Origin of the sequence: Bilifractor porci (assembly GCF_009696005.1) — a bacterium.
GTDB lineage: Bacteria > Bacillota > Clostridia > Lachnospirales > Lachnospiraceae > Bilifractor > Bilifractor porci.
Genome location: NZ_VUMV01000006.1, coordinates 57,672 through 115,342, shown reverse-complemented (window position 1 = coordinate 115,342; position 57,671 = coordinate 57,672). Strand labels below are relative to the sequence as shown.

Annotated in this window: 49 protein-coding genes (2 of these 49 cut by a window edge); 3 read left to right on the top strand and 46 right to left on the bottom strand. The window is 51.4% G+C overall.

The window, feature by feature from the left end:
* The 42 genes from FYJ60_RS09195 to FYJ60_RS08990 form a co-directional block, all read right to left on the bottom strand.
* Positions 1-112, bottom strand: the start of a protein-coding gene (locus tag FYJ60_RS09195; RefSeq protein WP_154458387.1) for a L,D-transpeptidase family protein. 1,556 nt of this gene lie to the left of the window's left edge; only the first 112 of its 1,668 coding nucleotides appear in the window; it begins with the start codon at positions 110-112; the stop codon falls past the left edge of the window.
* 80 nt (positions 113-192) lie between these two features.
* Complete coding sequence (locus tag FYJ60_RS09190) at positions 193-2,904, bottom strand: YfhO family protein (RefSeq protein ID WP_154458386.1); 2,712 nt, start codon at positions 2,902-2,904, stop codon at positions 193-195.
* Positions 2,873-4,735, bottom strand: coding sequence for a hypothetical protein (locus FYJ60_RS09185; RefSeq protein WP_154458385.1), 1,863 nt, complete (start codon positions 4,733-4,735; stop codon positions 2,873-2,875). Before FYJ60_RS09185 ends, FYJ60_RS09190 begins: the two co-directional genes overlap by 32 nt.
* Before the next feature lie 53 nt (positions 4,736-4,788).
* Complete coding sequence (locus FYJ60_RS09180) at positions 4,789-6,666, bottom strand: glycosyltransferase family 2 protein (protein WP_154458384.1); 1,878 nt, start codon at positions 6,664-6,666, stop codon at positions 4,789-4,791.
* 31 nt (positions 6,667-6,697) lie between these two features.
* Positions 6,698-9,223 (bottom strand): glycosyltransferase family 2 protein, encoded by a 2,526-nt coding sequence (locus tag FYJ60_RS09175; RefSeq protein WP_154458383.1) that lies wholly within the window; start codon positions 9,221-9,223, stop codon positions 6,698-6,700.
* Positions 9,224-9,279: 56 nt separating this feature from the next.
* Positions 9,280-11,481, bottom strand: a complete 2,202-nt coding sequence (locus FYJ60_RS09170; protein WP_154458382.1) for a glycosyltransferase family 2 protein — start codon at positions 11,479-11,481, stop codon at positions 9,280-9,282.
* Between the two features lie 9 nt (positions 11,482-11,490).
* Complete coding sequence (locus tag FYJ60_RS09165; protein WP_154458381.1) at positions 11,491-13,650, bottom strand: class I SAM-dependent methyltransferase; 2,160 nt, start codon at positions 13,648-13,650, stop codon at positions 11,491-11,493.
* A 56-nt stretch (positions 13,651-13,706) separates the two neighbouring features.
* Positions 13,707-14,987: an ABC transporter ATP-binding protein gene (locus FYJ60_RS09160; RefSeq protein WP_154458380.1), complete on the bottom strand. Its 1,281-nt coding sequence runs from the start codon at positions 14,985-14,987 to the stop codon at positions 13,707-13,709.
* Between the two features lie 12 nt (positions 14,988-14,999).
* Entirely contained in the window at positions 15,000-15,713 is a 714-nt protein-coding gene (locus tag FYJ60_RS09155) for a glycosyltransferase family 2 protein (RefSeq protein WP_154458379.1), read from the bottom strand.
* A 15-nt stretch (positions 15,714-15,728) separates the two neighbouring features.
* Positions 15,729-16,541, bottom strand: coding sequence for an ABC transporter permease (locus FYJ60_RS09150; protein WP_154458378.1), 813 nt, complete (start codon positions 16,539-16,541; stop codon positions 15,729-15,731).
* Positions 16,542-16,585: 44 nt separating this feature from the next.
* Positions 16,586-17,164, bottom strand: a complete 579-nt coding sequence (gene rfbC, locus FYJ60_RS09145; RefSeq protein ID WP_154458377.1) for a dTDP-4-dehydrorhamnose 3,5-epimerase — start codon at positions 17,162-17,164, stop codon at positions 16,586-16,588.
* Positions 17,165-17,709: 545 nt separating this feature from the next.
* Complete coding sequence (locus FYJ60_RS09140; protein WP_154458376.1) at positions 17,710-18,501, bottom strand: glycosyltransferase family 2 protein; 792 nt, start codon at positions 18,499-18,501, stop codon at positions 17,710-17,712.
* Between the two features lie 26 nt (positions 18,502-18,527).
* Positions 18,528-19,877 carry a hypothetical protein gene (locus FYJ60_RS09135; RefSeq protein ID WP_154458375.1) on the bottom strand — a complete coding sequence of 450 codons (1,350 nt, stop codon included), beginning with the start codon at positions 19,875-19,877 and terminating at the stop codon, positions 18,528-18,530.
* Positions 19,874-20,371: a hypothetical protein gene (locus FYJ60_RS09130; protein WP_154458374.1), complete on the bottom strand. Its 498-nt coding sequence runs from the start codon at positions 20,369-20,371 to the stop codon at positions 19,874-19,876. Before FYJ60_RS09130 ends, FYJ60_RS09135 begins: the two co-directional genes overlap by 4 nt.
* 10 nt (positions 20,372-20,381) lie before the next feature.
* Positions 20,382-21,785 carry a hypothetical protein gene (locus FYJ60_RS09125; RefSeq protein WP_154458373.1) on the bottom strand — a complete coding sequence of 468 codons (1,404 nt, stop codon included), beginning with the start codon at positions 21,783-21,785 and terminating at the stop codon, positions 20,382-20,384.
* A complete protein-coding gene (locus tag FYJ60_RS09120) occupies positions 21,782-23,023 on the bottom strand; it encodes a hypothetical protein (RefSeq protein ID WP_154458372.1) in 1,242 nt (413 codons plus the stop codon). The genes FYJ60_RS09125 and FYJ60_RS09120 overlap by 4 nt, the downstream gene beginning before the upstream one ends.
* 7 nt (positions 23,024-23,030) lie before the next feature.
* The gene (locus FYJ60_RS09115) at positions 23,031-25,097 is read right to left on the bottom strand and encodes a sugar transferase (RefSeq protein WP_154458371.1); all 2,067 of its coding nucleotides are present in this window, start codon (positions 25,095-25,097) and stop codon (positions 23,031-23,033) included.
* Positions 25,094-25,867, bottom strand: a complete 774-nt coding sequence (locus FYJ60_RS09110; RefSeq protein ID WP_154458370.1) for a hypothetical protein — start codon at positions 25,865-25,867, stop codon at positions 25,094-25,096. Before FYJ60_RS09110 ends, FYJ60_RS09115 begins: the two co-directional genes overlap by 4 nt.
* Positions 25,868-26,953, bottom strand: a complete 1,086-nt coding sequence (locus FYJ60_RS09105; protein WP_154458369.1) for a DUF6077 domain-containing protein — start codon at positions 26,951-26,953, stop codon at positions 25,868-25,870.
* A gap of 147 nt (positions 26,954-27,100) precedes the next feature.
* Complete coding sequence (locus FYJ60_RS09100) at positions 27,101-28,966, bottom strand: C39 family peptidase (protein ID WP_205839044.1); 1,866 nt, start codon at positions 28,964-28,966, stop codon at positions 27,101-27,103.
* 201 nt (positions 28,967-29,167) lie between these two features.
* Complete coding sequence (locus tag FYJ60_RS09095; protein ID WP_154458367.1) at positions 29,168-30,088, bottom strand: glycosyltransferase family 2 protein; 921 nt, start codon at positions 30,086-30,088, stop codon at positions 29,168-29,170.
* A 29-nt stretch (positions 30,089-30,117) separates the two neighbouring features.
* Positions 30,118-31,041 (bottom strand): dTDP-4-dehydrorhamnose reductase, encoded by a 924-nt coding sequence (gene rfbD / locus FYJ60_RS09090; RefSeq protein WP_154458366.1) that lies wholly within the window; start codon positions 31,039-31,041, stop codon positions 30,118-30,120.
* Between the two features lie 65 nt (positions 31,042-31,106).
* Entirely contained in the window at positions 31,107-32,126 is a 1,020-nt protein-coding gene (gene rfbB / locus FYJ60_RS09085) for a dTDP-glucose 4,6-dehydratase (protein WP_154458365.1), read from the bottom strand.
* A 125-nt stretch (positions 32,127-32,251) separates the two neighbouring features.
* Positions 32,252-33,157, bottom strand: a complete 906-nt coding sequence (gene rfbA, locus FYJ60_RS09080; RefSeq protein ID WP_154458364.1) for a glucose-1-phosphate thymidylyltransferase RfbA — start codon at positions 33,155-33,157, stop codon at positions 32,252-32,254.
* Between the two features lie 140 nt (positions 33,158-33,297).
* Entirely contained in the window at positions 33,298-34,644 is a 1,347-nt protein-coding gene (locus FYJ60_RS09075; protein ID WP_154458363.1) for an LCP family protein, read from the bottom strand.
* Positions 34,645-34,799: 155 nt separating this feature from the next.
* Positions 34,800-36,386 carry an NAD(P)/FAD-dependent oxidoreductase gene (locus FYJ60_RS09070; RefSeq protein WP_154458362.1) on the bottom strand — a complete coding sequence of 529 codons (1,587 nt, stop codon included), beginning with the start codon at positions 36,384-36,386 and terminating at the stop codon, positions 34,800-34,802.
* A 90-nt stretch (positions 36,387-36,476) separates the two neighbouring features.
* Positions 36,477-37,601: a dTDP-4-amino-4,6-dideoxygalactose transaminase gene (gene rffA / locus FYJ60_RS09065; protein ID WP_154458361.1), complete on the bottom strand. Its 1,125-nt coding sequence runs from the start codon at positions 37,599-37,601 to the stop codon at positions 36,477-36,479.
* Between the two features lie 57 nt (positions 37,602-37,658).
* Positions 37,659-38,012 carry an EamA family transporter gene (locus FYJ60_RS09060; RefSeq protein ID WP_154458360.1) on the bottom strand — a complete coding sequence of 118 codons (354 nt, stop codon included), beginning with the start codon at positions 38,010-38,012 and terminating at the stop codon, positions 37,659-37,661.
* On the bottom strand, positions 38,002-38,397 hold the full coding sequence (locus FYJ60_RS09055) for a DMT family transporter (RefSeq protein WP_154458359.1): 396 nt from the start codon (positions 38,395-38,397) through the stop codon (positions 38,002-38,004). Before FYJ60_RS09055 ends, FYJ60_RS09060 begins: the two co-directional genes overlap by 11 nt.
* A gap of 65 nt (positions 38,398-38,462) precedes the next feature.
* A complete protein-coding gene (locus tag FYJ60_RS09050) occupies positions 38,463-39,758 on the bottom strand; it encodes a glycosyltransferase family protein (protein ID WP_154458358.1) in 1,296 nt (431 codons plus the stop codon).
* A gap of 3 nt (positions 39,759-39,761) precedes the next feature.
* Positions 39,762-41,195, bottom strand: coding sequence for a sugar transferase (locus FYJ60_RS09045; protein WP_154458357.1), 1,434 nt, complete (start codon positions 41,193-41,195; stop codon positions 39,762-39,764).
* A 236-nt stretch (positions 41,196-41,431) separates the two neighbouring features.
* On the bottom strand, positions 41,432-42,040 hold the full coding sequence (locus FYJ60_RS09040) for a sigma-70 family RNA polymerase sigma factor (protein ID WP_154458356.1): 609 nt from the start codon (positions 42,038-42,040) through the stop codon (positions 41,432-41,434).
* Positions 42,037-42,759: a 23S rRNA (guanosine(2251)-2'-O)-methyltransferase RlmB gene (gene rlmB, locus FYJ60_RS09035; protein ID WP_154458455.1), complete on the bottom strand. Its 723-nt coding sequence runs from the start codon at positions 42,757-42,759 to the stop codon at positions 42,037-42,039. Before rlmB ends, FYJ60_RS09040 begins: the two co-directional genes overlap by 4 nt.
* Positions 42,760-43,121: 362 nt before the next feature.
* Complete coding sequence (locus FYJ60_RS09030) at positions 43,122-43,565, bottom strand: Mini-ribonuclease 3 (protein ID WP_154458355.1); 444 nt, start codon at positions 43,563-43,565, stop codon at positions 43,122-43,124.
* Between the two features lie 39 nt (positions 43,566-43,604).
* On the bottom strand, positions 43,605-45,026 hold the full coding sequence (cysS, locus tag FYJ60_RS09025) for a cysteine--tRNA ligase (protein WP_154458354.1): 1,422 nt from the start codon (positions 45,024-45,026) through the stop codon (positions 43,605-43,607).
* Positions 45,027-45,089: 63 nt separating this feature from the next.
* The gene (gene ispF, locus FYJ60_RS09020; protein WP_154458353.1) at positions 45,090-45,656 is read right to left on the bottom strand and encodes a 2-C-methyl-D-erythritol 2,4-cyclodiphosphate synthase; all 567 of its coding nucleotides are present in this window, start codon (positions 45,654-45,656) and stop codon (positions 45,090-45,092) included.
* 32 nt (positions 45,657-45,688) lie between these two features.
* Positions 45,689-46,711: a glycosyltransferase family 2 protein gene (locus tag FYJ60_RS09015; protein WP_330579171.1), complete on the bottom strand. Its 1,023-nt coding sequence runs from the start codon at positions 46,709-46,711 to the stop codon at positions 45,689-45,691.
* 235 nt (positions 46,712-46,946) lie between these two features.
* Positions 46,947-47,378 carry a type II toxin-antitoxin system VapC family toxin gene (locus tag FYJ60_RS09010; protein WP_154458352.1) on the bottom strand — a complete coding sequence of 144 codons (432 nt, stop codon included), beginning with the start codon at positions 47,376-47,378 and terminating at the stop codon, positions 46,947-46,949.
* Positions 47,362-47,643, bottom strand: a complete 282-nt coding sequence (locus FYJ60_RS09005; protein WP_154458351.1) for a hypothetical protein — start codon at positions 47,641-47,643, stop codon at positions 47,362-47,364. Before FYJ60_RS09005 ends, FYJ60_RS09010 begins: the two co-directional genes overlap by 17 nt.
* Before the next feature lie 51 nt (positions 47,644-47,694).
* Entirely contained in the window at positions 47,695-48,963 is a 1,269-nt protein-coding gene (locus tag FYJ60_RS09000; RefSeq protein ID WP_330579170.1) for an A/G-specific adenine glycosylase, read from the bottom strand.
* A 2-nt stretch (positions 48,964-48,965) separates the two neighbouring features.
* Complete coding sequence (locus tag FYJ60_RS08995; protein ID WP_154458350.1) at positions 48,966-49,850, bottom strand: carbon-nitrogen hydrolase family protein; 885 nt, start codon at positions 49,848-49,850, stop codon at positions 48,966-48,968.
* A gap of 44 nt (positions 49,851-49,894) precedes the next feature.
* Complete coding sequence (locus FYJ60_RS08990; protein ID WP_154458349.1) at positions 49,895-50,767, bottom strand: aldo/keto reductase; 873 nt, start codon at positions 50,765-50,767, stop codon at positions 49,895-49,897.
* A gap of 220 nt (positions 50,768-50,987) precedes the next feature.
* Here FYJ60_RS08990 and FYJ60_RS08985 point away from each other — a divergent pair, with 220 nt between their 5' ends.
* The gene (locus FYJ60_RS08985) at positions 50,988-51,614 is read left to right on the top strand and encodes an HAD family hydrolase (RefSeq protein ID WP_205839043.1); all 627 of its coding nucleotides are present in this window, start codon (positions 50,988-50,990) and stop codon (positions 51,612-51,614) included.
* A gap of 69 nt (positions 51,615-51,683) precedes the next feature.
* Here FYJ60_RS08985 and deoC read toward each other — a convergent pair whose 3' ends face one another.
* Complete coding sequence (gene deoC, locus FYJ60_RS08980; RefSeq protein WP_154458347.1) at positions 51,684-52,358, bottom strand: deoxyribose-phosphate aldolase; 675 nt, start codon at positions 52,356-52,358, stop codon at positions 51,684-51,686.
* A 239-nt stretch (positions 52,359-52,597) separates the two neighbouring features.
* Here deoC and FYJ60_RS08975 point away from each other — a divergent pair, with 239 nt between their 5' ends.
* Both FYJ60_RS08975 and FYJ60_RS08970 read left to right on the top strand, forming a co-directional pair.
* On the top strand, positions 52,598-53,692 hold the full coding sequence (locus tag FYJ60_RS08975) for a uroporphyrinogen decarboxylase/cobalamine-independent methonine synthase family protein (RefSeq protein WP_154458346.1): 1,095 nt from the start codon (positions 52,598-52,600) through the stop codon (positions 53,690-53,692).
* Positions 53,693-53,886: 194 nt separating this feature from the next.
* Positions 53,887-54,894: a DUF4349 domain-containing protein gene (locus FYJ60_RS08970; protein WP_205839042.1), complete on the top strand. Its 1,008-nt coding sequence runs from the start codon at positions 53,887-53,889 to the stop codon at positions 54,892-54,894.
* Positions 54,895-54,899: 5 nt separating this feature from the next.
* Here FYJ60_RS08970 and FYJ60_RS08965 read toward each other — a convergent pair whose 3' ends face one another.
* The 3 genes in view from FYJ60_RS08965 to FYJ60_RS08955 are tightly spaced (at most 14 nt apart) and all read right to left on the bottom strand, a layout consistent with a single transcriptional unit that may run on beyond the window.
* The gene (locus FYJ60_RS08965; protein ID WP_154458344.1) at positions 54,900-55,376 is read right to left on the bottom strand and encodes a VanZ family protein; all 477 of its coding nucleotides are present in this window, start codon (positions 55,374-55,376) and stop codon (positions 54,900-54,902) included.
* A gap of 8 nt (positions 55,377-55,384) precedes the next feature.
* Positions 55,385-56,671: an LCP family protein gene (locus tag FYJ60_RS08960; RefSeq protein WP_154458343.1), complete on the bottom strand. Its 1,287-nt coding sequence runs from the start codon at positions 56,669-56,671 to the stop codon at positions 55,385-55,387.
* Between the two features lie 14 nt (positions 56,672-56,685).
* Positions 56,686-57,671, bottom strand: the 3' portion of a protein-coding gene (locus tag FYJ60_RS08955) for a helicase-related protein (RefSeq protein WP_154458342.1). 682 nt of this gene lie beyond the right edge of the window; the window shows 986 of its 1,668 coding nt (coding positions 683-1,668); its start codon lies beyond the right edge, outside the window; it ends in the stop codon at positions 56,686-56,688.

The window sequence follows — 57,671 nt, the reverse complement described above, 5'->3', positions numbered from 1 at the left end:
CCTGGGATTCTGACGTAACCGGCGGCGTTTCATCCGCAAAAACCGGGAGCGCCGAAACCGCCATGGACACGGCAAGAATGCCTGTCACCAAAAACTGTTTCCACCTTTTCATATTTCCTTACCTCCACGGGTCAAAAATTCTTTACTATCATATCATACTTTTTTCACATTTGGGGAAGAAAATAAAAACATTTAGCATTTTCTTTGACCCTTCCGGCGGATGCAGAAAACCTCCGCGGCAAAAAGCAGCAGTCCCAGAAGAGAGAGTACTGCTCCCTGCTTCATCAGCGGTGTCTCATAATGAAAGGTAACGGTGCTTTTTCCTGCCGGTATGGCCACCGCCTGAAATCCGATGTCCGCGTTCTGTATTTCCGCTTTTTCCCCGTTTACCTCTGCGGACCAGCCGCTGTCATAAGGAATGGAAACAAAGAGCATTGCCTCCTTATCGGAATCTACCTCCGCGGTAAGACTTCCGTCTGATCCGTTTTTCCGAACTTCCACCGCGTGGTCTTTGTAATACGCTGCCGATTCGGAGCGGTAGGAAACTGAATCCTCCTTGCGGGCTTCTGTCCCCTGCCGCGGATTTTTCTCCTGAATCAGTACCGCGTTCTGATTTTCGTCATCCGCGCGATAGTCCTCGTACTTTTCCGTTCCTTTGTCCACAACCAGCGTGTCCTGCAGCACCTCTTTCCGCTGTTCGGAAGGAAGCTCCAGAAAGTGGTCTTCCTCCATCGTCTTTTCAAATACAATCCCGAACCCGTCCGCCTCCGGATTCTCAAACAGAGTTACCCCGGTGTTTTTATTCTCACCCTGATCCAGAAATGTTCCGCTATTCTTCAGGCTTTGATGTTCCCCGAGGGTATCTTCATAGACATACCGGAGATCCAGCAGGGATGCCATCTGAATATTATCCGCATCCTGCAGATACTGTACATATTCCGCCCCTACCGTAGAATGATCCCAGATCACCTCCGGCCACACCTGTTCGATAAATTCGCAGACATATTTATTATAAGTCGTGTTATAGTAGGAAATTCCGGAATAATTCTGCAGAACCGCGTCGTTCCATACAGAAAAATCCGAAAAGCGCTTCTCCACACGAAAAATATCCTGATCCGCCTCTGCCGCCTCAGTCATAACCATATCTTTTTCGGGAAGAAAGGCCCTGTTTGATAAAAAATCCTCCGGTTTCCATGTAAGACGGCTGTTATTGGTGATACTGCCGTCCCAGACAGCGGAAACCAGCATCAGGATTCCCAGGCAGACGGACAAAACGGACAAGCCGTGTTCCAAAAACATTCGGCTTTTTTCCGGTCTGCGGATTCTGAGGGACGGGATGGTTACCACCAGCATTCCAGCGGCAACCAGGCAGCAGAGAGCCGGAAGATATCCCTGCAGATGATCCGCGCTCAGATCGGTCCGGTTTAGGAAAAAAACGGCAAAGGAGCCGATTACGGCGATCCATGCCGCGGCAAGCGGGATTTTATGAAACTGTCCCAGCCGGCTCAGTACAGAAGCCAGCACATAGGCGGCAGCCGGAAGAAGCACAAATGTATAGCGTGTCGCCGTATTCACCATCATGTTAAACAGCAGCGCTCCGGCAGGAGAAAGAATAACAAAGGCCAGCATGACGGCTGTGATGATACAGACCGCTCTCCGGCGTTTGTTGTACCCGATTCCCTCTGCATAAAACAGGACAAGAAAGGGCAGAAAAAAGGCGGAGAAGCACAGCTGCGGAGCCTCATAATAGTTTAACGCGCCGGAATAATGATCGGCCACCCCCTGCAGATTATCCGAATAAAAACGGAACAAGATGGAAATATACTGCCTGACAGAAGCCGGACGGAACAATTCCTGCAGAAAGGACTTCTGCTCCCCCAGCCTGGCAGAAACTACCGACTGCTGATAGTACACAGGAAGAAATATGACCGCGGACAGGAAAAATCCGACCAGAGCCGCTCCCAGGAACTGTAAAAGTGTTCTTCCGACCTGCTCTCCCTCGTCCTTTTTCCGCATAGCCACGCGCACCAAAAGATAAACAACGGCCGCCACAGCCACCATATAGGCCATATACACGCTGAAAATAAGAACTCCCGCCACAGCCAGTGTAAACCAGGGCAGATTTTTGCGGCTTCGCAGAGACCGTTCCACCAGCCAGATGATCAGCAGGAGGAACACACAGGCAGTGCCCATCAGGTAATGCTGTCCCCAAAGCATCAAATAGCCGGAAAAGGCACAGGTGCAGGAAGCCAGAATTTTTGCCTGCCAGGAAAAGCGGAATTCATTCAGAAACAGCCATGTCAGCCACCCGCAGAGCATACATTTCAGAATCTGGACAATCCCGATGGCATACAGCACAGCTCTTGCTTTCAGAAAATATCCCAGGAGATAGTAAATCAGGTTAAACGGATCGCAGACCTGGGACTGGCTGTTCAGAACATCTATGCCTAAGCCGTAATTAAACTCCCAGAAGGATAAATCCCCTGTTTTCAGCTTATTGATCATCATAAAGATAACCGGCACATACTGGTTTGTGGTATCTACGCCGATATCCCGGAACACAAAGATACGGTACCCGTAGATATATTCATGGAAAATAAGAAACGCACAGGCAAGCATCAGAAATGTCAGAATCCTGACCGGGTGTTCCTGCGCCCACTGTTTGAGTCCTGTCCGACTCCACCTTCCCCCATGAAGGAAAAGGAGAAACAGCAGAATGAGCACCTGCATCAGCACCGCCATCCAGCTGAAGGCATTAAAATGCATCCCCTGGCTGCGGAAATGCACCAGAAGAAAATGCCCGAAGCACACGGCCCAGACCAGAACCAGAAAAATTCCAAAAAGCAGATGTTCCCGGAAATTCCCTGCTTCTCTATTGATCTTTTTCGCATCGGATTGGTTCATCCCTTTTTTCTCCTTTGTCCGAGAGATCTGTTTTTTTCCTGTCCGCCAGTTTTTCTCTTGCCGCGCGTATCAGGCATCCGATGCCCATTATCTCCAGCAGCGCAATCAGCGTATACGCCACATTGCCATAAAACGAGAAGATTCCCGAAAAGCCGCCAACCAGCCAGCGCGAGAACAGGCAGACCATATAGATGTCCAGCCAGGCTGAGAGCAGCACGCCGGTCATGACAAGCCAGAGGGAGAACCATTGTTTCTCCGGATCTCTCTTTCTGTCTCTGATCATCCCGGCTATGGTACACAGATAGCCGAGCACCGCCAGAATCATCAACGGCACGCTCAGGACTTTCCAGGCCTCCGAAATCCCATTGGCCAAGGACGCTACCCTTTTCTGCCTCTGCGCAATCTGACTATTCAGCGCTTCTCTCAACTGACCATATTCTGTCTGATTAGGATCCGCTTTTAGATTCTGTAACGCAGTATCTGACCAGACCGTGTTTGTTCGCAGAACACGCTCCCATAGAAGAAGCTGCTCCGGAGAACCCTGAGAGACATTTTCCTCCTCTGTGCACCAGGTCCATACAGCATCTTCCCAGAATGTCTGAAACGTCAGAGGAATACTCTCCGTGAAATCCTTTGTCCGGAACCCTTTTGCCTGCGAAGAAAGATACACGGCCTTTCGTTCCTTCAGCTTTCCGTTCTGAAAAGCCTCCTCCAGTTCCTCTGCGACGGTTCCATAATAGGCATCTGCCGCCGCTCCATCCGTATAATATCCGCCTGATCGAACCGCATCCCGCAGCATCCAGGAGGCAATATCCCCTTCAATTCTACCGTTGTCTCCGGCCCAGGCGTCCCAGTAGTCCTGAATTTCCTCCCGGATCTCCTGCAGGGCCGGACTGACGGAAACGGCCTGCTGCATGGCCTCTCTGGATACCCATTCCTGATCCTGTTCCCGTACCCGGTCCATACGCCCTGTTCCGTCATCAATGTGATGCAGAAGATTCATGACCACCGCAAAATTCGTTTCGGAGCGGTCATTGACCGCTGCGATCTGATAGCACTTCAAATTTTCCGCTTCCTGCACTTTTCTTACTCCGTACAGACTTCCAAACGGAAGAAGCAGACTGAGTATGCTGAGCAGAAGTGGAACTCCTCTTCTTTTTATACAGAAAATCCAGATTAGCGCGGTGATCAGGGATGCCAGAAGGACATAGGGCGCAAGCCAAACGGAATCCTCCCGCAGATACCAGAAGAAAGGAAGCGAGACGACTCCCAGAAGAGACCAGAAAATCAGATATCGCAATGGCTCCCGCCTGCGCAGGAAGATACCTGTGAAGGCTGCAAGAACAAGAAGACACGCCCAGGGTGTCAGAGAGGAGCGATAGATACGCAGAGCCAGATGAGAGGAAAACCCCAGCGGATTGTAGAGCAGCGCCACATAGCCGCCAAGCCTGAGCCAGAGATTTCCGAAGACCGGGCGCAGAGACGTCATGACACACGCGGAAGTCAGCACCATAAAGAATCCCAGTCCCATTCCGTAAGGAATATGCAGACGGTTCAAAACAGTAAGAAAGACGGGAAACGAAATCCCCTTAGAAAGCGTCAGCTGACCATATGTCCCCAGCCATCTGCTCTGAATCAGAGATTCCGCCTGTGTTACCTGCAGCGCATCGTCATGATCCGCCATAGTCTGAAATACATAAGGCGCCCGCCACGCCAGGTAAACCCGGAATGCAGTCGCAGCCAGCACGAGCAGCAGTACTGCCCCAAGCAGCACTCTTTTTTTTCTGTCACCGGAATTCCACACTTTCCAAACGGTTGTATTTTCTTTCATTTTCCCCACTTCATTTCAAGAACAAAATAACATTCGGCAAAAGAAAAACTCTCTCAGCTTTCTTTCAGGCCGAATTTCGACAGGTCATATTTCGGATGTTCCCATTTTATATCTGCTTTTTTCAGGCTGAAATCCGCAGCCAGCAGATTCAGATTGGGATTGTACCACGGGTCTCCTTTTTCCAGAAGATCCCGGTATCTCTCCACAAACGCGTCGATCTCCTTCTGGAAGCGCAGGATGTGCTCCGGGGTCTCGTCCGCGCCGCGGGACTTTGACTCGCAGTGATAAAACTCCGCAAAGGGCGTAAATACCACCAGCTTTCCGGTTTTCCGCAGACGCAGGCAGAAATCAATATCGTTGAATGCCACCCGGAATTCCGGATTCAGTCCACCGGCCTCTTCAAAATCCCTTCTCTTTACCATCATGCAGGCAGCCGTAACCGCGTTGTAATCCTGTGTGGTAATGGCGCGGAGTCCGTATCCGGCCACCTTGGAAGGCAGATACTTAAAGGCATGATCAGCAATTCCCTTTACCCCGATCACTACCCCCGCGTGCTGGATGGTGTCGTCCGGATAATACAGTTTTGCCCCGACCGCCGCCACATCGTCCCGCATGCAGATTCCCAGCATCTCCTGAATGGATTCCGGGCGTATCTGGATGATGTCATTATTCAGCAGCAGAAGATATTCCCCTCCGGCCTCCCGTGCCGCCAGGTTATTGATTCCTGAGTAATTGAACGGCCCGTCCCAGGTAAGCACCTGTACATTATTTTTCTTCTCCAGTTCCCGGTACAGGGCAAAGGTCTCCGGCTCTGTGCTGTTATTTTCTACTATAATCCATTCCAGATTCTGGTATACAGATTGGGATTCCACGGACTCCAGACATTTTTTCAGATCTTCGGCATGATCCTTGTTCGGAACCAGTATCGAAACCAGCGGCTTTTGCCCGCTCAGCTCCGGCCACTGATAGATGGTGTGGTAGGTACCGTAGACCTCTCCCATCTCCACCCTGGCGGGGATCCCCGTCCGGTCCCAGTGCTCCTGCAGCGCCTGCGCCCCGTGTTCATAGGCATACAGTTTTTTCTCCGGATCCGCGGCTGTGGATCCTTCATTCTTCCTCCAGTGGTACAAAACCTTCGGAATATGCCGGATATTCCCCGTCTTCTCTGTATACCGCAGAATCAGGTCATAATCCTGTGCGCCGTCAAACTGCGGGCGGAAGCCTCCGAATCTCTCATAAAAATCTTTCCGGAATACAAAAAGATGGCAGATATAGTTGGTTCCGTACAGATAATCCGGATTAAAATCCGGCTTGAAATTCGGCTCAAAATACTTTTTCCCGCTGAAACTGATTTTATCCTCATCGGAATACAGCAGCTCTGTTTCCGGATAGTTCTCCAGCACGGACGCGCACTCATACAGGGCGTCCGGTGAGAGCGTATCGTCGTGATCTGCCAGAACAATATAATCTCCCTGCGCCATGTCAAGCGCGGCGTTGGAGTTTCCGGCGATTCCCAGATTTTCCGGAAGGGTGCGGAACCGGATTCTGCTGTCTCTCGCGGAGTATTCCTTCAGAATGTCTGTCAGCTGCGTTTTTCCCCCGCCGCCGTCCTGCGTCTGAATCCCGCTTCCATCCGCTAGGCAGAGCTCCCAATTTCCATAGGTCTGCTCCTGAACGGAGCGGATCATCTCCCTCAGATATTTTTCCGGCGTCCGGTAAAGAGGGACGACGATGCTGAACTTCAGGTTTCTGCGAAAAACCGCCTTTTTCTGGTCTCTGAGCTCTGCCTGGGAGATCCGGTTTCTGCGCAGGAATGCCTGATAGTCATTCACCTCGGTAAAATGCACACGATACCAGTTCTGTGCCTTGCGCACAGTATCCCTGGCTCCATTTTCGCGAAAATATTTCAGTGTTTTTCCTGCCAGATTCATTTGTTTTCACCCATTCTGTTTCTATGAATGTTTACAGATGCTTCAGGGAAAAATCCTGTTCGATCAGGCTCAGGTTCGGGTTGTAATACGGATCTCCCCGATCCAGAAGCTCCTTCCAGCGGCTCCGGAAGCGGCTTACTTCGCCCTGCAGCCTCTTCTCTCTGGCAGCATTCCCCTCATCCAGTCCTCTGGATCTGGATTCATAGTGTATAAATTCCGCCGCCGGATCATAAACCACGCGGCGTCCGGTCTCCCGCACGCGCAGGCAGTAGTCCACATCGTTCAGAGCCACCACGAACTGTTCATCCATGCCCCCGGTCTCCCGATAGACAGCGGCCGGAGTCATCAGGCAGGCTCCCGTCACGGAGGAATAATCCACAGCGGAAATCACCCGGTTTCCGTAACCGGCGATGCTGCCGGGTTCCCCGATAAAACAGTGTCCCGCAAACCCGCCGTATCCGACAATCACCCCGCAGTGCTGGATAGTGCCGTCCTCGTAATATAATTTTCCCCCGACAGCGCCGACGCCGGGAACCCGGCAGTATCCCAGCATGTCCTCCAGCGCGTGCGGAGAAATCATCTCTGTATCATTATTCAGAAGAAGAAGATATTCCCCTGACGCGTGCTCCGCGCCGAAATTGTTGATTTTGGAGAAATTAAAGACATCCTTATAGGTCAGAACGTGAAGGTTTTTATACTGTTCTTCCAGCTTGTCATAGGTACTGAATGTTCTATCCTCCACGCTGTTATTCTCCAGGACGAGGATTTCAAAGTGACGGTACAGTGACTTCTCTTCGATGGAGCGGACACACTTGACCAGATCCTCCGCGTGATCTTTGTTCGGAACCAGGATCGAAATGACCGGTTTTCCTGCCCAATGCCAGACGGTATGAAAAACACCCGGCTTCTCTGTCTTTTTTACTTCGCCGGGCAGCCTGACCGCCCGGTAATGAGCCTGTACCGCCTGCATCTCTCTCCGGTCCAGTTCGCTGCGCCGAAGTTCTTCCCTGCCCGCCTGTGCCTGCTCCTTTTTTTTCTTAGGCTCCTCCTTTTCCAAATGGTACAGGATAAATGGCAGATGTCCGATCTTTCCTGCTTTTTCCGTGTAGCAGAAAATCTGCCCGTAAAGTGTTCCTTCATCCGCGGGAGCAGAAGCAAAGCTCTGATCCAGAGGCGTCTGCCGGGGAGGATCCGTCTGTTTCCGGAAGGAATCATAAATGTCCTTCCGGACAGCAAGCATCTGTCCGATATAATTCGTGCTGCAGAGATATTCCGGGCTGAAATCCGGCTTGAATACCGGATCGCTTCTCTGGTCTGTCCGGAAATCTATGGAATCATGGTCGGAATAAAGGGCGCCAAGCTCCGGATCCCTCCGGAAAGCGCCGGAAACTGCTGCGACGGCATCCTGCGAAAGCAGCATTTTCTGCTGCAGCAGAAGAACGATCTCCCCTGTACAGGCACCGATCTGGAGCTGATAGCGGTTGCTCAGGTGATCCTGGAACCAGTCCTCCGCCGCATAAACGTGATTGGGTTCCCCGGAGCATTTCAGTTCCCAGTTTCTGCCTGTCTGTGCCTCCAGAGATTTCACTAATTTTTTCCAGTACACCGGATCCGGCTGATCCACATGCAGAATGACTGAGCAGCGGTACCGGTGGTCCGCCTCCCCGGTGATATCGATAATCGCCCTTGTATCCTCCGGATCCGGTTCCGGCCTTTTCTCACACGTATCGATCCATGTCTGGTAAGGCGTTATGGATTTTTTTCCTGTCAGCTGGTCCTTGGCCCTGTGCAGAAATGCCGATACTCCCTGGCTGCGGATCATTTCCACCCCTCTGTGGAGAAGATCCTCTGCTGTCCCCAGAACGCCTCCGTTCATGCCTGACAGATAATGTTCCGCCTGCTTTTTGCCGATCTTGTACACAAGGCTGTCCTGCCTGCCCTGCACTTCTATTCTCAGGGGGTAAATGATGTTTTTCTGACTGAGCTGAAGGATAAAGCCGCAGCTTTCTCCTTCCGGGAGTTCCGGAAAAGAGAGCAGGACATCCGGCCGGTACACCCGCTCCGAAAGACAGGACAGGGTAATTCCCTTTCCGTCCTTCAGATGAATCTCCACAGGCTCCCTGCAGGCAGTCCACCCCTGCAGCCGGTAACCCGTCTCCGTCTCTTTCATGCTGTCTAGCACACACTGCAGGGGACGGAACGGCATTTTCCCCCAGTCTTCCGCCGAGACGGACTTCAGAAGAATCTCATCCGGCTGGTCGCCGACCGGAATCCGGAGTACCAGATTGACCATGGCAAATTTTTCCGGGAGTTCCGCCTGCACAAGCACTCTTTTTTCTGCCGGAATCCCCTTTCCCGCATAGTAACGCTGCACGGCAAGGCTGTCCAGAACCGAGATGTCCGCACCGGTCAGGTGTCCGTCCGCCAGCACCTCCAGGCACCCGCAGAGCTGCTCCACCGGAGCCTCTGTCCCGGAAAAAAAGCCCCAACACAGCAGAACATTTTCCTTCTGTATGCTTCTTCTTATTGTCTCTATTTCAAATTTGACATTTGCCAACTTTTATTCCTCAACTTCCCGCGGATCTCAGACATTTTTGGCTGCACTGAAGTTCCTCAGGATGACAGCGTAAAATCCGGCCTGTGAAGAGACAGGTTCGGATTATAGAAAGGATCTCCGTTTTCCAAAATGTCCTTCCAGTTTTTCTCAAAATACTCCACCTCCCCACGGAACCGTTTTAATTTTTCCGGTGAATCCTCCGCGCCTCTGGATTTGGATTCGTAATGATAAAAAACCACATATGGATCGTAGATAATATGTTTTTTCTTTTCTCTAAGTTTCAGACAGAAATCTATATCATTAAAGGCCACTTCTAATTGTTCTGTAAAGCCTCCCACGGACAGAAACTCCTCTCTGGATGTCATCATGCAGGCAGCCGTTACGGCGCTGTAGTCCTGAACCGAGGCGATTCTCCCGCAGTATCCCGGAAATTCTCCCGGCTGTCCGGCAAAAGCGTGGCCCGCGATTCCCCCGAACCCGACGATCACCCCCGCGTGCTGAATAGAAGAATCCGGATAGAGCAGCTTTGCCCCGACCGCGCCAACCTCCGGACGCATACAAACACTCACCATCTCTGACAGAGAATCCGGACTGATCAGCTCCGTGTCATTGTTCAGAAACAGCAGATACCCCCCGTCGGCGTAGGATACGCCGAAGTTATTAATTCTGGAATAATTAAAGCCGCCCTGATAGGTAACGATCCGGACATTCTCTCTTTTTTCCAGCTCTTTGTAAAGGGAAAATGTTTCCGGCTCCGTGCTGTTATTTTCTATAACGATCCACTCAAAATTCCGATATGTCGATTTCTGCTCCACGGAATCGATGCACCGCTTCAGATCCTCCGCATGATCCTTATTGGGAACAAGGATGGAAACTCGGGGCTGTCTGTCCCAATGATAGGCCGTGCGGTAGATCCCGTAAAATTCCGTTCTTGTAACCGTCGCCGGGATTCCGGCGCGTTTCCAGTGCGCTTCCACCGCTTTTGCCCCGTTATCAAACGCATAAAGCTTACTCTCCGGGTTTTCCGCCGTGGACTTCAGGTGGCTGCGCCAGTGATACAGGATTTTCGGAATGTGCCTGATGCGTTCCGCCTGCTCGGTATACCGGAGGATCAGGTCGTGATCCTGCGCACCGTCGTACTCTGTCCGGAAGCCTCCAAACCTGTCAAAGAAATCCCTCCGGAACACAAAAAGATGACAGATATAATTCACGCTGCAGAGATAGTCCATACTGAAGTCCGGTTTGAAATTCGGCTCAAAGTATATTTTTGAGTCCATACTGACCTTATCTTCGTCGGAGTACAGAATCTCCGGCGCGTCTGTCTGCAGTGCTGCCGCAATCTCGTAAAGGGCATCCGGGGAAAGCAGGTCGTCATGGTCTGCCAGCGCCACATAATCACCGTCCGCCATTGCCATCGCCTCATTGGTATTCCCGGCAATTCCCAGATTCTCCGGGAGAATTTTCACCCGGATGCGCGCATCCTTTTTCTCCCATTTTTTCAGGAGAGCCGCGGTCTTTCCGCCGTCCTCCGGACCACTGCCGTCCGCCAGGCACAACTGCCACTCGGCGTAGGTCTGTCTGCGCACCGATGCGATCAGCTCATTCAGATACTTTTTGGGTGTCCGGTAAACCGGAACCACAATGCTGATCTTCGGGCGAAACAGAAAGTCATTGTTCCGCTGCCTCTCCAACTCCACAGCAGAAGGGCTGTGCCGTTTTCGCCATTTCTTGTATTCCGGCGCAGTTTTTCTGGCGCAGCGCTTCTTAAGCAGGCGATAATACTCCCGCGGACCTCTGCGCAGCAAAAAATGAAAGTCATCCCCCAGCATGGTTCTGTTCATGTGGCGGAGCATTTCAGAAATCCCCTCAAAATGAAGGGTTTCCTCCCGCTGGATCAGCTCCAGATCCCGGATGTTCAGGATGTATTTCTGCTTCTCTGCCCGGTTCTGATCCGAAAAGCAGATCTCATAGCGAAGACTGTCCGTGCTTTTCCAGATAATCTGAAACCCCACCTCTGTATCACAAGGCTGATCCGTAATCGTGCGGAGGGCATCTGCCCGGTATTTTCTGGATGCGGTCACCTCTATTGTCCGGCCTTTTCCGTCCGAAACCGTCCAGTAAAGAGGCCGGATATCCGGCTGACCGTTTTCCGTGCCGGAATACAGCGCGTATCCCCAGCCGTTCACCTCTATCATATGATCTTCACAGCGGATCACATCGATAATATATTTTATTTTTTCAGGCTTTTGCTCTGCCATGATATTTCCTCAGTTTTTCCTATGCTTCCAGATTTTTCCTGCCTTCTCCCTGAGGCTTTCGCGTCGCCCGGTTTCCGGATTTTCCGGACGGAATACGCCTTCCATAGCGCACAAGATTTCCTCACTTACCGGAGCAATCTTCATTTCCAGCTCCAGTACAGACCCCGGCGTCAGCCCTTCCAGACAAAACCATGGATCCGGATGGGAGAAAACCCATACGCCCCCGGACACCTTTTTTCCGCTGCAGGACATTCTTTTTACAGGCTCTCCGTTTACTTCCAGTTTTCTAAGGAAGCACAGGCAGCTTTCCTCCCCCGGATCGATACGCAGTCTGGATACATCCTGCTCCAGATATTTCCGCAGAGACAGTTCTCCTCCCTGTACAGGAAACAGTTCTGAATTTTGTTCTGAAAATTCCTCTGATCCCGCATAGTAAAGCCGCAGACCGTTCCGTGCCTGTTTCTCCAGTCTCTGATCAACCAATGTCCTGACCGGCAGGACACCCGGCGTTATCTTTGTATAAAGCTCCCGCACCGCCACATGAGCGCCGGATACATACTTCTGGAAATTCCGTTCCATCTCCTGAAAGACCGGGAGAAGCGTTTCCTTTAATCCGAAATGTGCAATCAAATCCTCTGTTTCCCATTCTGATTTTCCCGGACCGGAAAGGAAATAATGAAGAACGCGGTATTTCAGGAACTCCACGGGAATGGGAAAATCAAAGGTCCATTCATAATCCAGGAGAATTTTTCTGCCGCTGTCGCAGATTAAATTTGCCATAATCAGATCAATATCCGATACCGGAAGAGACTCCGTACCCGACGGAAAAGCCGCCGCCGCAGATGCACCAAATACAGCGGCAAACTGCGGATTTTCTCTAAAAAAAGGAATTCTGGGTTCTGCAGGGATAACCAGCTCCAGATAATTCTGTATCTCTTGCAGGGCAGCTTCTTTCCCCTTATTACGAAAGCATCTCTCCGCCTTCGTCTGGAAAGTCTCGCCCTGTACATATTCCAGCTCCAGGCAGTCCTCTTTTAAACAGGAGCGGTTGATCTCCAGAGTATCTCCGTACAGTCTCTCCAGTTCTTTCTGCATCTGACGGATATGCCTCAGGTGTTCCATTCCTTCCCGGTTAACTGCCACTTTCTCTACTCTTTGATCCGCGGCAATAACCGTATAAAACGAGAATCTGCCCGAACGTTCATTGGAAAATTTTACATAAACCGGTGTTTTCTGTGTTTTGTCCGAAAAAGATCCGCTTCCGAAAACCCGAATAAAAAAAGAATTGGAGAACTGCGGAAACAATCCGTTTTCCAGAAAAGTCTGCTGAACTTTTCTGTCATCGAAAATACGAAGCCTCTTCCGGTCATAGTTATTGTCAATGATATCAAGTTCTCCCGGTTCGGGCAGTCTGCTGTCACTGTAGAGCGCCATTGTAAAACGGCATTCCGGATAAGGGTAATAATATCCGATTCTCTCAGACGGGATTTTCCCCTTTGCCAAAATATCGTCCCATTCTTTTTTACTGCGTGTCTCCGGAAGATTCCCTGTCTGGCCCTCCAGCCCGGAAAAGAACTGACCGGACAGCTGCTCCGGCACGCCTGCAAGATATTGGAAACCCAGCCGGTTTTCCGCAAGAATCCAGATTTCCCCGTCCGGGTCCAGGTGCTTACTATAAAGGCTGTCCAGAATCTGCGCTGTCATTCTGCAGGAGAAAGATTCTTCCACGACGATTAAGGAATACTTTCCCAAAAGAGGCTCAGCCAGGGCGTATTCCCCGGCATAGACCGTGAGATTTGTAAACTTCCGATGGCGGAAGGCGTTCACCAGTGATCTCTTCGCCGATGCATCCAGACAGTCTGCCGTTTCTGCGTGCTCCGCCAGGATGCCGGTAAGTGCTCCGCACCCGGAACCAAGTTCCAGAACTTTCCCGGTTTTTTTTCTCAGAAAAGGGCGCAGGACATTTTTCCGGATATCCGAGAGATGATAAAGCTTTGACCAGGACGGATTCTCCGCAATCGCCTTATCCCTGCTTTCCGGCCAGCTCTCATCCTGCACAATACGCAGTATTTCTTCCAGATCCGCATCCTGCAGTCTCTCTGCGTCCGTCCGGACCGGCTCTTCCCGGAATACATCCGTATTCAGCTGCACGCTTCCAATCAGCTCCATATCTTACCCCGCCCCTATAAAAACCAGCCGTTTTCTCCCTGACAGCGCTGTCCGGTTCAGTCTATCGTAACCACAGAATTCATATCATAAAAGCCGACGGTGTTCTTATTTGAGATTACACTGATATTTACTACATCATACAGCCTGTGATGGACTTCAAATTCCTCTCTGTTATTATAGCCGGTGCATCCGAGAGAAAGAAGATATTCTCCCCCCTGCATGTTCATTTCCTGTGTAAAAGTAACCGTCTTGATATCTCCCGGACTGTAATCGAAAGACGCGTTTTCAAACATCGTGTTGGTACCTGTTACTTCTGTGCCCTTTAATGTTTTAAACGTATAGGAGGAGATCAGATAATGCACGTCCTCGTGTATTTTTATTCTCACCCGGATCGTAAACCGACTCCCCTTCATGATCGAGCTGGTGATAATGCCGTCCTCGTCCAGCACGGCATAATCAATGATCTCCGCTTTTTTATCCCCGTATTCTGTGCAGTGGGGGTTCCTGGTAAGATGCTGCTTCCAGTCGGTTGCAGCCGGCTCAGCCTCGCCCGTCCTGTCCGCGGGAACCGATGTAACATCTCTTCCCTGATCATCTACCTGATGAACCAGAACCTTTTTGTAAAGGTTAATCATATTGTTGGGGGTTCCCTCCGCCAGCTTATTGCCGTGGTCCAGAAGGACTACCCGGTCGCAGTACCTGCTGATACTGCTCAGATCATGGCTGACAAACAGAATCGTCCTGCCCATTTTTTTGAATTCATCAAACTTCTTATAACATTTATTCTGAAAGAATACATCCCCTACCGAGAGAGCCTCGTCCACGATCAGGATCTCTGGATCAATATTGATGGCGACAGCAAAAGCCAGCCGCACAAACATGCCGCTGGAATACGTCTTGACGGGCTGATAGACAAAATCCCCGATGTCGGCAAAATCCAGAATATCCTGCAGCTTCCGGTCGATTTCTTCTCTGGAAAAGCCGATCATGGTTCCGTTCAAATAAATATTCTCGATTCCGGTGTACTCCATATCAAAACCGGCTCCCAGTTCCAGAAGGGCAGAGATTCTTCCGTCAATCTGTACGTTTCCCTCTGTCGGACTCAGCACGCCGGTAATAATCTTCAGAATGGTCGATTTACCGGCTCCGTTCGTGCCGATAATCCCCATGGTCTCTCCCTTTTTCACATCAAAGGAAAGATGGTGCAGCGCATAGTGCTCTTTATACAGTTTTTTTCTGGTAAGCCCCAGCGCATCCCGCACCCGGTCGGAATTTTTGCTGTAAAGCTTATACATCTTGCTGACATCCTGCACACGGATGGCATATTCATCACTCATAGTATTGTCCTGTTATTTCAGATTCGCCCGGATTTTCCGGAAATCCACAAGCGTCTTCCGTCCGGTCTCGAAAATTTTCCTGCAGTTTACAGAATTTACCCCGCCCTGTCTTTTTCGGAAGGTAATCGGAATGAATTTCTGCTTTTCCTTGTAGTACGCGCCCAGGGCGGTGAGAATGACATTCGGCAGCTCATAATCCTCCGGCATAAGAGGCAGGAATCTTGCTACATAACGGCTTGTCATCAGGCGGAAGGGAACGTTCGCGTCCGGAACCCTGACGCCGAAGACAGAGCGTACAACACTGCGGAGCACCCTCGAAACAAAGATTCTGCCTCTGCCGTCCTGACGTTTGAAGCGAATCCCGAAAATCCCCTCGTACTCCTTCCGCAGCTCCCAGAACGCCCCGAACTCTTCCGGAACCGTCTGTCTGTCCGAATCTGTCTGAAAAATATAATCTGCCCCGCCCTTCAGCGCCAGGCGATATCCGTACAAAACCGCGGGACCGTGGCCTCCGTTCTCCTTGGTTTCCACCTGAAGAAGAGGACGGCCGATCCGACAGTCCTCCAGGATATCCGCTGTCGCGTCTGTGCTTCCGTCATTGATGACAAGCAGACGGGATTTTCCGTCTCCGTCATGCTGCTCCACCACAGGATACCACTCCTCTATGACCGCACGAATGGTGGCCGCCTCATTGTAGGCGGGAATCACGATATACAAAACATCCATTTTTCTGATTCTCTCTTAAAGGACATCCGCAAAATGGGGCTTGAGCTTTCTGAAAATATGCGTTCCCAGAAGCCAGACAGCAATAGCCAGTCCCCAGAAATACAGGGTCAGAAGCGGATGATTCCAGAACCACTGCTTATTGATCAGCGCGTCGCGGTATCCGCCCACAATATAAAACATGGGATTCAGCTTCAGGATGACACGGACCCATCCCGGCATGCTGACCGCATCCATGTTCCACATAATCGGGGTCATCCAGATCAGAACCTGCAGAAAGATATTGACAATCTGCATCAGATCCCGGAAAAAGACGGAAACAGCGCTTGTAGCGTAAACCAGCCCCAGCGTAAGAAAAATCATACAGAAGGAATAGTACAGGATCTGAAGATCGTACAGATCCGGAAACATTCCGTAACAGGCGTACATAATCAGCATAAAGATGATAAAAAAGGCATGTACAAAAAGGCTTGACACCACTTTTACCACCGGAAGCGTGCTGATTTTGAACACGACCTTTTTTACCAGAAAATTGTACTCTACCAGGGCATGTGTGCCTGAATTAAAGGCATCCGAAAAGTAGAACCAGGGAACCAGCCCGGCGATCAGCCAGAGTACATAGGGAACCGCTATGCCGCGCTTGGTGGACTGGGTTCCCGCGTTGAGCGCGAACTGGAATACAAACCAGTAGACAAACACCGTGACAATCGGCTGGACGAAAGCCCAGATAATTCCCAGATAGGAACCGGCAAATTTTTTCTTGAAATCATTTTTGGCAAGAGTTCCGATCAGCTTACGGTTCTGACGGATCTCCCGTGGTATTTCCCACATGAAGCTTCCATTCCTCTCAGCAATTAGTATTCTCGCGTCAGAACTTATCTGTTCCGGGATGCCAGATAGTCACGGTAGGAGCTGTTCACCTTGTCCTTGTCCGAAAGGATGAGATCCTTGTCTGTCATTCCTTCCGGCATGGGCCATTCCACTCCGAGATCCGGATCGTTCCACATCAGGCCGCCCTCGTCGTTGGGATGATAGAAATCCGTTACCTTATAGCAGAATTCCGCGTAATCGGAAAGTACAATAAAACCGTGCGCAAAATTTTTAGGGATGAAAAACTGCTTTTTGTTTTCCTCTGTCAGCGTGACGCCGAACCATTTCCCGAAGGTCTCGCTTCCGTCCCGCAGATCCACAGCGACATCGAAAACCTCGCCCCGGATCACCCGGACCAGCTTGTCCTGCGGATGGTTGATCTGAAAATGCAGTCCCCGCAGCACTCCCTTTCTGGAAGCGCTCTGATTGTCCTGCACAAACTGGCAGCCGATGCCTGCTTCCGCGAAATCATTATAGTTGTAGGTTTCCATAAAATATCCCCTGCGGTCGCCGAACACTGTCGGTTCCACCACATAGAGTCCCTGAATTCCGCCGCAATCCTTTGTAACTGTAATTTTTCCCATTGTATTCTTCCTTTCGCGTTCTTGCCGTGCTTCGCACGGCTCCACGCTCATCCCTGTTGTCGTTTCTGGAGCGAAAGCTTTCTGGTCCGCAAGCGGCCCGCAAATCACATTGTTTTTCGTGCATAAGTCCACGCGCTGCTTCGTTGCTTTCAGCAACTCTCGCATCGCTAACAGGAATTCGCATTCTCGCCGTGCTTCGCACGGCTCCACGCTCATTCCTGTTGTCGTCGCTAAAGCATGACCGGACCTGCATGCAAGCATGCGCCTTTGCTGCTTTCTACGGTTCGTGCATAAGTCCACGCGCTGCTCCGTTGCTTTCAGCAACTCTCGCATCGCTAACAGGAATTCGCGTTCTCGCCGTGCTTCGCACGGCTCCACGCTCATCCCTGTTGTCGTCGCTAAAGCATGACCGGACCTGCATGCAAGCATGCGTCCGGTCATGCTTTGCGACTGACTTATGCACTAATTATAATAGATACTGGCTGTTTCTGCAAGGAAGGCGCGGGCATGGCTTTTTCTTCTAAGTCCGGGCATGTATTTTTTCTTTACCGGTAGGTATCGTATGCCTTTTTATACAGCGGCATGATGAGCCGAACGACCCATTCCGGCCAGAATTTCCGGAACATCCGGATGTCTTCCTCCTCGCGTCTGTGGGAGGCGATATACTGCATGCTGGCCGCGCCGGGATAGACCCTGTAATAGACAAGGGGGCTGTCCTCATAGAGTATTTTCCCCGGTTTTTCCGCCAGTTTCAGAAATGTATCCCAGTCAATGTTAAATTTCAGATCTGTTGTAAACAGTTCATCGCCCAGCACTGCCTTGTGGTAGGAAACAGTCGGACAGCAGATACTGTTTCCCAGGGAAAGAACTGCCTTTTTCCAGAACCGGCTCTCCGCCATCGGCCCGATTTTCAGAGGGCTGCGCAGAAAACGGCGGATTCTGGAATTTTTATCTCTGGGTCCGATTTCTCCCGAACGGATCGGAATATAATCCGTGGTAAAGGCCAGAACTGTTTTTCCCCTCTCCTGTTCTGCTCTTTTCTGCAGTGTCTCCGCATAGAAGCGGTCATAGATGTCATCCTGATGCGCCAATGTTACCCAGTCTGTTTCTGCCTCCTGATAGGCAAAATTCCAATCATCCCGAAAATTATTCTGCCCGTACCGTATCTTCAGCGGTATTCTGTATTTTTCCGCCAGGGATGTGATCAGGCGGTTGGGCGCCGGGGCGGTCATAAGGATTCCGGCCGGTACGGTCTGCTCTTTCAGCGACCGGATACAGTCCTCAAGATATTCGGATTCTCCGAAGGCGCAGATCACAAAGGTATGAGAAAAGTTCATTGATTTTTCCTATGTTTCTTTCTATATTACAGCAGCGCCATCAGATCCATGACGGCAAACGCGGAACACAGACCTGTTCCCGCCAGGCACAAAGGCGCGATTTTCCGCTCCGGATCCAACCGGCTGATCTGCTGATATTCGTAACCGATGATCAGGATCAGAACCCAGTACATCAGTGAATAGGTTCTTCTGGCAGACACCCAGATTGTCGGCGTAAATCCCATGATACAGCGTGAAGCAGTGACGGCCAGCAGCGTCAGGCTGACAGCAATGGAAGCCCGGCTGTAATTTTCCAGATCCATGAGCAATACAAGGATGATGCCGCCGATACAGATGTAAAAGATCAGCGGAAGATACCGGAGAGGATCTGTGTAGTTAAACAGCCCCAGGGAGCCGTACTGTCCTTCCGAATAATAAATCGCGCTGCAGATTCTGCTGCGGCCTGCGTTCTCTTTGATCGCCCACCCTGCCAGCGCGGCAGCAAGAGGAACTCCTGCCAGGAATTTCATCCGGCCGGATCTTTTTCTGACAAAGGCCAGTGCCAGAAGAACAACGCCTAACGCGGCGGAAACCGGGCAGGTTCGCAGCCAGAAACGGTTCATGGTGGAGGTAAAACCCATCTCCATTCTGTGGAGCACCGAAAGGGTTTCAAATCTGGGAAACCAACGGTCGGGTTCTCTGGAATAACGGATCCGGTTGCCCGGACAGAACAGAATCCACAGAAGCTCCGCCACGCAGACTGCCTGAAGAACCAGGACAATTTTTTTGTCCTCCGGGTGCAAGACCAGCCAGATCCACAGGCAGAGAAAAACAGCCACACAGATGATTTCCTCGTTGCAGGCGTAAATCAGGCAGGCCAGCATGACTGCCGCGGCTTTCCCGGAATGCTGCCAGGATTTTCCCAGAAGGATGGAAAAGGCGGTGATCAGGAAAACAACGGGCCAGTAATACGATACCGTTCCCACGATCCAGCCGCAGGATCGGTAGATTTCAATCGGCATCAGCAGCATCAGCCCGAGCACCAGCGCCCTTCCGCGGGTATCCCCTGCCCGAAAAATTCTGCATATCCGCGCATGAAACAAAACGGTGACCAGTGCATTACAGACAGCCCAGACAGGGAAAAGAAGCACCAAAAAGTTAGCAAAGAGATTGATAATCACCCGGGAGGACCATTTCAGCACGTCCCCGCTTACCTTTGCGGCCACCTGGCTGCAGACATTCCGGAATGTCTGCGAGCCCCAGGCATTCAGGAAATCCGTATAAAGCTGTTTGTCATCGCTGGTGCGGTAATAAAACCGGAATTCCAGAATCAGCACCGCCAGGAACAGAAAAATAGAAAAGCAGTTGTCCCGGATCCATTTCTGAACTCTGATCAATTCTGCCCTCCCACCGTTATCTGATACCCGGTATCATAAAATTTGTTTTTTCCGAAAATCAGCATGACAGAATAAACGCCCCGGTCCACCTGATCCGCCCGGATTCTGGACTGAAATCCGCAGTAAAGATAACTGTATCTGCCGGTGCCGTACCGGCTGTTGATATCCTTTCTCTGCTGAAAAAAAGTAGTCATCCCGATAAAGGTTCCCGTATCTTCCCGGTAGAGCCCTACCTGGAGATCATCGTCCAGCTTCCGTCCCAGCGGAAGCGCCCATCCGGTCATATCAATGTATTCTCCGACAGTTGCCGTTTCCACCTCCCAGGCAAGAGAATCCAGCCTTGCCAGAGAATCCGCCGGAACGCTCTGTATACTGACCGCATGGTCAAAATGCCTGTGATGATCCGCGCAGACAGCCGCGGCGGCCAGGACTGCGGTAAGCAGCACAGCCAGAAGCAGAATTCCTGTAATTTTTCTTCTCTTTCTTTCTGTCATTTTCCGCATATTACAGAGTAATCGTTCCGAGGATGGGAATCTTCCAGGTAAGCAGCTGTTCTACTTCTTCCTGTACGGCGGAATATCTGGAATGCTCCGTTTTTTCCACCAGGATAACCGCGTCGGATCGGTCTGCCTTTGCCATGGTATCGGGGTCGGACGCCAGGTTCTGTCCGCAGAGCCAGGTCCGTCCCTCCTTCTGTCCCTGTTTTTCCGCCCGCGCCAGCTTTTCCGCGGTCTCCTGCAGTTCTTCCGTAGAAATATCCCCGGTAAGAAGAATGGTCCTGATCTGCCCCTCCGGTTCTGTCCGCAGCATCCGGCTGCATCTGGAGATATTTTCAACCGCAAGCCGGTATCTGGTTTCTTCCTCCGCCTGATTTTTTTTATCTCCGTCCAGCTTCTCCACCAGACGGTCAAGGGGTCCTCTGCGTCTTTTTTTATCGGGAATAACCGCCAGGCTTCTGAGCCCGAAGGTACTGTTCCATTCCCGCGCGGAAAGAATTCTTCTCCTGCAGACCAGTCCGATCATGCACAGCAGGATCCCCGCCGCAATGCCCAGGACAAAGCCTGCCAGGGCGTATTTTACAACAGCCGCCGCCGATGCCGCCGCTCCTGTTTCCCCGGAGAACGTATCCTTCGCCGTATCCTTTTCCGCCTCCAGCCGGTCCATGTCCGTTGCGATTTCCGCATAGCCCTTCAGCTGCTCACTCAGCCAGATCTCCAGCTGCGGGTCGGAAAAATAACCGGTGGACACCGTTCCGACGGAAACGGTATGAGCCCCTGCTGTCTGCGCGATCTCTGTTTTCTGATTCTCCAGCTGGCGGATCAGTTCCTTCAGGATCGTCTCCGCGTCGCCGGTATTTTTATGCTTCACCGTAAGAGAAATCAGCCCCGACGGTGTCTCCGGGCTTTCTTTCCACTCATCCCCGAAGCTTACCAGTTCGGAGAGATACTCTTCTTTCGTATCCATATCCGCCGCCAGTCCCGACCAGTCTATTCCGGAGGTCAGAAAGCCCTCGTAGGCCTTCTGCAGCGCCGCCGTCTGGTCCGGATCTTCTGTAAGGACGCGGATACTGACATTCGCCTGTGCCTCGTGTCCCGGATCAATCGACGCGAGGATACTGTTGTCCAGATACTCGCGCGTGCTTTTCTGCCTTTTTTCCAGCTTTTTCAGAAGAGAACTGTAGGTTTCTGCTCCGGAAGAACTGCTGTCCGGCTCCGACAGGTCATCAGAGGAAGAAGAAACAGCAGACGTCTCCTGTCCTTCCTGTCCGTTCCGGAGTTTTAATCCCTGATATCCTCCCAGTGCAAGCGCGGCAAGCAGACCGAAAACGACGATCCCCCTCCATCTCCGGAACACACGGTACATCAGTGTGGACATTTTTATTTCTCTCTCTGCCGTCTCTGTATTCATACCCTCTCTCCTCTCTGCCGTGCCGCATCATACAGGTTTCCCAAAGCTCTTTCTTCTATCCGGAATCCGCAGGGTTTTCTTTTCTCCTCGCGGAACCTCCTGTTTCCGAAAACAGCCATGGCCGCCGCAATCCAGAAAATGTTGTAGGAAAGAGACATCACCGAGTCATTGATCAGCCCGTTCAGCGCGTTAAGCGAAAAAACCATGAGCAGATAATAGTTCCTGGTTTTGTAAAAATACCATTCCGCCAGAACAACGCAGGCCATGACCAGACATGCCATCACCACGCCGTATTTCTGGAGAAACTGGAGAAACATATTATCGACGTAAAGGACATTGTGGGAACTGGCGACTCCGTTGGCGTTCAGCCCGTTCCCGACCCACCGGATTTCCTTCCCGAACCAGGTGATTCCGTATCTGCGGAAAGATTTCTGCTGATAGACCAGCCGCTGGGCAAGAACCGTGTTGAGCCTGGCCATCCAGCCGACCGACAGATTGTAGCCAACTGTCACCACGATGGTAAAGACTGCCGCCGCCGGATAGAGCAGCACATGAAGGATGTTTATTTTTCCCAGCTTCTGCGGAATCTTCGGAAACAGCTTCAGCAATAAGGCCAGAACCAGCACCAGGAGGCTCAGAAGAAAAGACATCCTGCTGTCCGTTTTCCGGTAGATCCAGAGTGCCGATACACCCAGCAGCGCCAGAAGCGCCGCGGAAATTTTCTGTCGGTACAGATAAAAGCAAAGCAAGATGATGTGGAGCAGATATCCGCCCGGGTACAACGCATACAGAAAGCCCAGATATTCTCTGTTGTTCCGTGTCGTCTCCACACGAACATAATTGGTGATCAGACCCAGCTCTGCGCTCAGGACAATAAAGGCAAGGAGAATGGCAAGCAGGGCAAGAACAAACCGCGCCATCTGCTCCATGCTCATGTTCCTTCCGCAGAAAATCAGCAGAAACATGCAGGCGACAGGGAGATGGTCCACCCGCAGCGCGTTCATACAGAAAGAGGAAAACACAGCCAGCCAGATCCATGTCCGCGCCGAATACTTCTCAAACAGCAGCTCGTGCAGGACAAGCAGAAGGATGGCCGCCATGCAGAAAGCATTGCTGGTACGGTCAGAAATATACGCCGCGTAAAAACTGCTCTGCATCAGCGTACGGAACAGATAAAGTCCCAGGGCGATATAGTACAGGACATCCCCTGTGCGGATCTGTCTTCCTCCGGCAATCATCTTCCGTTTACTGCGCTCCTTCCTGTTTTGCCACCGATTTCACTGTATGAAACAGGATTTTTACATCAAGCCCAAAGCTCTGGTGGTCAATATAATACATTTCCATCTTCTGACGCTCACCGCTTGCGTAGGTGGCGTCGTTCCGGGCGTAGGCCTGCCAGTATCCGGTAAGTCCCGGCTTCACACTTAACAATTTGGCCGCCTCTTTTCCGTAAATCCGGACTTCTCTCTCTGTAACCGGACGGGGTCCGACAATGGACATACTGCCGCCCAGAATATTAAAAAGCTGGGGAAGTTCATCCAGGCTGGTGCGCCGGATAAAGCCTCCGACCCTGGTAATCCTCGGATCATCGTCGATCTTGAATTCTCTCCTGTACTGTTCCATCTGCTCCGGACTGAGTATGCGTTCCAGGTCTCCGGCATTCCGCTTCATGCTGCGGAATTTATATACTGTAATCCTCTTTCCGTTTTTCCCGATTCTGTGGTGTCCGTAAATCGGATTTCCTCCGTCGTCGGCCATGACGGCAATACAGAGCACGGCCAGCAGGGGTGAGAGCAGAATGATGCCCAGAAGCGAGCCCGCGATATCCAGTCCCCTCTTGAAGCCCAGATAAATACTGCGGGAGACGCTTTTTTCCTGCTGCCAGGCGCTTCGGTCATATTCCATGGGCTGGCGGTATTCCAGATAATCCTCCAGACTACGCAGTTCCTCTCCGGTCAGGTAGTCCGGATACACTCTCCCTGAACGGAAGGTGAGATACCGCCCGATGGTCAGAAAGAAAAAGCCGGCATCCTGTCCCAGACTCCAGTGATTCAGATACCGCTCTTCCCCGTATTCCTCTCCCGGCTTCACGCACCACGCGCCGGTCAGTCCGGGCTTCATGCAGAGCCGGCGCATAATTTTCGGATGGTCAATAAAATATCCCAGGGACGGGGCCTTCGGCCCGACAAAGCTCATGTCTCCGACCAGAATGTTGACAACCTGCGGCAGTCCGTCCAAATGGGAAGCCTTCAGGAATCTGCCGATCCCGGTGTACGGTGATTTTCCCTTGGAAATTCTCTCTTTCGCATCCACGCGCAGAATCCGGTACCGGTACTGGTGAAAACGTCTTCCGTTTTTTCCGACACGGACTCTGGCCAGAAGGACCGGTCCCCGCGATTTCAGATTTCCCAGTGAAACCAGAGCTGTGACAAGCAGGTAAAAAGGCATGCAGGCAAGCGAAAGAATAACATCCAGTGTTCTTTTTATCAGGAATACTCTCCCTTTTTCCGAGAAATCCGGAAGATAGCTGACGACAGCGCTGTCGCCTAGCATCTCCTGCACTCTCCGGGAACTGTTGACATAAAACTCCGCCACGTGAAGATGCACGGTTTTTCCCATTTTCTGGAACTGTTCCACCCACTTTTTCGCGTCGATATTCTCATCCGGCATCAGATAGACGGAGTCTACCTCCTGCACCCGGATGTCGTCGAAGGCGTGCTCCAGCGTGCTGATCACGGGAATATTCTGGATATACTCTCCCTTTTTCTCTTTATCCGTCAGAATAATCCCGACAATATGAAGTCTCCAGTCTCCCGTCCTGTTCACATTCTCAATCATACCTGAAATGTTCTGCTCCGCGGCAATGAGAACAATTCTCTCCGCAAACCGGCTGTTCCGGTACCGCGGAAGATAGAGGCCCTTGACGGCCTGACGCACGCCGAAAACCATAAACAGGGAGACAATCGGGTAGATGACCATATAGATACGGGAATAGTGCTCGCTGGTCTTGGTGAAAAACAGAATCATGATATCCAGCACCATGACCAGGGCCACCATCCGCAGAGACGCCAGAAATTCCTGCCCGGCTGTCCGCTTCAGATAATCCTCCCGGTACAGGACCAGAAAATCAACGACAAGATAAGAAACCAGAATTCCGAGAAGCAGCGGCGTATACACACTGAGCCTGGCATCCCGGTGCAGCTCCACCGGGAAAATGACACGGATACCGAAGGACAGAAAAAACGAAGCGACCAGCGCCAGAATATCCGTGATATTCATGATATAGAGAGAAGCTCTTCTCTGCGTACTCATTCCTGTACAACCTTAAAGACACTGTAATCATTTACATCAGCCAGGAACCGGAACCCGCTGTCCGTAACCTGTACACCTTCCGGAATTTTTGCCCGGTCGATGACAAGATACGTATAGGAGTAGTTCAGCATCATCTGCCGAATCATCTGGAAATCCGGATTTCCTGACTCCATCTGCTGAAACACGGCTTGCTGATCGACGCCGACGGCAAGGATATACTGCCCGTATGCCTCCCGTCCGTACATCAGATCAATATCCATCGTGTACTGATGAATATAACACATCAGCCGGGAATCTACCAGTGCCCGCGGATGAGCCTCCTGCATCAGCAGGTAATCCGAGACATCAATCACCCCCTGCGGAAGCTTATAGGCGTTTGTGATAGGAAAAAAGCGGTTGGTGTCCGAATCATATACCCTGTGGCCGCCAAGCAGGCAGACGGCCGCCGTGCAGATGCAGACTGCTCCCTTCAGCGACTTTTTTCTGCACTTTCCAGCAATGCTCACCGCCGCTGCCGCCATGATCGGCACAATGGGAATCATCCAGAATGTCCGCCAGTAGGCATACGTCAGGACCGGAACCCAGAGCTTCCGGTACAGAAAGGGATTCAGGATCAATGCCGAAAGGATCAGAACCGGAATCGTAAAATTTCTCCACTTTTTTTCCGCAGCCAGCAGGTAAACCAGGCAGACGAAGAAAAAAAGCAGATACCAGTTTCCCTCGAACGCCATCTTTACCGCCGCTGTCATTTCTTCCCATGCTGCAGCCATTTATATCCACCACCTCTGCTTTAACGCGATAAAGACGATTACATACACCAAGGAGGGTATACAGGAAACAGCGGCAGCCGGAAAATCTCTCCACCTTCTGCACCCGATGACATACCAGACCAGAAAAACAAGAAACAGCGTTCCGCTGAAAATGATGCCGATACTGGAGAAAAGACAGCAGCTCATATTCAGAAGAAACAGCGGGAAAAACAGCCGCCTGTCCCTGTCCTGCATCAGTTTGATATAAAAAGTGAAAAACGAGGGGATCCCGAGAGCCGCCAGAAGCGCCTTTCCCTGCCAGATCCGGATGAGGGCGAAGGCTGCCTCGGAATGGCTGCCGCCGCCGAAGAAGAGCTGCATGAGGGCCACTGCCGCCAGAAACGCAAGTGTTTTTGTCCGGTTCTTCTGAAAGAGAAAATATCCCATCAGCAGATAAGCCGCATAGGACAGCAGAAGCAGATACACGGGATAGATCGTGTGCGCGAAGACAGCCGGATGAATCCCGGTCAGCTTCGGAAAAAGCGCCAGAAACAGCGGCCAGGGAGAAGAAACGTCCTTGGCAAAATCGTCTGCCACATACAGGCCGATATAGTCCCCGTTTCCGGGATGTACGACGAACATCCGGTTGTTCTTCCACGCGTCTACGGCCAGTGCCACAAAACGTGCGTCATCTTCATCCAGATGCATGCGGAGGGCAAATTTATAGCACTGATATCCGACCAGCAGTATAGAAAGGAACAGGAAAAGAAGATCGGTACGAGAAAACTTCTGTCTGACACGGGACAAAACGCCAGGGCGGGAGTGCCTGACATCCGAGCGGTATGCCAGAAATGACAGAACAAGAATAAGAGCGATCAGAACACACCATAACGTGACGGGGAGCAGAAAACTGCTCTCCGTCAGAACAAAAGGAAGTGTAATTGCCTGAAAACACGCCCACATCACCAGATTGCCGGCCAGTATCATTGCCAGACTGCCGGTCAGCAGCGACATTTCCGTAAAGCCGGCCCGTGAAATGACCAGCCTCCCGATCATCCAGGGGACCGGAATCAGAAGAACTGCCAGGACTGCCAGTTGAAGTACCATCCACATATTCCTGCTCCCTTATCTTTGTATTTCTCTGTGTCGTGCCTCTGCCCGACGGACCGCCTGCATCCGCAGTTCTGCCGCCGGATATTCTCGCTTTCAGGCTTTCAGACACGGATACCAATCCCGCCGGCTGAAAACTGTCTCTTACCGGATGATTACCGCAAACCTTCCGATCTGATTGTAAAGGTCGGTAAACCGGGAGGCATTTCTGCCGATATCACCGGAAATGGAATCACTGACATAAACGGTATTGGTCCGTCTGTTATAGCCCTTCAGTACCACGCAGTGTTCCTGTGAAAACCACGGATAATTTCTTCCCCCGTAGCTCTGATAGCCGGTCACATGCGGGGAAGCCATTCCTGTTGTGGACCAGACCAGAACCGGGTATCCCTGATCCAGATAAGAATACAGCTGTTCCATGGACGAACCTGTGATGTCATAGGCGCGCAGACTGCTTCCCTTTGCCGCCAGATAGCGGTTTGCCGCGATGACGATTCCCGGCGGGTAAACGCCGGCCCCGTTCACAGAGTGCGGATTTCCGACAAAGGAAACCGCGTAATTCGATCCATACGGCAGGTAGTTATCCGCGATAGTTGTCTTTCCCAGACTGAATCCGTTATAAAGCAGCAGATTGGTCAGGGCGACCGACTCACAGCCGGTCGGAAGCTCCGGGAACTGCATGACACAGGGAACGTTCAGACGAATCTGATCCTTTACAAACGCGTTGGCTGTGCTTCCGGGCGCGCCGCTTCCCTTGATCCGAAGCTGAATCTGCAGCGCCTCCATCCGGTAGGAACAGCCGGAAGAACCGGCGGACTGGCCATTGCATGTCCATCCCAGCCAGCCGTAATTCTGGATGTGGGCGCGGTAATAGATATCATAATAATTCGCGATATCGCCGGTCAGACGGAGCTGGACGGCCTCCAGCCGCAGGCTCCTTCCCTCTGTCCCGCTTGTGGAACCGTTCGCGGCCCAGCCGCTCTCCCAGCCGATGTTCTGGATGTGAGTGCGGTACTCGATTCCTCCGTAGATGCTTCCCCCGTTCAGTCCGATGCGGACCGCTTCCATCCGGAGGCTCCTGCCGGTTGTTCCGGCTGTTCCTGACGCCCAGCCCATCCAGCCGATATTCTGGACATGCGCCTGTATGGACACAGACGCGTCATAGGCAGGAACCGAAGTCGAGCCGTCATTGGCCGGGGCAGCTTCCGTGTTCGGAAGGATACGGATCTGAATAGCCTCCAGCCGCAGGGACTGTCCGGTTGTTCCAGCCGTCTCTCCGTTCTTTGCCCAGCCCATCCAGCCGATGTTCTGCGCATGCACACGATAGTAGATGGTATATTTGTCCGCGTCGTTTCCGGTCAGGCGCAGCTTCAGCGCCTCCATACGGAGGCTTCTGCCCTCCGTTCCGGCCACGGTTCCGTCCGATACCTCTCCCATCCAGCCGATGTTCTGTACATGGACCTGGTAATTGACGTGGAGATCCGCCTGCCCGGAGAGACGGATTTTCAGCGCTTCCATACGAAGACTTCTGCCGTCCGTCCCACCTTCCGCGCCGTTAGAAACTTCTCCCATCCAGCCGATATTCTGCACATGGGCGGAATAGAGAACATCCATGTGCGAAAGCTCTTTTTCCTGTTCCGGCGCCGATGCCGCAGAAACTTCCAGGGTCTGCTCCTGCTCGGAACTGCTGCCCTGTACCGAATTGTCTGAGCCCGCAGCGTCTGACTGTGAAACGACAGAAGGCTCCGCCGAGTCGGGTGTCACCGACCCAGAACCGCTGTCCGTCCCGGAACTGCCGCTGTCCGCGCCACCGGACTGTGTATCTTTACTGTCCGCTGTGCCGGACGCTGCGCCTGTGCTGTCCGCTGTGCCGGTGGTTTCCTGCACAGACTGCGTCGTTCCCGTCCCGGATGTCCCGGTGCTGTCCTCCGCGTAGACCGGTGCCGCCGCCGTCAAAAAGACGGCCGCCATTGCCGCTGCCAATACTCTTTTTACCAGTTTCCCTCTCATTTTGCTTCTCTGCCCCCTGCTGTTCTTCCTCCTGTCTGCGGCGCCCCGCGCGGAAACCGGCCGCTTCATGGAGCATTTACTGTTTCACACATTCTTTATTGATACAGTTGTTAAAAGTACCTTTTGCCGCCCCTGTATAATTATGCCCATCGTCGGACTTTTGACCCTGGTATCGTTAGCATTATAGCATTGTTTATCCGGTCAGAGGAACAGAATTTCCGCCGCTGCCCGGACAAAGTCCCCCTTCAGATAGCCGCCCTGTATGAGTTTCCGTACTCTCTCAGGCTTCGGAAGATCCCGCAGTTCCAGAAAGCCGTCCAGAACCTTCCTTTTTGACTCCGGCATCGAACCGCCGTACCTCTGCCGGAAGATCTCAGCCTGACGGTAGTTTCTCTGCATCGATGTCCTGGTCTGGGGATCCTTCAGCCGGTCCAGGCGATAGCGGAAGGATTTGACATTCTTGGCCGCTACCTGGTTGTCTCCGTGCTGTCGGTACAGCATCAGTTTTTCCGGCAGATGGACAATGTGCCCGAAGGCGCTTGCGTACAGTGCCGCCCACCAGTCGTGCATGGGGATTCCCGGCTCCGCGGTTCCCAGATGGCTATACGCCTCTCGGTTCAGCATACAGGTACAGCCTGTCACATAATTCTGAACCAGCAGCCGCGGGAGAGTGACATAAAATTTCGCGATCTGAAGCTGGTTTTCCCGGATGTTCATGGGCCGCAGCTCTGCATCCGCCACAACATACTCCGAGAATACCAGGATCGGTTCCTTCGGACGGGAAGTTTTTTCCTCGTTCCGCATGACCTCCAGCGTCCGGCCCACCTTCTGCGGAAACCAGACGTCGTCCTGATCGCAGAACATGATGTAATCCGCTGAAGCGTGGCTCAGAAGAGCGAAGAAATTGGCGGCCGCGCTGCCCCCGGGAAGGGCATCCCGGATTAACGTGATCCTCCCCGGATTTGCCTCCTGATATTCCTCCAGAATCTCCGGCGTTCGGTCTGTAGAGGAGTCGTCCCTGACCAGGATCTGGATACCGGGGTAATTCTGCCCCAGCAGGGAATCCAGCTGTTCCCTGATATATTTTTCTCCGTTATACGAAGCAAGAAGGATTTGGACCATGCGCAAAACACCTCCGCCTGTTCCGCCCGTCACTGCTCCGGCACACCGATTTCCTGCAGGTACCTGTGCAGCGCATCCTTCCAGTCCGGAAGCGGACGGAATCCGTTTTTCACCAGCTTAGACTTGTCCAGACGGCTGTTAAACGGTCGGGCCGCTTTGGACAGACCGTATTCCGCTGTCGTAACCGGTATAATCTTTGTTTTCATACCGGCCTGCCTGTATATTTCACAGGTAAAATCATACCAGGAAATATAGCCTCCCTCATTGGTGACGTGATAATAGCCGTATTTTTCCGTCTCTGCCATATCGACAAGCAGGCGGGAAAGATCCAAGGTGTAGGTAGGCGTTCCGATCTGATCGTTTACCACGCGCACCTCGTCGTGAGTCCTGCCCACCTGAAGCATCGTCTTGATAAAATTTTTTCCGTTTTTTCCAAATACCCAGGCGATCCGCACGATAAAATATTTCTCCAGCGTACTGCTGACGGCCTGCTCTCCCTCCAGCTTTGTCTGTCCGTACCAGTTCAGCGGCCGGTAATCTTTGCAGTCCGGATCCCAGGGCTCGGTTCCCTGTCCGTCGAAAACATAGTCCGTGCTCAGGTAGATCATCTTCGCTCCGGTCTTTTTCGCCGCATCCGCAATATGCTGCGTCCCTCCGGCGTTAATTGCCCGGACCTTCTGCGCCTTGTCGTCATCCTCCGCCATATCCACAGCTGTCCAGGCCGCGCAGTGGACAATGACGTCCGGCCGGATTTCCGAAATGGTTCTGTCCACCGCGGCCGCGTCTGTGATATCCAGGGAGACATAGGGCATCCCGCAGACCGGGGAACCGTCCTGCATACCGGAATACTCCGGGGCAAGATCGCTGCCGATTCCTTCATATCCCCGCTTTTTCAGTTCATTCATGACATCGTGGCCCAGCTGCCCGGCCACGCCTGTGACGAAAAATTTCATATCCGCTCTCATCCTCCGCATTTTCACCTACAGCCGTACCAGCTGACCGGCAAATCCGTTTACTCTCAGCGGTTGCCGTACATTTTCTGATAGTAGTTCTGGTACTCGCCGGAAATGATGGTCTTCCACCAGTCCTGATGATCCAGATACCACTGGATGGTCTTTTTGATTCCGTCCTTAAACATCGTCTCCGGCAGCCAGCCCAGCTCATTATGGATTTTCGCGGGATCAATCGCGTACCGCTGGTCATGTCCCTTCCGGTCTGTCACATGGGTAATCAGGCTCTCCGGTTTACCGAGCGCCTCGCAGATCAGGCGGACAATATCAATGTTCCGCATCTCGTTGTGTCCGCCGATGTTGTAAACCTCTCCTACCCGTCCTTTCCGGATAATCAAGTCGATCGCCTTGCAGTGGTCTTCCACGTACAGCCAGTCGCGGACATTCAGGCCTTCTCCGTATACCGGAAGCGGCTTGTCCGCCAGCGCATTGGCGATCATCAGCGGAATCAGCTTCTCCGGGAACTGGTAAGGGCCGTAGTTGTTGGAGCAGCGGCTGATTGTCGTGGGCAGGCCATAGGTTCTGTGATACGCGTTTACCAGCAGATCCGCGGATGCCTTTGAGCTGCTGTAGGGACTGGAGGTATGAAGAGGGGTATTCTCCGTAAAGAAGAGATCCGGCCTGTCAATCGGCAGATCTCCGTAAACCTCGTCCGTGCTGACCTGATGATATCTCTGAATACCGTATTTCCGGCAGGCATCCATCAGGACGGATGTCCCGATAATATTGGTCTGCAGGAAAATCTCCGGATTCTCAATGGACCGGTCCACGTGGGATTCCGCCGCAAAGTTCACCACGACATCCGGATGCTCCTCTTCAAACAGGCCGTATACCGCAGCCCTGTCACAGATGTCCATTTTTACGAAACGGAAATTCGGGCTGTCCATCACCGGCTCCAGGGTAGAGAGGTTTCCGGCGTAGGTCAGCTTGTCCAGACAGACAATCCGGTCTTCCGGATGCTGCTTCATCATGTAAAAGATAAAATTGGAGCCGATAAACCCGGCTCCGCCGGTCACTATGATATTCATAACATTCTCCTTCCGGCATCTCTGCCTGCATCTCTTTTTTTCCGGCTCTTCTGTCACTGCCGGATTGATTCTTTTTCCGTCCTTATTCTGTATCTCCTGTGAGAAGTAAACATGGCGGCGGCCCGTTACCGGTTTTCGCTCAGAATATCCACGTATTTTCCGTTCAGGACATCCAAGAGGTACTGGCCGTACTGATTTTTCTTCAGTTCCTCGTAATCATCCAGCAGCTCTTCCCGCGAGATCCAGCCGTTGAGATAGGCAATCTCCTCCAGACAGGCGATTTTCCGGTGCTGGTGCTGCTCCATGGTCTTGACGAAGTTGGTGGCATCGGCCAGGCTCTCATGAGTACCGGTATCCAGCCAGGTAAAGCCCTGTCCCAGAAGCTCTACATTCAGCTTTCCCTGCTCCAGATAAATCCGGTTCAGGTCGGTGATTTCCAGTTCGCCTCTGGCGGACGGTTTCAGATTCTTTGCGTACTCGACGACATGATTATCGTAGAAATACAGCCCGGTCACGCAGTAATTGCTCTTCGGCTTCTGCGGCTTTTCCTCAATGGATATTGCCTGTCCTTTTTCATTGAACTCCACAATGCCGAAGCGCTCCGGGTCATCCACATAGTAGCCGAACACGCTGGCGCCTTCTCCGCTCTCCGCGCGTTTTACCGCGGCGCGCAGCCGTTTGGTCAGCCCGTGACCGGCGAAAATATTATCGCCCAGGATCATGGCGACATCGTCTTTCCCGATAAATTCCTCTCCGATAATAAAGGCCTGCGCGAGCCCGTCCGGAGACGGCTGGACCTTATACTGCAGATGCAGCCCGAACTGATGCCCGTCCCCAAGCAGTTCCTGAAAGCGCGGCGTATCCGCAGGCGTGGAGATAATCAGAATGTCCCGGATATCCGCATTCATCAGAACAGACAGCGGGTAATAAATCATCGGTTTGTCATAAACCGGCAGAAGCTGCTTGGATGTTACCTTTGTAAGAGGATACAGCCTGGTGCCGGAACCCCCGGCAAGAACGATTCCTTTCATTGCAATCCTTCCTTTCTGATACCTTATCATACAGTTGTCCGAAGTTTCTTTTGCCGCCCATCCGTTTCCTGGTGGCATCGGACTTGTGACATTGTAATTATCTTTTGAAAACCCTGTAACTGATATTTTCCGGCATACCGTCACTGCCCGTAGGTACCGTCCGCCGCTCCCTGATCCGCGTAGCCCCCGGTTCCGTAGCTGTTATCTGTGCCGGTTCCGGCATCCTGATACCCGTAGGTGTTATCCTGATAGCCGCTGCCGGCATCGGTTCCGCTGTAATCGCCGTAACCGTAATCCGTGCCGGTATCGTAGTTCTGGGTGTAGGTACTGTCATAGGTGCCTGTGCTGTCATATCCTCTGCTGTCGTAGCCGCTTCCCGTATCTGTGCCTGAGGTATCGGTTCCCCCGGTTGTGTCGGTTACCGTGTGCTCGTCCGTACTTCCGGCCAGACTTTCATCCACCGGCGTCCCGTAAATGTAGTTCTGCAGGTACTGGCTGTTCATGGTAAGATCCGGGACAAGCACCGACATGCCGTCGATAATTTCCTCCGAGAAATAGCCGTCCACCGGAATTCTGTAGCTCTCTGTCTCCGTGATGCCGTCCACAAAAACGGTTTTCACATAGCTCAGGATCTCCGTGTTGGTGAGGTCTGTGGTGAGGTAGGGGAACATCTGATTGGCCATGGTAAGAAGCTCCGTAAGTCCCTTGTTCTTGACCTTGTCAAACGCGGCCATCAGGACCCGGCGCTGCCGGTCTGTCCTCTCGTAATCCGAATTGCCCACATAGCGGATCCGCGCAAAGGCCAGGTACTGGGCGGGAGTCATGGAATTCACTCCTGCCTTCAGGTCCCATCCGTCATTCGGGCTTCCCATCTCGACCCATCCGCCGGAGTTGATGTACTCGGCCTCCTCCGCGGTCAGCTCGATATCCAGGTTTCCAACCACGCTCATGGCATCCATGAAGCCGAAGAAATCCACCGCCACATTCCCGTCAATGGTAATTCCGAAATTATTCTCGATCACCTGATCCAGCAGCTCCATCCCGCCAAAGCAGTAGGCGGCGTTAAGCTTGTTGCTGCTGTAGCCGGGAATCTGGACATACATGTCCCGCATCAGCGACGTCAGTATAATCTTCTTTGTTTTTGTGTTGATGCTGCACAGAATCATGGAGTCGGAGCGCTGGCGCCCCTCCCCTTCCCTGGCGTCCTGACCGATCAGGAGGATATTCTTTACGTCATCGTCCTGCATGATCGAGATATTATCCGCGTTAAAATCGACATCCTGCGCCTGCAGGGTGTCCGCCTCACTGGTGTCCCGCTCGAATTCTTCCAGCGAATTTGATGCTACATCCGTAGTCAGGGAGCTGACCCTGTTTATTTTTCCCAGCTTGCCGCTTACCATAAGGAATGCCCCCATGGCCACGGCAACCAGCAGAACAATGATAAAAACCGCGACCGAGGCGGACCCTTTTCTGTGTTTCTTCTTCAAAACCGATGCTCCTCAAAAAGTCTTTCAGCAGAAGGGGCTTTACGCTCTGCCTTTTTCTGACATAATCCCCGACAATAACCGGGATTATATCATTTTTCCCCCACCCCGTCTATATTTTGCGGATGATGCACAGAATATTCACCGAAAGACACGTTTTATTTCTCTTCGTGATATTCCTTCTCGGTATTGACATTCCACACATTGGTTTTATCCGTTGTCCCTGCCAGAATATCCTTGACAGTCTCAAAGGATGTGCACATGGAATGATCCAGATTATTGTAGCGGTGCTGCCCGTTTCTCCCGACACAGAAGAGGTTGGGGATGGAGTTCAGGTAATCCCTGAGCTCGTCCATGTGCTCGTAGGTATCAAAATAAGCCGGGTAAGCCTTCTTCACACGCTCCACATGGTAGTCAAGGACATCTTCCGGTTTCAGGATCAGCTTCATTCTGACCATCTCCGAGACAGCCATCCGGGCAAATTCGTCATCGGTCATGGACCACATACTGTCGCCCTCATTGCAGAAATATTCCAGTCCCATCCAGACCGTGTGCTCCAGATCTTTCACCAGGTACGGGGACCAGTTGTTGTAAATCTGGAACCGTCCCATCTTCACGCTTCTGTCATGGACATACACCCAGTCGTCCGGAACGATATTTCCGACCGTGGGAATGTCCGTCTCGTTTTTCAGATTCAGATAAGGAACCAGGACGCCGACCGTCATATAATCGCGATAGGGCAGCCCCGCGGCAATTTCCGCGTATTTCTCCGGAACGTCGTTCATGCCGGCAACCAGGTCCTTGATCGGCATAGAGGAGATAATATAATCTCCGTCCAGGCTGACAGTCTTCCCGTCCTGCTCATAGGTCACGCCCAGGGCGATATTACGGCTGTCTTTCCGGATGCCGGTAACTTTCGCGTTCATCCGGATCTCCCCGCCCTTTTTCCGGATTTCATCCGCCGTGATCTCCCAGAGTTCGCCGGGACCCAGCTTGGGATAGGCAAATTCCTCAATCAATGAAGTCTCCACTTCTCTGTTTTTCCTGTGGAAAGCCTTTCCGAAAATATCCTTCAGAATGGCGTTAATGGAAAGCCCCTTGACGCGCTGGGCGCCCCATTCCGGGGATATTTCGCTGGGATGCCTGCCCCACAGATTCTCGGTATAATGCTCAAAAAACATGGAGTACAGTTTCTTCCCGAAGCGGTTGATGTAAAAATCCTCCAGAGAATTTTCCGGCCGCTTGTGAATAGCGCTTGCCAGATAGCTGAAGCCGACCTCCATGGTGGTGCCGAAGCCCATGTTGCGGATGGTCTCCGGCTTCAGGCTTACCGGATAATCAAAAAACTTATTTTTGAAAAAAATACGCGACAGGCGGTTTCTTCTTAGCATCACCCGGTCCGTCTGCTCCGGATCCGGCCCGCCGCTTTTCAGCGAGGAGGTTCTGTGAAGCATCTTATCATCCTTGGACGGAGAGCCCTGCGTGGGAAGCATTTTTTCCCACCACTCGTTAACTTCCGGTACCTTGGAGAAAAACCTGTGTCCTCCCATATCCATGCGGTTGCCGTGATATTCCACCGTGCGGGAAATCCCGCCGAAGCAGCCGCTTTCTTCCAGGACAACCACCTGGTAGTCCTCCGACTTGTCCAGAAGCTCATAGGCAGCCGTCAGTCCGGCCGGCCCCGCGCCGATAATAATTATCCTTTTCTTTTCTCCGGAATCCATCTTTTCTTCTCTCCTCCTCATGAACCGATACCCTTTTGGAGTTGAAATATCTTTTCCTCCTCTGTATTTCCCAGAGGCATCGGATAAAAACGCATTTTCGCCGTCTGCGCCCTACAGCAGCTGGTGAAAGGCATCGATCACCTTCCCCACATCTTCCATTTCCAGATTGTAAAACATGGGAAGCCGGATCAGCCTCTCGCTTTCCCTCGTGGTATAAACATCCTCTCCGGAGAACCGCCCGAACTTCTGTCCCGCCGGCGAGGTGTGCAGAGGGATATAGTGAAATACACAGTGCACGCCCCGGTCCATCAGATCCTTCAGGAGCCGCGTGCGGACCTTCAGATTCTCTACCTTTACATAGTACATATGCGCATTGTGCCGGGCATAATCCGGAATAAACGGACGCTGGAGCTTTCCCGCGTCTTCCAGATCCTTTAATCCCTCATGGTAGGTATTCCATATTTTCATGCGTTTCTTCTGGATTTTGTTCACGGCAAGCAGTTGCGCATAAAGATAGGCGGCGTTCATATCGCTGGGCAGATAGGAGGAGCCGTAGTGCACCCATGTATACTTGTCGATCTCTCCGCGGAAGAACCTGCTTCTGTTTGTCCCTTTTTCCCGCAGAATCTCCGCGTCGCCCAGATATTTGTCGTCCTGAAATAGAATCGCCCCGCCCTCTCCCATGGTATAGTTCTTCGTCTCATGAAAGCTGTAGCAGCCGAAATCCCCGATGGTGCCCAGCGCCCTGTCTTTATAATACGCATTCACTCCCTGCGCGGCATCCTCGATGACCATCAGATGATGCTTCTTCGCGATTGCAAGAATCTCTTCCATGGCACAGGCTACTCCGGCGTAGTGCACAACCACAATGGCGCGGGTTTTGTCGGTGATTGCGTCCTCAATTTTCGTCTCATCAATATTCATGGTATCCGGACGTATATCCACAAATACGATTTTCGCGCCCCGCAGGACAAATGCGTCCGCCGTGGAAACAAAGGTGTAGGAGGGCATGATCACCTCATCTCCCGGCTGAATACCGGAGAGAAAGGCGGACATTTCCAGCGCATGTGTGCAGGATGTCGTCAGAAGGATATTTTTCGTGTGAAAATGTTCCTTCATCCACCCGCTGCACAGGCCGGTGTATTTTCCGTCTCCGCAGATCTTGCCGCTCCGTACAGAGTCCTCGACATATTTCATTTCCGTTCCCACAACAGGGGGATTGTTAAAGTCTATCATCTGATCAACTCCCGTTTCTAAACTTACCTGTTCATTCTTCCGGCTCCGTGTCGGTTCTCACAGCAGATTAAACAGAAGAATGCCGGCGATAATCATGATATTTCCGATGATCTTCTTTTTTGTGATCGGTTCCCGGAAGAACAGGTAGCTCAGGACTATGATCCAGACATTTCCGGATGCCTCCATCACCGAACCGCCCTGAACCGTGACGCCCTTTCCGTAGGCCACAACTCCCATCAGCATACCGCAGAACATCAGGCCATAGCCGACAATCACCTTGACATTCAGATACTCCCGGAGCACACTGCTGTGTTTTTCCGAAGCGCTTTTTTTCAGCAGCACCTGGGAAAATGCCGCAATCGCGGCGCTAAGCGCGAATAAAAATACCCAGCTGTTAAAACTATTCTGCATCCTGATTCACCAGTAATATCCCAAAGAACACCAGAAAGATTCCGATCAGGCTGACCGGCCGGAAGGTTTCGTGGAAGATCAACACGCTCCATAAAAATGTCCAAAAGATGGCAAATGCCCGGTTGGCATAAGCAATGGACAGGTCAAACCGCTTGATAATCTGCTGCCAGAAAATCGCGTAGGCGCCCAGGCAGCACAGCTCCAGAAAAACCCAGAGCACTCCGGTCCAGGAAAGCCAGTGAAGCGTCAGACCGAAAACCGTAATCGATCCGGGATGCGAAGAGGCTATTTTCGAGCACACGGACGAACCCGTGTATACCACAACTGCTCCCTGTATCAGCAGCACCGACAGAAACGACATTTTTCTTTTTTTCTGTTCCCCCATATTCCTATTTGTCCTTTTTTGATGATGAAAGCAGGCGCTCCTTCATTTCCGGAACTGCCCGCGGGTTATTCCTCGTCCGCCTGACCAGGAAAGGATTTTCGGAGAGGCGGGACGCCGTCCGGCGTGTCCGGCCATCCGGCGGCTGTTCTGTCCAGGATCTGCCGGAAGGCCCGCCTGGTAAAATTCTTTTCAAACGTCTTTCTGGCCCGGACATGCATGGTTTTCCATTCCTCCGGGTCACCGGAAATCTCCGCCACCGCCTGTACCGCCCTTTCCGGATGTGTCCTGTCTACATTGACTCCGATTTTTTCCCGGTTCACGAGCTCCCAGGTATCATCCGGAATGGTATTCAGAATCGGGATGCCGAAGGACAGGTAGTCGATGGATTTCATGGTAAGCCCGACCCGTACGGACGGTTTCATAAAATTCAGGCCGAAGCTGCACTGCCGCAGGATGCTTTTCTTCTGTTCCTCCTCATATACCGCGCCGTGATCCCGGAACGGAATTTCACTCTCTGCCAGTGCCCGGAGAAAATCCTGCTTATGCTCTCCCTCCCCGATCAGATGGAGAAGCAGCTTCCTGTCTTCTGCACGCAAAAGTTCCTTCAGACGTCTCAGGAACTCTGTGATCAGCCCTATGTCGATGATATTATTGACAGCCCCCAGATAAGCGATCTGCAGCAGCCGCGTACCCGGCTCCTCGGCAGAAGCATTCCCTGCGGCTGCCGTTCCTGTTATTTCCCGGCCGGCCGGTTCGTCCTTAAACCAGGGAAGTACGGTTGTTTTTTTCTCCGGCAGGCGGAGAATCTTCTGATACAGGGAACACTCTGTAAAAATCCAGTCCGCGCAGTCCAGGTATCTGTCGCGCAGCGAAGCCCAGGCACGCATGGGCGGAAGCCTCTGCAGCTCCGGCCTGGGAATGGATTCCGGCCACAGGTCAATCACATCCAGAATGATCCGCACCCCGTATCTGCCCTTGAGAACAGACGCGGCCCGGACAAAGGAATTCGCCGGGATCAGGAACCAGATCACCACGTTCTCCGCCACCCAGGCAGAGCCCCTGCTCTTCTGCAGGGTTCCCAGCTGTCCGTCAAGATATTGTTCCGCATCCCCGGCGAACCTCCGGATCGAAAGCAGCCTTCTGGCCGAAAGGTTTTTCCGGTAGGGGCGCATGGGAAGGTAAACGACGGACCCGGAATCTGCTTCTTTACCGGTTCCGGACGCGCTGCGTCCGGTGCGCCTGAGATGGTCAAAATCCGAAAAAATATACTGTACTTGATTTTCTTTTTCTCTGAAGTATTCTCCGGCCGCCTCGGCACGGCAGTCGTAGGTGGAAGAATGCGTTACGATAAAGATCTGCATCTGTCATTCCTCGTCTCCGGATATTTCGCGTTCTTTCCCGCCCTGTTCTTCCGGAGGCTTCTTCCTGCTGTTTTCCTGCATGTCATCGTGAAATTCCCTGCCAGTCTCATCGTCAAAGCCTTCCGCCGCGTCGGATTTGAATATGGTCCGGAGCGTCAGCAGGGCAATTTTGAAATCCAGGAGCGTAGACTGATTTTCAATATACATCAGATCCAGCATCAGCTTATCCAGGGCGGACGTATTATATTTTCCATAGACCTGGGCATATCCCGTCAGCCCTCCCTTGACGGCCAGCCTGTAGCGGAATTCCGGCATTTTGCGGCAGTACATATCGGACATCTCCACGCTTTCCGGCCGGGGTCCTACAAAACTCATGTCTCCCTTCAGGACATTGATAAACTGCGGGAATTCATCAATTCTGGTTTTCCGTATAACCGCCCCCACCTTTGTCACACGGGGATCGTTTTCCGTGGTCGGCATGGTCCCGTACTTGCTCGCATCCACACACATGCTGCGAAACTTTAAGATTTTGAAAACCTTGCCGTCCTTGGTGTAGCGGTCCTGCCGGAAGAATACCGGGCCGCCGTCCTCTGCCTTGATGGCAATGGCGGTTACAAGCATAACGGGGGAAAGGATGATAAGAAAAACGGAAGAAAAAATAATATCCAGCACACGCTTCAGGCGCTGCTTGTTTGAACTCTTGTACCTGTACTCATACTTCATCAGAGGCGTATCCAGAAGATGTTTCGTCTCGCAGCCCGTTTCCAGAATATCCTCGATGTCCGGAACAAAATAGAACTGTTTCCTGTTTTCTATACAGCGCTGCACAAACCTTGCTCTTCTTGTGGACGGTATTCCGTAAAGAATCACCGTATCTACCTTCTGGAGCCGCTGAAGGAACAGGACATCGGAGACCTCCTCCGATTCCCGCAGGGTGATGTCAAACAGATGGCTGTATTTCCGAAGCAGGCGTTTCCGGAATTTTTTCACCTGATCCAGCGTCTTGATCTTTCCGTAGACAATCATCGTCGGGTGGGGCGCAATATGCGCCATGAAATAGCGCTTTGTCGTCAGTGTGATCACCGCGGTACCCGACAGCTGAATGACCACAATCACCGCGCCGGGCAGGATGCTGACCATCTGGTTGTAAACCAGGCAGCAGAGCACGTAGAGAAGAAGATCCGCAAACCCGAACGAGACGAACTGCGAAAAAACAATCTCGCCCACGTCTGTGGACGCGATCCGGAAAGCCTTGTATACACTGCAGAATGCCGTGTATACAATATAAAAGGTCAGCGCGGAAAAAAAGGCACCCGGAACCAGATAGGTGTTGAACATATATTTATTGTAAAAGACAATCCACACAGCCAGGAACCAGCCGACATTCCAGAGCCGCAAAATGGTTCTGGCGCAGTGCGTCACTCTCTTATCATCCATACCTTACCGGGCTCCAATTACCCCAGATATTTAACCGTCTGTTTCTGCTCACGCAGAAATGCGCCTCAGGCGTTTTCCCCGTCCGTGCAGGCACGGCTGCGGAAACTGTACTTCCGGCGCTGTAATGATGCCAGGGGAAGAAGTTCTCCTTCCCCCGACGTGATGCCACGAATTACTCCGTCTCTTTGAAACTCACGTAATTCTTATTATATCAGAACATCTTTTCCCAGGCAACGCTACAGGACAGACCGCACCTTGGCGCGTATCCGCTGCAGCGCATTATCAATGGATTTCGGTTTTTTCCCCAGGGCAGAGGCAATCTGCCCGTAATCCTGTCCTTCCAGATAGAGCCGGAATACCTTTGTCTCCAGTGGGCTCAGGGAATCTTCGATCTGTTTCTGCAGCGTTCTGGCGTTCTCCTCCTCCAGATAGATGGTTTCCGGGCTCTCCACGGTTCCCAGAGCCCCGTCGCCCTGGTCCTCCTCCAGCTCATTCAGGGAAATGGAGCTGTTCAGCGCCTGGTGCTTTTTCCGCCGGGAAGCCTCTATGGCCGTGTACATCTGACGGCTGACCAGCATTCCGGCAAAGGTCGAAAAGGAAGCCTCCCGGTCCGGGTCATACTGACGAATCGCCTTAAACAGCCCCAGCATTCCCTCCTGCAGAAGATCCTCGCGGTCCCCGCCGACCAGATAAAGCTCTCTGGCCGTAGAGCGCACCATCTGCTTATACCGGTTCATCAGAATCTCCGCGGCGTCCGCGTCCCCGTTCCGGTATGCCCGGATCAGCGTATTATCGTCCGCCTCTTCTCTGGCTCCGCATTCCCGTGTGCTGATTTGATCACTCATTTATGCTCTCTCTGCCGTACAATTTCGTACGCAAGGACACCCGCCGCAACGGAAGCGTTCAGCGAATCAATATCTCCATGCATGGGAATCGAAGCGGTAAAGTCGCACTTCTCCCTGATCAGCCTGCTGACACCCTCTCCCTCATTTCCGATTACCAGGCCGATCGGCCCTGTCAGATTCTGGCTGTACATAGACGGGCCGTTCATGTCCGCGCAAACAAACCAGATTCCCTGCTTCTTCAATTCCTCCATCGCAGCCGCAAGATTTGTGACCTTCGCGACCGGCGTATAATTCAGCGCACCGGCGGAAGCCCTGGCCACCGTCGCGGTCAGCATGGCCGACCTGTGCTTTGTAATGATGACGCCATGGGCGCCCGCCAGATTTGCCGTCCGGATAATCGCGCCCAGATTGTGCGGATCCTCAATTCCATCCAGAAGGAAAATGAAAGGATCCTCACCTTTCTCTCTGGCTTTCTGCAGGATATCCTGCACATCCGCATACGCATAGGAAGCGGCATAGGCAATCACTCCCTGGTGATGTCCGGTCTCCGACATCTGGTTCAGGCGCTCCTTCGGCACATAGCTGATGATGCACCCTGCCTTCCTCGCCTCTCTGGCGATGGTCAGGATCATGCCGTCCTGCAGGCCGCTCTGCAGAAACACCTTATCCACAGCCCTTCCCGACCGGAACGCCTCCAGTACCGGATTTCGCCCCTCCAGGCGGTTTTCGTCATTTAATTCTTCCGTTTCCGGAGTGTTTTTATCCCACTCCCGGTACCTGTCGGATTTCTGCTCAGACCGGCTGTCGTCCCGGTATTCCGCGTGTCTGCCGCTCTGATAGTCTGTCCGGCTGCCGTTCCGGTATTCCGCGCGGCTTCTTCCTGCTCTGCCGCCATGCGGCGCTCCCGGTTTTCCGGATTCATCCCTTCCGCCAAAGCCGTAACCACGGTTCTCCCTGCCGGAGCGTTCCCGCTTCTGCCCGTAACGCCTGTCCTTTTCCCCGCTGCTCCTGTTTTCGTTCCTGCCTCTGCGCCCGAATCCGCCGTCCACTTTATTTCTTCCTGCACCAGCCATATCATTCCTCACACTTTCCTCTGTTCCATCTGTTCGAACGGCAGCCTCAGCGTCTCCGCTTCTACACCCAGGCCGACTGCCAGCAGCTCCCGGATCCTGTCCAGATCCCCCTTCAGATAGAGATACCCCATGACAGCCTCCAGCCCGGTTGCCCGACGGTATTCCAGAATCCCGGCATTCTTTGCCTTTGTATAAGCCTTCGCATTTCTGCCCCGATGATAGACCTGCCTCTCTTTTTCCGTAAACAGCGGTTCCAGAATTCCTACGATCTCCGACTGTTTCCCTGCGCGGACAAGGGCGCTGGACTTCTCGTGCAAAAGATGAACCGGGGCATTTGCTTTTGTCACAATCATGGTGCGGATATAGATTTCGTAAATCGCGTCTCCGATATAAGCCAGCGTCAGCGGGGAATACTGTTCCGGAGACAGCTGCTGTTTTCCTTCTATACTCATAGGTCTGTGTCCCTCTTCCGCTTCATCCGCACAGCCGGCTCATGCCCTGTGCCATTTGCAGCCCTCTCTGGTATCTTCCAGAATGATGCCCTTCGCGGCCAGCTCATCCCGGATGGCGTCGGCGCCGGCATAATCCCTGGCCTTTTTGCATGCCTGCCGTTCTGCGATTTTCTTTTCTATTTCCTCTTCCAGTGCTTTATCCACGTCGTTCCCGGTATTTTCCACGATGAGCCCCAGAATATCACAGAGCGATACAATCTCCTTTTTTACAGCCTCCGCAAAAGCAGCCGACGCATTGTCCCGTGCCTCTGTGTTTCCAAAGCGCACCAGATCGAAAATCGCGGCAATCGCGTCCGCCGTGTTCAGATCATCATCCATGGCAGCCTCAAACGCAGCCCGGTATTTTTTCATCTCCTCCAGTTTAGCCTTTTCGCCTTCGGATAGTTCCTCCGCTTTCGCGTTTTCCGCGTAAAAAGCCAGCTTATCCACCGCGTTGCGGATCCTCTCCAGCGAGTTCTTCGCTGATTCCATGATCTCCGCGCTGAAATTCAGCGGGCTTCTGTAATGGGCGGAGAGCATGAAAAACCGCAGAACCTGCAGATCATAATGTTCTCCGATCTCCCGGACCGTCTTGAAATTTCCCAGGGATTTGCTCATTTTCCGGTTATCAATATTTAAAAAGGCATTGTGCAGCCAATAACGCGCGAATGGAACGCCGTTTTCCGCCTCACTCTGGGCAATCTCATTTTCATGGTGAGGAAAAATCAGATCCTCGCCTCCGGCATGAATATCAATCGTAGGGGAGCCCAGATATTTCTTTGCCATGACACAGCACTCCGTGTGCCATCCGGGACGTCCCGGTCCCCACGGGCTGTCCCAGCTGGGTTCTCCTTCTTTTTTTGGCTTCCACAGAACAAAATCCAGCGGATCCTCCTTCTCTTCCTCCCCGCTGACCTTCAGGTCGCGGAAACCGGAACGAAGGTCGTCCAGGTTTTTATGCGAGAGCTTGCCGTAGCCCTCGTCCTTTCTTGTGCGGAAATAGACGGTGCCGTTCACATTGTAGGCGTAGCCTTTCTTCTCCAAATCCCGGATCAGGGCGATCATCCCGTCTATTTCCTGCGTTGCCAGCGGATGCGTGGTGGCCGGACGAACATTCATGTCCGCCATATCCTTCTTGCATTCCACAATATAGCGCGTGGAAATTTCCTCTGCGGAAACGCCCTCCTCGTTTGCCTTTTTTATAATCTTGTCATCCACATCCGTAAAATTGGATACATAGTTGACCTTATAGCCCTTATACTCCAGATATCGGCGGCAGGTATCAAACACGATCATGGGTCTGGCGTTTCCGATGTGGATCAGGTTGTAAACCGTCGGTCCGCAGACATACATCTTCACCTCTCCCGGATCAATAGGAACAAATTCTTCCTTTTTCTTGTCCATCGTATTATAGAATTTCATCTTGTTTTCCGCCTCCTGCCTGTCGTTATGCTCATATTTTATCTATTTCTTCCACCTGTACACTTACTCTCCGCGCATCGGACAGCCGCCGCACCCGGAACAGCCGCCGGAAGATATCCGCCCGCCTTCTTCCATCCGCGCCTCCGGAAGATCCTCCAGCGCCGATTTAATGGTGCAGACCGCCTGCGCGGATATACCCTCCATACGCCCCGTAAACCCCAGGTGTTCCTCCGTGGTCGCCTTAACATTGACCTGATCCGGATCCAGCCGGAGCGCTTTCGCGACATTTTCCGTCATCTGATCCAGATAAGGCCTGAGCTTCGGTTTCTGAGCGATGATCGTGCAGTCTATATTCTCAATCAGATAGGCCTTCTCCTCCAGCATGGCGCCGACCTTCCGCAGAAGCTCCACGCTTGACACACCCTCATATGCCGGATCCGTGTCTGGAAAATGAAAGCCGATATCTTTCAGCGCCGCTGCGCCAAGCAAGGCATCCATAATCGCATGCAGAGCCACATCCGCGTCCGAGTGTCCTAAAAGGCCCTTTTCAAACGGAATCGCCACCCCGCAGAGGATCAGTTTTCTTCCCTCCACAAGGCGATGCACGTCATAACCTGTTCCAACTCTCATGTTTCTGTCTCAAGCTCCTCTTTTACCCAATCCTATTCAAATCCGAACAGCTTCTGCGCCATCCGATAGCAGAAAATAATAACCTTCCTGCCGCCCTTGCCCGGAAGATTGATCCCCTGGCCGAGAATACCGCGGCGAACCCAGTAATAAGAATGCGGATCCACCTGTTTTAAGTGCTGCCAGAGCTCCTTTTTCTTTCTGAGCAGTTCCGGATCTCCTGTTTTAATCATCAGGACACTGGTAATTGCCGTAATGATTGTCAGATAATGCAGCATATAGTCTTTCTGCTTCCCGCGGATATTCCGGATCTGGGGAAGGTAGTCAATCATCAGATAGTTGACCCGCAGCTGCTGATCCAGCCTTCCCATCATGACATCCATGTTGACCGACTGATCCGGCCTTCCGATATAATACTGATACAGATTGACGTTCAGATAATACATGGTGTGAACCATGGAAAACGGTTCATAGGCATAAATATTATCCACATAGAAGGTATGCTCCGGAAGGCGCAGCCCCACATCCCTAAGAAGCTGTGTGCGATAAATGATGGAATGCATCAGCACATAGTGAGTGAAGTCGATATGCCGTACCTCGTTCCATCCGAAAGGCCTGTCCTGCGGAAAAAATTTCTCGTAATGCATGGTCCAGTTTTTGACCTTCCGGTTTTCCTTATTGTACGTGTAGTTGCTGAAAAGCACGTCAATCATTACAGATCCGTGCACAATTCTGCGAAGAGTCTCCAGCACCTTCTGATAAGCATCTGCGTCAAACCAGTCATCACTGTCACAAACCTTGAAGAACAGGCCTCTGGCATTGTCAATCCCGGTGTTAACCGCACCTCCGTGTCCCTTATTTTCCTGATGAATGACCCGCACGATACCCGGATGTCTGGCGGCATATTCATCCGCGATTTCCGGTGTACGGTCTTTTGCAGACCCGTCGTCTATAATCAGGATTTCCACATCCTCTCCGCCCGGAAGAAGCGTCTCCAGGCAGTGTTCCATATACGCCTCGGAATTATAGCAGGGTACTGCTATTGTCAGTAACTTCACAAATCCTCCCCGCCACCAGGATGACCAGACACCCTGACGGACTTATCATGGGCTGTTCCGGAAAAGCCGGAAGCATCTACTTTAACTGAATAATCATGCCACAAATGTTCGGGAAATGCAATAAAAGGGAAAAGATCGGATACGGATATGGAAAATTCTCCGCTATCTTCCATCAGGATAAAAAAGAGTCAACAGAGATTTTATTCTCCACTGACTCTGTGTAGAAATATTCGTTCTAACTCTTGATTTCCTTTTCCAGAATTTTCAAAGCTTTATCGGGATCAATAATAAATAAATCATCAACCGCTGCATAGTCTTTAGAATTTCCTGTAATAATATATGAAACACCAGCAGTCTTTGCACATTCATACTGCAGGCAATCTTCAAAGTCTCTGAAGTCATCCATCTCTATGGCTTCCCTGATCTTAGTATTATCCGCACCAGCAACACTCAGAAGATCTACTATCTGCATAAGCCAGTCCCGCCGCGCTTTTTCCGGATATTTTCGTAATACATACCAAAGAGTTGAAAGCGAATGAAAAGCAATATAACCGTTTATTGCCCCAACAGAACATGCCTCCATAATCTTGACTGATGATAATTTATATGGATCCTCGCGTCCTGTGACATAAGTAATCAATACGTTCGTATCAATCAATGCGTCCATATTTCTCCTCTAGACCCTTTGCTCTCTCCTGATCTGCGTCAAAATCCCGCCCGTAATATTGAGAAGCGTTTTTTCTTAATTCTTCCATTCGCAGAAAGGCTCTTCTTTTTCTGCTGATGATTTCTTTTCTTCTTTTTTGCGCTACGACATCATCATTGTATACATGTATAATAATTGTCATTAAGGCCTTATAATTATCTTCGGACATTTCAGAAAGCATCTCTGCAGCATCCGCGGGTGTTTTTTCAAAAACAGCACCTGCCATAAAGTAACCCTCCCTTCTTTTTCTGACAATTCTATTTTAACCAATGCCATATTAGCCGTCAATCATCCGCCCTAGCAGGGAGGCGTATGCTTCATAGGCAGAGGGAATTGCATATTTGGTTCTGACTTCCGCTGCTTCTGCCAGTATCCACGGACTGGTTGCAGGCTTCTGGTATAAGCATCCGGTTGTTCTGCCTTCATTCTCCTCCATCAGCACTTCGTAGCCCGTCATATGCCATTCGATATGAGAAAAAATATGTTTGGAAGGCTCCAGCTTTCTGACCCGCACAGGATTCATCCCCATATCTTTTACTTCCTGCAGAACCTGTTTCCGGTTCAGGATTCCGTAATAATTCGGGAACTCATACATAGAGGCAAGAAGTCCTTTTTCCGGCCGTCTCCTCAGGACTACTTTTTTCCCGTCATGGATAAGAAGAATCGTCCGATGTTCTATTTTTCTTGCTTTTTTCTGCTCTTTAACAGGGAATTCCTGCTCTCTACCGGAAATATGAGCCCGGCAGAGCCTTCTTTCTCCCAAGGGGCACTGCCCGCACAGAGGCGATCCATTCGGAATACAAACGAGCGCACCCAGATCCATGAAACCTTGATTCAGATCTCCCGGCAGAAGATACTCCACCATTTGTGCCGATTTATTATTCTCGGAGTCCTCCGTCTGGATTACATCTGTATTTTTATCAGAAAAAACAGTTCGCATAGCCTTCTCCAGAGCTTGCTCATAGCTTCGCCTTACGGACTGCTTCATAATGTCCCTGTTGTCTCCCCATACCCTGGAAAGTACTCTGAGCACATTGCCATCCACAGCTGGAACAGGAAGATCAAAGGCAATAGAAGCAATCGCTCCGGCCGTATAGTTCCCGATTCCGGGAAGTGCCAGCAAGGCTTTCACTATTTCCGTTTCCTCCTGCCTGCCTGGAATTTCCGGTGCTCCGGAAAAGTATTTCTCCAGCTCTGTCCCTGCGCCGTCTGTGACAATTCTGGCTGCTTTCTGCATATTCCGGACACGGTTGTAATAGCCGAGTCCTTCCCAGAGCTTCAGAAGCCTGTCCTCCGGACATGCCGCAAGCGCCTGCACGGTCGGCAGCTCTGAAAGGAATCGTTCATAATATGGTATGACTGCCTCCACCCTGGTCTGCTGAAGCATAATTTCCGAAACCCAGGTATGATATGCGTTTTTCCCCTGCCGCCAGGGAAGGTCTCTCCGATGTTCTCTGTACCAACGACAGATTAGCGGAATCATGCTGAGGCAGCTTTTCACCGTATTTTCTTCATATTGTAATGTGTCTTGTAATGCGTCTGTCACATTCAATTTCCCCCGGTTTCTCCGGATATTTTTTCCGCCCCGTCTCCGAAAACAGATCCATAGAGCTCCGGATGACGCTGTTCCAGACAAGGAAGCGCCCTCCTGACCTCCGCAATCTGCCCCGTATCCACCGAGACTGTCAGCAGCTGTTCTCCTTCTCCTGCCTCTGCAATCATATGGCCCAGGGGATCCGCTGCAATACTCCCTCCCGCTGTGCTTCCTCCACATTGGTTGCACGCGAGTAAAAACACCGTATTTTCAAGGGCTCTGGTTCTTGCCAGCATCTGAAACTGTTCTTTTTTAGAGGGTCCCTGGTACCATGCCGCAGGAACAAGGAGAATCTGCGCTCCCTCCAGTGCCATTCTCCTGGCAATTTCAGGAAAGCGAAGCTCATAACATACAAAAACAGCAATTTTACCGAACGGAGTATCTACCGGCGTAAAAAGGCTGTCCCCTGCCAAAAACCGATCCGACTCCCGGATCCCAAAAGCATCATAAAGATGCGTTTTCCGGTAAACCGAAACTATTTCTCCCCTGCTGTCCAGAAGAACCGTCGTATTAAACACGCGGCTTGTTCTCTCCTGTTCTTCCTGCAGAAGCTTTGATCCCTCCGGCTTCTCCAGCATTCCGAAAACCATCCAGATACCATAGTGTTCTGCCAGTTTCCTCATGGTCTGCACAAACGGACCGTCCAGCCGCTGGGCGAAATCATTTTTCTTTTTAATATCAGGGTGTCCGGGAATCCGGACCATATAGCTTTCCGGAAACACCATCATATCCACATGTTTCTCTCTGCAGGCCTCCCTGACCGCCGCTTCCGCCTTCCTAACATTTCCCTCCGTGTCCGGGAGCGGGGACAGCTGTGCCAGAACAATGGTACTTTCCAAAGTATTCACCTCTTTTAGCAGTCTTATCCGTATTTGAATTCGTCTTACTGGTCCGGATTACTGCGCTTGGCCGGAATTGCGAAGTCCGGATGCTCACCCATCCACGTAGTTTCCGGCATGCATTGCAAGAACCACATCTCGTCTTCCGTTAAATTAAAATCAAAAATATCCATATTGGATCGCATATGCTCTTCGCTAGTTGCTTTTGCAATAGCCATAATGTTCCTTTGTACCAGGAACCGCAGAAATATTTGTTTTTCGGATTTGCCGTATTTTCCTGCCAGTTCTTTTACATAATCAGAACCTACATACTTATCCATCCTGCCTCGTCCCAGAGACCCCCAGGAGATCACCTGAATACCATGCTGTTTGCAGTACTCCACGGCCGCTTCCTGCGTATAACCAATATGAAGCTCCAGCTGGTCAACCGCAGGTTTGATATCCGCTTGAAGAATAAGATTTTCCAAATGATGAGGAAGGAAGTTGCTGCATCCAATTTCCCTGACCTTTCCCGCCTGCACTGCCTCTTCCATCGCCCTCCAGGTTTCCAGATCCAATGTTTTCCAATCCTCATCGAACTTCCCGGTTGCACGCGGCCAATGAATCAGCATGATGTCAAGATAGTCTGTTCCTATTCTGGTCAAAGATCTGTCGATAGCTGCTTTTGCCTCCTGATAACCCATTTCATCAAACCAGAGTTTACTCTCGATAATGATATCCCTACGGGCAATCCCTGCTTTTTTGATCGCCTCTCCGACATTTCTTTCCGTTTCATAGAGAGATGCGGTATCTAAAAACTGATATCCCAACCGCAGCGCTCTGGTAATCAATTCTGTCATATCCTGCTTCTTGGGATTGTAAGTACCAAACCCAACTGCCGGAATCCTAAGACCGCTCTGTAAAATATATTCTTGCATAATCCTACCTCTCGCTGTCTGTTTCGTTTTACGAAGATAACTGTATCTGCTCTTTCCCTGCTATGATTATATACTATTCAATCATAATTCCACATAAAATATTTTCCGGGTTAAATCAACCCGAAGGACATTCTCCCAGCGTTTACAGCTTTTCTGATTCATGATAAATTACAAGAATGATGTTTTATGACTGATAGGAGAAATGGCAGGTTATTTCAAAATGAAAACATATGACGGACTTATTTTTGATGTGGATGGAACGCTCTGGGATTCTACTCCGGTGGTTGTGAACGCCTTTAACGAAGTAGTCATTGAAAAAGGAATTCTGAACCATAAACTGACAACGGATGATCTGAAGCGGACTTTTGGCAAACCGATACGGGAAATAGGCCTGATCCTGTTTCCTCATATACCACCTGAAGAAAATTGGACTATCGTACAAGAAATTGCAGAACGAGAAAACAAATTGCTTACCCGGACACCGCCTGAGCCGTATCCGGGTATTCCGGAAGTTTTTGCAAAGCTTTCCGCCCGCTATCCTCTTTTTATTATCAGCAACTGTCAGGCAGGATACATTGATACCTTCCTGTCTGCCACAAATACAAGGCAATACATCACTGCGTATTGCTGTCCGGACGATACCGGCATGCTGAAAGCTGATAATATTGCTCTTTTTGCTCAGAAATATCATCTGCAGCATCCAGTTTATATCGGAGACACGGAGATGGATGAGCAGGCATGTGAAAAGGCAGAAACTGATTTTATTTATGCCGCCTATGGATTCGGCACCGCCTCCCATCCAACAGCAGTAATTCATTCTCCTAAAGACCTTCTGCAGATTCTGTAACGATCGGAGAAGCCCGGCTTTTACAAGGCCGGGCTTCCATTTCCTATTGCCCTACTGTTATCTTTTTTCCTATTCTTCCTTAATTCCATTCACAACCGCTATTCCCGCGCTGACGCCCAGTCGGTTTGCGCCGGCATGGATGCAGGCAATCGCTTCTTCTGCTGTATGAATACCACCGGACGCTTTGACTCCCATGTCCGGTCCGACCGTCTTTCTCATAAGAGCTACATCTTCCGGTGCAGCGCCTCCGGTAGAAAATCCAGTGGATGTCTTTACAAAATCTGCCCCGCATTTTTTTGCAATCTGGCAAACCTTAATTTTTTCTTCATCCATCAGAAGACATGTCTCAATAATAACCTTTACCAGCGTTTTCGTAGGAGCCGCAGCATCAACAACTGCCTGGATATCCTTTTCCACATAATCCCAGTTGTCTGATTTAATTTTTCCCACATTAACAACCATATCCACTTCGTCTGCTCCGTCAGCAATAGCCACCTGGGACTCAAACGCTTTTGAAGCGGTAGAAGTTTCTCCCAGAGGGAATCCGATAACAGTACAAACATGAACAGGGCTGTCTTTTAAGGCCTTTGCGCATTGTGCCACGTAACAGGGATTTACGCATACCGAGGCAAAATGATATTCTTCTGCCTCTTGACACAGCTTCTTAATCTGCAGCTCTGTGGCATCCTGTTTTAACAGTGTATGATCAATCATTCCCGCGACATCTCTTCTGGTAATCTTCATTTAAAAATCCTCTCTTCACAAAATCTGACTGCTACAGGGTTCTGAGCATTCTGCCTGATTTCTCCAAGCACATTTTTTCCTCTTCTTTTTTCTGTTTTTTTATGCTGTCCACACATATGCTGTCCTTTCGATTTTTCATAAAATTACTATATCACAAAGTGCAGCGGAAATTTCAGCGGAAGAAATCTCCGCAAGAACGAAAGTAAAATACTTCGCAGACAAAAAGGAGGTGTTTCTGCATGGCATTTGATAAGAAAGAACTGGAATTTACGAAAAGGGGACCTAATTTTGTTGATATGACGAAACCCGGACCGCCGATCTACAATTTCCCAATCTCAGCAAAGGAAGAAGCGGCCAGAATGTACCGTCAGAAGGGCAGCATGTGGATGCCCTACGGTGTGGAGATCGGCGTGTTTACACCGCAGATTATTCCGGATAATATTGCCAGGGGCTTCGTGTTTGAAAAGAATATGATGTCTCCGGACAAATACGGCGGAAAAGATATGTTTGGAGTAGAGTGGGAATATGTGCCCGTCGTAGGAGGCTCTATGGAAAAGCCGGGAGTTCCCCATCTGCTGAATGACATCAGCGAATGGCACGATAAGATTGTTTGGCCGGATATTAACTCCTGGGACTGGGACCAGAGCGGCAGAGATAACTATGAATTTCTCCACAACGGACAGTGCAACTCCTTCTGGTTCTTAAACGGCGCCGGCTTTGAACGTATTATTTCCTTCCTCGGGTTTGAGCAGGCTGCTGTCACTTTAATTGACGAGGACAGCACCGACGACCTGAAAGAGCTTCTTCAGAAGCTGGTGGATCTTCATATTCAGCTGATTGATGCCGCCTGTGAGACTTACGGGGACGGGATTGACTCCTTTACCTATCACGATGACTGGGGTTCCCAGAAGGCGCCGTTCTTCTCCAAAGACGTCGCCAGGGAAATTTTTGTTCCGTTCCAGAAACAGATTACCGACCACATCAAGGCAAAGGGGAAATTCGCAGACCTGCACAGCTGCGGACATATCGAGCTGCAGATTGAGAATATCGTTGCCGCCGGATGGCAGTCCTGGACGCCTATGGCAATGAATGACACCAAACAGCTCTACAAGGACTGGGGCGACAAAATTGTTATCTCTGTCTGTGATGATCCGCTCCCGGCAGGCGCCACACCTGAAGAGCAGAAGGCTCAGGCTGTCCGGTTTGTCAAAGAGTATTATTCTCCGGACAAACCGTCCCAGTTCAGCCTGTACTCCAATGCCAACCTTACGGATGCGTATGTAGAGGGACTATATGAAACCAGCCGGGAGATGTATGAGTCCGGTACAAAATAAATCCATGTGAATGTTCAGAAGAGGATGCCGCCTATATGAGGAGATGCGGCATCCTCTTTTTTTGTTCTTTTTTGCTTTACGATCTGTCAAATAAATACAGATTGCTATTATATCTGAATTTATATAAAATTAGAGCTGAAATAATAAAAGCAATCGGTAAAATTTTTCCCATATTCAGAAAGGCAGGTGACTCAATGGCAAAAAGGTTTACAGTCTCTGTTCTGCTGCTCTGCAGCGTAATCGCATTGTCGTGCATTTCGGGCTGCGGCAGTTCCTCAAAAAGTACATCTCCGGCTTCCGGCTATGATTCTTTCCGGACCTCCGGCGCGATGGATGCAGATGCAGCCGATGACACCGCTGCAGATGAAACAGCCTCCGGGGAGACCGCGCCTGACTCTTCTGCCTCCGAAAATCCATCCGGCGCAGCTGTCTCGGAGAGCGGCTCTGTTTCCGCGGACAAACTGATTTACAGCGCGGATGTGTCTCTGCAGACACTGGAGTATGACGTTACTCTGAAGAAAATACATCAGGGCGCCGCGTCCCTCGGCGGTTTTATTGAGAGTGAGTCGGAATCGGATTATGACTACAGCTGGTATCAGGAGGATGCCTCCTCCGATTCTTCCACACGATCCGCCTACCTGTCTCTGCGGATTCCCTCGGCAGAATTTCAGGGCTTTCTGGATTCTCTGTGTGATTATGGAAAAGTTATGAATAAATCCCTCAGCACGGAGAACATCAGCAAAAAGTATTCAGACACACAAAAGCGCAAAGAGGCGCTGCAGATCGAGGCGGACAGGCTGACGGAAATGATGGAAAAGGCGGAAACGATTGAGGATATGATTTCCGTGGAGTCCAGACTGACCGAAGTGGAAACCCAGCTGAACCAGATTAACACCGATATTTCCGACATGGACACGGACATTGCCTATTCCACGGTGAATGTGAGCATCGAAGAGGTTAAAAAATATTCCACTTCCGTTAAGGAACAGAAATATATCGAAAGGATTTCCGAGGCATTCCAGAACAGCTGGAAGGGATTTGCAAACTTTTTCAAAAATCTGCTGATTGTACTGATCTATCTGATACCGGTTCTGGTTACAGCGGCGGCTGCCGCGATAGTTGTCCTGGTCATCCGTAAAAAGAAGAAGAGAAAAAAAGAGGGGCCAAAGACCGGACAGCCCGAAGACCGGAAAGACTCCTGAAGTTATTAGTTCTGTGACCTCCACTCCCGGATTCTGAAAACCAGGAGCGAAACTCCTGCCGCCACAAGGATTCCGAGGGCGGCCCCGCCGCTGTCGATGCAGACATCCGTGAACTGGCAGCTGCGTCCGGGCACAAACAGCTGGTGAAACTCATCCGTCGCGGCATAACAGGAGGCGGCCAGCCAGGCATAACCCATTCTTATTCTCCGTGTGCCGGTCATAGAGCCAAACAGCAGCATTCCCAACAGCGCATACTCGGACGCATGCGCTGTTTTTCTGACCGGATGATCGATTTTCTTTGCAAAATCCAGCTGCTCCTGCTCTGTCCAGCTGTCAAAATCCCGGACGAACAGATGACCGGCCAGCATCCCCGCGCGGTTGCTCTGGGCGGTAGATTCGTCCGCGTTCCGCGAAGAAAAGAAAAAGATGGCGGCCATCCAAAGGATGGCCAGCAGGGTAAATATTTTTTTACATTTTCCCATAAAGCTGCTCAGGAGGTTTCCTCTCCGTAAATGTAATTCTTCAGATAGACGCTGTTCGCATCCATATCCGGCACCAGCACGTCCGCGCCGTCTATATTATCCGCGTAGTAAGTGCCCTCTACGGGAATCTGGTAATTCACCATATTCCCGTTGCAGTACAGTCCCTTAAACAGATCCATCAGCAGGTTCGGATCCGTGATATCCGTGGTAATACTTGGCGCCGCAGAGCTGATAATGCTGTACTGTTTCAGCGGACTGCTTTTTTTGAATTTCGCAATAGCGGCTGTTAGTACCGTCCGTTGCCTCCGGGTGCGGTCCCAGTCTGAATTTCCCACATACCGCATGCGACAGTAGGCAAGAAGCTGGGAGGATGTCATGGTATTTGTGCCGGCAGTCAGATTCCATGTCTCTGCCGTACCGCCTTCCTCCGGATCGGTGGACATTCCGAGATCCGGATGCGCGTTCAGATAATCCGCCTCTTCCTGCGTCAGATCAATGTCCAGATCGCCGACGGCAAGCATGCTTTCCAGAAATGCCTCCAGGCCCACCTCCACATTCCCGTTGATATCTATGCCGAAATCTTCCTGAATTGCTGTGTCCAGAAGTTCCATTCCGCCATAGGCATAGGCGGCATTCAGTTTGTCGTACCCGTAACCGGGGATTGCCACATACATATCACGCATCAGGGAGGTCAGAACTACCTGTTTTGTTTTCATATTGATGCTGCAGATGATCATACTGTCGGATCTGGTCTGTGTCTCGCCCGACCGGGCATCCTGACCGATCAGGAGGATATTCGTCACCGAGGCGTCTGACACGGTGCCGTATCCGTCCGCGGCTGTGTTGTCATCCGCTGCTTTGTCCGCCACCGGGTCCACATGGTTGACTTTACTGAGTGCCAAAAACATCAGAAGTGAAACAGCGATGATAACGGCGAGGAGGATCAGCAGCAGGCCGCGGAAGAACCGCCGGACCGGATGGCGTTTTTTCTTTTTTTTCTTCTTCGGACGCCGGCGGGGCGCATAATCCCTGTCATAGTCCTCTGGCCCGTAGGCATAGTCATCCGCATAACGGTCATCATAACGGCCTGAGCCTCCGCGGTAATAACCGTCATCATATGGGCGGTTGTCCTCATAGCGGCTGCGGGAACTGCTTTTCTTCGGTTTCTTGTGGCTTCCTATGTAGTCGTCCGGGTAGTCGTCGTAATACTCATCACTGTCGGCGGACCCGCTCTCATAATCGTCATAATACCGGCTGTCGTCATACAGGTCTCTGTTTCTGCGTCGTCTGTTCATAAAACTCCTCCGCTTTAGTCCTGATAATCCTCCCAGTCTTCATCATCCCACTTTTTTCTGCGGTTCTTCTGAAAACAGTCCTGGCAGATGCTGAAAGGATAATTCCAGTAAAGGGGCTTCCCGCACTGGCGGCAGGTTCTTGTAAAATTTTTATTGCTAAGCTTCTGCATGATCATGGCGGCCACTCTCTCCTTCTTTCGGGAGACCAGGCGGGCCAGATCCTCTTCTGTGTACTGCACGGTCCGGACAAAGCTGAATACCAGATCGCACTCTCTGTAAATTTCTTCCAAATCCTCCAGCGTTGACTTCCGGTGAAGAACCGGCACAAATTTACGCATCGGTTTTTCCGAATAATAATCCAGAATCAGATTTTTCCACATCTGCAGAAGCCGGTGATCACGAGAGTCAAAGGGAATGTTAACCAGAGCCAGCTGCGTATCCTTGTCCAGCATAAAAGTGGCAAATTCCGGTTTTTCCAGAATTCTTGCAAGTGACAGCTGCGTCCGCATGTCCGCCTTCCGAAGAAATTCCGTGTCCTGCACCTTCATCCAGTTGGTGATAATCTCGGAGAGGGGCATATCCAGATCGACGAGGGACTGCGGCATCTGCATCACCGCGTATTTCATCGGCTGATACTGCCCGGTCAGCAGCCTGCGGATCCGCTTCTTATCGGAAAGAGCATTCACCAGGCCTTCATCAAACTGTCCCTTCCGCCCGGCACGCCCGGCAATCTGCTTGACCTCCGACATGGAGAGCGGACGCATGTCCCTGCCGTCAAATTTTTCCGATTCCAGAAAGACCACTCTCCGGATGGGAAGATTCATCCCCATCCCAATGGCATCCGTGCAGACCACTACGCTGCTCTCTCCCTCCAAGAATTTGCGCATTTCGTCCTTACGGACCGAATAGGGCAGCGCGCCGTAAATCACACTTGTTTTTATCCCGTGTTTTTCCAGTTCGGATGCTACCGACAGCACTTTTTTCTTGGAAAAGACCACAA

Bases quoted from the DNA above. Each gene is read 5' to 3' on its own strand.
- FYJ60_RS09160 (WP_154458380.1), bottom strand. From the start codon at position 14,987: ATGAGTGATGAATATGCCATCCGTGTGCAGGATGTCAGCAAGATGTAT.
- FYJ60_RS09110 (WP_154458370.1), bottom strand. From the start codon at position 25,867: ATGGCTGCAGCATGGGAAGAAATGACAGCGGCGGTAAAGATGGCGTTC.
- FYJ60_RS09070 (WP_154458362.1), bottom strand. From the start codon at position 36,386: ATGAGGAGGAGAGAAGAAAAGATGGATTCCGGAGAAAAGAAAAGGATA.
- FYJ60_RS09005 (WP_154458351.1), bottom strand. From the start codon at position 47,643: ATGGCAGGTGCTGTTTTTGAAAAAACACCCGCGGATGCTGCAGAGATG.
- FYJ60_RS08965 (WP_154458344.1), bottom strand. From the start codon at position 55,376: ATGGGAAAATGTAAAAAAATATTTACCCTGCTGGCCATCCTTTGGATG.
- FYJ60_RS09170 (WP_154458382.1), bottom strand. From the start codon at position 11,481: ATGGCAGAGCAAAAGCCTGAAAAAATAAAATATATTATCGATGTGATC.
- FYJ60_RS09180 (WP_154458384.1), bottom strand. From the start codon at position 6,666: ATGAATCTGGCAGGAAAAACACTGAAATATTTTCGCGAAAATGGAGCC.
- rfbB (WP_154458365.1), bottom strand. From the start codon at position 32,126: ATGAATATCATAGTGACCGGCGGAGCCGGGTTTATCGGCTCCAATTTT.
- FYJ60_RS09045 (WP_154458357.1), bottom strand. From the start codon at position 41,195: ATGGATGATAAGAGAGTGACGCACTGCGCCAGAACCATTTTGCGGCTC.
- FYJ60_RS08970 (WP_205839042.1), top strand. From the start codon at position 53,887: ATGGCAAAAAGGTTTACAGTCTCTGTTCTGCTGCTCTGCAGCGTAATC.
- FYJ60_RS09185 (WP_154458385.1), bottom strand. From the start codon at position 4,735: ATGAAAGAAAATACAACCGTTTGGAAAGTGTGGAATTCCGGTGACAGA.
- FYJ60_RS08975 (WP_154458346.1), top strand. From the start codon at position 52,598: ATGGCATTTGATAAGAAAGAACTGGAATTTACGAAAAGGGGACCTAAT.
- ispF (WP_154458353.1), bottom strand. From the start codon at position 45,656: ATGAGAGTTGGAACAGGTTATGACGTGCATCGCCTTGTGGAGGGAAGA.
- FYJ60_RS08960 (WP_154458343.1), bottom strand. From the start codon at position 56,671: ATGAACAGACGACGCAGAAACAGAGACCTGTATGACGACAGCCGGTAT.
- cysS (WP_154458354.1), bottom strand. From the start codon at position 45,026: ATGAAATTCTATAATACGATGGACAAGAAAAAGGAAGAATTTGTTCCT.
- FYJ60_RS09125 (WP_154458373.1), bottom strand. From the start codon at position 21,785: ATGAATACAGAGACGGCAGAGAGAGAAATAAAAATGTCCACACTGATG.
- FYJ60_RS09165 (WP_154458381.1), bottom strand. From the start codon at position 13,650: ATGGAGCTGATTGGAAGCGTGCAGCTGAATACGGATGTATTCCGGGAA.
- FYJ60_RS09120 (WP_154458372.1), bottom strand. From the start codon at position 23,023: ATGATTGCCGGAGGAAGACAGATCCGCACAGGGGATGTCCTGTACTAT.
- FYJ60_RS09115 (WP_154458371.1), bottom strand. From the start codon at position 25,097: ATGAGTACGCAGAGAAGAGCTTCTCTCTATATCATGAATATCACGGAT.
- FYJ60_RS09055 (WP_154458359.1), bottom strand. From the start codon at position 38,397: ATGGGGGAACAGAAAAAAAGAAAAATGTCGTTTCTGTCGGTGCTGCTG.
- rfbD (WP_154458366.1), bottom strand. From the start codon at position 31,041: ATGAAATTTTTCGTCACAGGCGTGGCCGGGCAGCTGGGCCACGATGTC.
- rfbA (WP_154458364.1), bottom strand. From the start codon at position 33,157: ATGAAAGGAATCGTTCTTGCCGGGGGTTCCGGCACCAGGCTGTATCCT.
- FYJ60_RS09010 (WP_154458352.1), bottom strand. From the start codon at position 47,378: ATGGACGCATTGATTGATACGAACGTATTGATTACTTATGTCACAGGA.
- FYJ60_RS09040 (WP_154458356.1), bottom strand. From the start codon at position 42,040: ATGAGTGATCAAATCAGCACACGGGAATGCGGAGCCAGAGAAGAGGCG.
- FYJ60_RS08985 (WP_205839043.1), top strand. From the start codon at position 50,988: ATGAAAACATATGACGGACTTATTTTTGATGTGGATGGAACGCTCTGG.
- FYJ60_RS09150 (WP_154458378.1), bottom strand. From the start codon at position 16,541: ATGTGGGAAATACCACGGGAGATCCGTCAGAACCGTAAGCTGATCGGA.
- FYJ60_RS08990 (WP_154458349.1), bottom strand. From the start codon at position 50,767: ATGCAAGAATATATTTTACAGAGCGGTCTTAGGATTCCGGCAGTTGGG.
- rffA (WP_154458361.1), bottom strand. From the start codon at position 37,601: ATGATAGACTTTAACAATCCCCCTGTTGTGGGAACGGAAATGAAATAT.
- FYJ60_RS09095 (WP_154458367.1), bottom strand. From the start codon at position 30,088: ATGGTCCAAATCCTTCTTGCTTCGTATAACGGAGAAAAATATATCAGG.
- FYJ60_RS09050 (WP_154458358.1), bottom strand. From the start codon at position 39,758: ATGCAGATCTTTATCGTAACGCATTCTTCCACCTACGACTGCCGTGCC.
- FYJ60_RS09140 (WP_154458376.1), bottom strand. From the start codon at position 18,501: ATGAACTTTTCTCATACCTTTGTGATCTGCGCCTTCGGAGAATCCGAA.
- FYJ60_RS09100 (WP_205839044.1), bottom strand. From the start codon at position 28,966: ATGAGAGGGAAACTGGTAAAAAGAGTATTGGCAGCGGCAATGGCGGCC.
- rfbC (WP_154458377.1), bottom strand. From the start codon at position 17,164: ATGGGAAAAATTACAGTTACAAAGGATTGCGGCGGAATTCAGGGACTC.
- FYJ60_RS09105 (WP_154458369.1), bottom strand. From the start codon at position 26,953: ATGGTACTTCAACTGGCAGTCCTGGCAGTTCTTCTGATTCCGGTCCCC.
- FYJ60_RS09060 (WP_154458360.1), bottom strand. From the start codon at position 38,012: ATGCAGAATAGTTTTAACAGCTGGGTATTTTTATTCGCGCTTAGCGCC.
- deoC (WP_154458347.1), bottom strand. From the start codon at position 52,358: ATGAAGATTACCAGAAGAGATGTCGCGGGAATGATTGATCATACACTG.
- FYJ60_RS09155 (WP_154458379.1), bottom strand. From the start codon at position 15,713: ATGGATGTTTTGTATATCGTGATTCCCGCCTACAATGAGGCGGCCACC.
- FYJ60_RS09190 (WP_154458386.1), bottom strand. From the start codon at position 2,904: ATGAACCAATCCGATGCGAAAAAGATCAATAGAGAAGCAGGGAATTTC.
- FYJ60_RS09030 (WP_154458355.1), bottom strand. From the start codon at position 43,565: ATGAGTATAGAAGGAAAACAGCAGCTGTCTCCGGAACAGTATTCCCCG.
- FYJ60_RS09130 (WP_154458374.1), bottom strand. From the start codon at position 20,371: ATGACAGAAAGAAAGAGAAGAAAAATTACAGGAATTCTGCTTCTGGCT.